Origin of the sequence: Streptomyces sp. SudanB182_2057 (assembly GCF_964272715.1) — a bacterium.
Lineage (GTDB): Bacteria > Actinomycetota > Actinomycetes > Streptomycetales > Streptomycetaceae > Streptomyces > Streptomyces rubradiris.
In genome coordinates this window covers 8,429,130-8,486,800 of the sequence record NZ_OZ186798.1, presented here as the reverse complement: position 1 = coordinate 8,486,800, position 57,671 = coordinate 8,429,130, and the positions used below count along the sequence as shown (strand labels likewise).

The window sequence follows — 57,671 nt, the reverse complement described above, 5'->3', positions numbered from 1 at the left end:
GGAGGTCGTCCTGCCGGACGGCGTCGAGCCAGGCCAGGAGACGGTCGCCCTGGCGGTCGGTGAGCATGGTCGCGAAGGACCGGACATGCCGGGTGAGGGCGTCGAGTTCGGGGCACTGGGTGCGGATGATCTTGAGCTGGAGTTGTTCCGGCTCGGTGAGGGTTTCCGGGCGGCTGAGGATCCATTTGGAGACCGTTCGGGGTGAGGACGGCCGGGCGGTCACCGGTCGTGGCGAGGTGCGCTTTTTGTGCAGGTAGGCACGGACGCGCTGATAGCTGCCCTTGTAGCCGAGCGGCACGATCTCCTCCCACAGCTTCCATGCGTTGGTGACGCCCTCGTTCCATCGGTCGTCCAGGTAGGGCTTGTAGTCGTCGAGTATCGAGGGCCGGTTCTGCCACTGGCCGGTGAACAGGTCCTCCGGGTTCGCGGCGTCGGCGAACCGTTTGACGGTGTGCCAGGCCATGCCGAGCTGCCGCTGGACCGAACGCAGGCTGTGTCCCGCCTCCAGGAGCGCGTGGACGGAAGCGTGCCGGGCTCGGGTGCGGTCGGCGAAGCGGTGTCCGGTCGGCCAGGGTGAACCGGACGGTTGTTCTTCCGGGGCGGGTTCTGGCTGGGGTTCGGGGGCGGCCAGGGCAAGGGCTCGCAGGCAGCGGCGATGCTGGGCGACGGCCCGTTCGGCGGCCTCGCTCAGGTTGTGCCAGAGGTGCCACCGGTCCGCGACCTGGACGGCCCGCGGGGCGCCGGCGGAGGCGCCCTCGGCGAAGAACGGCGCACGGTCCCGGCAGACGACCTCGATGCCTGGCCGTTCGGCGAGCCAGGCCGCCAGGCTGGACGCCTCCCGGTCCGGCAGCAGATCGACAGGGCGGCGGGTCTCGATGTCGACGAGGACGGTGCCGTAGTGGCGGCCCTTGCGGGTGGCGTACTCGTCGACGCCGACCACCCGCGGCGCGGGGATATCAGGTTCGGGGAGAGCGTCTACCAGCCGGAGCACTGTGCTGCGGCTGACGGATACCCCGAGAACGCGGGCGATGCGGGCCCCGGCCCGGCCCGCGAGGGCCAGGCCGACAGCGGCCAGGGAGGAGCGCAACCGCTCGGTCCGCTGACCGTGCCGACGTGTCAGGTCGGGTATCTGCTCGACGAAGGTACGGCGTGCGCAGCCCGAGTTCCCGCAGGTGAACCGCGGACCCTCAGCTGGAGAACAACGCTTCGGCCACCGCTCGGCACATCAGCGGGAAACCGCAGGTAGGAACCATGAACCCGGTTCGACCAGACCCCGCAGACCGGACACACGGCGCCGTCCGCGACGCATTGCGCAACAACGCGCACTATCTCGATGTTCACGTCCACCGACAGCACCACGATGTCCGCGATCGACGGGAACAACAGCTCCTTCAGCCGGAGCACGACCTCTTCCACGGCCCCGAACTGTCAGCCCAACCACCCTGCCTACGAATCATTTTCGGGCGACTTCGTGTATGGCTCGAAGGAGCCTGACCGTCACTCAGAGTGGCCGCGTCACAGAAGTTGAGCCAGAGCCGAAGTAGCAGCGTTTGATCAGCAGTTTGGGCAGCAGTTGGCGATCTTGAGTGCTGGAGATGTTCACGAGAAATGACGTCGCCGTGGTGGGATGCCACCGGAGTGCGGCAGAAGCGGTCCGTCTCTTGATCACCGGTCGTTAGACTCCCGGTGTTCGGAATGCTGTCGATGGACTGGAAGGCCGCGCCATGGACGACGACCGTTGGGACGACTGGCCGAAACGGTGGGTCGGCACGGACTGCGACGTGAGGGCGGTGGTCAGCGCGATCCCGCGGGAGGTCAAGGACGGGTTCAGGTACGACGAGGTCCCCTGGCAGCGGTTCCGGCACTTCTACGGCCCGGGCGAGGAGATCCCCGGCCTGCTCGCCACGCTCGCATCCGGGGACGCCGAAGCTGCCGACGGGGCCTTGCGGCAGCTCTGGACGAGTCTTCACCACCAGGGCGGCACGATCGCAGTGGGGGCACTGGCGGTGCCGTTCCTGCTCCGGATCGCGGCGACCGCGCGCCCCGGACTCCGTGCCCAAACCCTTCGCCTGGCCGCCGAGATCGGCCGGTGTCAGCACATGGGGGACGGATCGCGGGAGGGCCTGCTCCAGGTCGCCGAGGAGCCGTTGATGATCGAGGGCAGCACGATGTGCCCGGTGGACTGGACGATCCAGGCCGCCCGTCAGGCCGTCACGGACGACCTGTACCTTCTGCTCCCGCTTCTCTCCGACCCCGACCCCGAGGCCCGCTCCGTGACCGCCTACGTTCTGGCGGCGGCGACCGGCGAGCTTTCACACGTCTCCTCTGCTCTGCAGTGCAGGCTGGCGAAGGAAGACGAGGCGGTAGTCCGGGTGAGCTTGATCCTGGCGATCGCCCAACTTGCCCGCGAACACCAGGATGAACACGCTCCCAAGTGGGCATGGGGCCTGTGGTCGGATCCCGGACAACCGCCCGAGGTCCGCATCGGCGCCGGCCTGGCCTGGCTGTGCCTGGTCACCGACCCCGCCCCCGACGAGCTTCGCGCCCTCCTCACCGACCCCGGCACCCGTCAATACGACGACCTGCTCCAGCCGGTGCCATGGCTCACCTGGATCGATCCCACCGGCGTCGGGTTGCGCAGCTGCATCGACGAAATGCTCACGGCGAACATCCGCGAAACAGTGCTCGACGATCCTTGGGGTGGAGGACCGTCAAGCTGAACCATGTAGCGGTCAGCCGGCTTTGGCGGGCGCTTCGGTCCGCACCCGGGTCGAGGCGAGTCGGTAGGAGTCGGTGCCGGTCTCGATGATGGTGCCGTTTAAGGTCAGGCGGTCGACGATGGCCGCGCAGAGGCGGGGGTCGGTGAAGGTCTTGGTCCAGCCGCCGAAGGACTCGTTGGAGGCGATGGCGACGCTGTTCTTCCTCGCGTTCGGTGAGGACCTGGAAGAGGAGTTCGGCGCCGTGGCGGTCGAGTTCCATGTAGCCGAGCTCGTCGATGCAGAGCAGGTCGACGCGGCCGTAGCGGGCGATGGTCTTGTTCAGCTGCTTCTCGTCGGCGGCTTCCACCAGCTCGTTCACCAGCTTGGTGGCGAGCGTGTAGCGGACGCGGTAGCCCTGCATGGCGGCCTCGGTGCCCAGGGCGATGAGCATGTGGGACTTGCCGGTGCCGGAGTCGCCGATCAGGCAGAGCGGCTGGCTCTTCTTGATCCACTCGCAGCTGGCGAGGGTGTTGACCACAGCCGGGTCGATGTTGGGATTGGCGTCGAAGTCGAAGGTCCGCAGCGACTTGTCCCGGGGGAACCCGGCGGCCTTGATCCGCCGCTCCGAGCGGCGTCGGGCCCGGTCGTCGCATTCAGTCATCAGCAGCTCGGCGAGGAAGCCCCGGTAGGTCATCTGGTCCTTCGCGGCCCGGTCGGCGATCTCGGCGAACTCGTTGCGGATCGACGGCAGCCGCAGCAGCCGGCAGGCGGTCTCGATGGCCGTGGTCGCGGCCTGCTCGCTCAGGTTCCGCTGGCGGGGCAGGGTGGTCATGGAGCTTCTCCCTCTCGCAGGTCACCGCCGCCGGCACGGCGGTGTCGGAGCAACTGGTCGTAGCGGGTCACCGAGGGCAGCGGCCTGGTGTCCGGCGGAAGATGATTCAGCTTCCACTCGTGTCGGCGTACGACCTAAGCTCCCCAGCTGCGTACGGATGAACGTCCCCATCTGTGTCCTCGGACCAGAGCACGGTTGAGGATCTCGGTTGAGATCAGCAGAACGAGCGGAGACACTCGCACGATGAGTCACAGCGCATCGCTCGGATCAGTCGAACGTGCTTGGGACGGGCCGTGGTACCGGGTGCGCACGGAGTCCTTCGAGGCGTCCTTCCTGCCCAACCCGGACGAGGACCTGGACCTGGTGTGCAATGTTGATCTCGAAGTCCGGCTTCTGGATGGATCCCGGTGGAGCGCGGCTGTCTTCACCGTTGCTGAAGTCGCACGTCTGATGGAGACCTGGGCAGGGAGCGACGAGGCCCTGGGGGGTCGCTACTTCTGGTGCTCGGATGGGCTGATCGTCCGTGAGCCTGGCGTCAGCAACATGACTGATGTCATCGCCGGCCTGTTGGACTCTGGTGAGTTCACTCAGATCCTCCAGCGACTCGACAGCGACTGAACCTGACCCGGGCTCTCCGCGAAATGATCTTCTAGGCCACGTCGGTCTCGCGCTCGATGGCCTGGAGCCGGTTCTTCAGCCGGTAGCTGGGCCCGTTGATGGAGATCACTTCGCAGTGGTGCAGGAGGCGGTCGAGGATAGCGGTGGCGAGGACCTCATCGCCGAACACCTGTCCCCATTCGCTGAAGGTCATCCGGGGACCCTTCCGTCCGACGGGAGGGGATCATCAGATCTTTATTGGAGCGCCCGCCAGGCGGGCCGCCGGGCTAACGCCCACACGGCGCCGGACGCCGACGGCCGGCAGAAGGTCGCCCCGGTCGGTGGTCGGCACACCGTGACCGCCCTGGAGCAACCTCCCGTCCGCGAGGACAAGACCGTTCACCTCGCCCTCGCCGTCGAGTCGGCGGAGCTCCGTGTGGCCGTCGGCCCGCAGAGCGACGCCCGCCTCCACGAGCTCTTCCACGGCCCGTGCGCGACGGTCGTCCGCACGGCACTGGAGCGGGAACAGGCCCAGCCGGGACACCGCTCGATCACCTACAACCCGATGGGCGGCCTCGGGCCTGACACCATCCTGCTCGTTAAGGACCACACCCTGTGCGAGGACGGCGAGGACCACGGGGAGCTGATGCTCTCCTTCTCGCCGTCGCTCAACTTGCACCTCCTGGCCGCCTCCGCCCCGCCCGTCGCGGAAACCATCCGCTCGGTTCTCCGGACGGCTTGAGCACCTCCCCCCTGTCGGCAAACAATGGCACCCTCAAGTAATCAGCGCACCACCCACGCGCAGCTCGGTCCGGGCCGGCCGGTCACCGCCACCCCTCCGTCCGCACCCACGACCAGCGGGGCGGGCGCCGGTGGGGGGGCTGCGACTCCCCCACCGGCGATTCGTGCTCTCCCCGGGACCGTTCGGCGACCCGGCCCGGGTCCCGTACGGGCACCGGCGCTTCTCGGTGGACGGGCTACGGCAGCACCACCGACAGCGTGACGCGGTGAATGCCGTGTCGTTGAACCACACCGACACGGCTGTCCGCCGGCGGACTCTCCGGGGGGATCCGACAGGGCGCAGAGCGGGAGCGGAGGCCAGAGGCAGGGCGTGGTGGCGACGGAGCATGGGAAGTGAAGCGTGGCGAATGCGCACAGGTCCTCGATGCGGCACGGCACGGCCCAGTGGAGTGACAAGCTGCGCCGCCTCCCCGAACCGGAGCAGCATCTGGCCCTGCTCGATCTGGTGTGGACACGGCTGTCGGCCGTAACGGGTGTCACCGACCGGTCGGCCGAGATGACGTCCCCCTGGCGGAGGCTGGGCGTGTACCGGCAGGTGGCGGACCGGTTGCGCGCTGACCTCCGCGAGGTCACGGGGGTGGGGCTGCCTGCGACCGTGTTCTTCGACCACCCGACCCCCCATACGCTGGTGGGCCACCTGCGGTCCGCGCTCCTCGGGCTGTGCGGAGGGGACGATGACCACACGCTGGCGGGAACGGCCGCCGACGCCGCTGTTGGGGTCCAAGAGCCACTCGCCGTGATCGGTCTCGCATGCCGCCTGCCCGGGGGTGCCGACTCTCCCGAGCAGCTGTGGCGGCTGGTCGCAGAGGGGAGGGACGCCATCACAGGGCTGCCCGAGGACCGCGGGTGGGATCTGGACGCGCTGTACGACGCGGACCCCCGGTCGCCGGGCACCACCTACACCCGCCACGGCGGGTTCCTCAGTGGTGTCGACCTGTTCGACCCCGGCTTCTTCGGCATCGGTCCTTGGGAGGCGGTGGCGCTCGACCCGCAGCAGCGGCTGATGCTCGAGACCTCCTGGGAGGCCCTGGAGCGCGCGGGCATCGACCCGTACACGCTGCGCGGCAGCCGGACGGGGGTCTTCACCGGAGTCTCCCTCCAGGACTACGGACCGGCGTGGCACGAGGCCCCGCCGAAGGCGCAGGGCCAGATGCTGACCGGCAACGCGCTGGGCGTGGTCTCCGGGAGGGTCGCCTACACCTTCGGCCTCGAGGGACCGGCCCTCACCGTCGAGACGCAGTGCTCCGCGTCGCTGGTGGCGCTGCACCTGGCCGGGCAGGCGCTCCGGGCGGACGACTGCGACCTGGCACTCGCCGGCGGTGTGACAGTGATGTCGACGCCGGGCATGCTGTCGGAGTTCAGCCGGAAGCGAGGGCTGGCGCCGGACGGGCGGTGCAAGGCGTTCTCGGCCTCCGCCGACGGGACCGGTTGGGCCGAGGGGGCGGCCGTGGTGGTGTTGGAGCGGATCGACGACGCGCGACGGCGGGGACACCGGATCCTGGCGGTGCTGCGCGGCACCGCCGTGAACCAGGACGGCGCGAGCAACGGGCTGACCGCGCCCAGCGGACCCGCGCAAGAACGACTGATCCGCCGGACACTGGCCAGCGCAGGGCTGCGGGCGGCCGACGTCGACGCGGTCGAGGCCCACGGCACCGGAACGACACTGGGCGACCCGATCGAGGCGCGGGCGATCATCACCGCCTACGGCAAGGGCCGACCGCCCGGCCGGCCGCTCCACCTCGGCTCGCTGAAGTCCAACATCGGACACGCCCAGGCCGCGGCCGGTGCCGCCGGAGTGGTCAAGATGATCATGAGCCTGCGGCACGGGATGCTGCCGCGCACCCTCCACGTGACCGAGCCGTCACCGCACGTCGACTGGTCGGCCGGGCAGGTGCGGCTGCTCCAGGAACCGGTGCCGTGGCCACCCCACGCGGACCGCCCGCGCCGTGCAGCGGTGTCGGCGTTCGGCGTGAGCGGCACCAACGCCCACGCCATCATCGAGGAGGCGCCCGAGGGCGCACCAGGCAGGGGAGGACGACCGGCGTCCGGTGCGGGGGGCGGATCCACCCCCATCGCGGCCGTGGCCACGGACACCACACTCCCCGTCGTACTGTCGGGCCGCACCGAGGCGGCCGTACGCGAGCAGGCGGAACGGCTCGCCGCGCACCTCGCTGCCCATCCCCGACTGACGCTACCGGACACCGGGTTCACCCTTGCGGGCCGCACCCGGTTCGAGCACCGTGCGGTCGCCGCCGTGCGCGACCGGGCGGAACTGCTGGGCGCCGTGCAGGCACTGGCCCAGGGACGGCCGGCGCCCGGACTGGTCACCGGCCGCGCACGGTCGGGGGTGGAACCCCTGCCGACGGCCGCGCTCTTCACCGGCCAGGGAAGCCAGCGCAACGGGATGGGACAGCAGCTGTACGCCGCCCACCCCGTCTTCGCACGCGCCCTGGACGAGGTGTGCCTGCACATGGCACCCCACCTGGCACGGCCGCTGCGGCAGGTGATGTTCGCCGCCCACCACGAGGCCGACGCGGAACTGCTGCACCGGACCGAGTACGCCCAGCCCGCGCTGTTCGCGTTCGAGACCGCCCTCTACCGGCTCGTGGAGGCATGGGGGGTGCGGCCCGTCGCGCTGGTCGGGCACTCCGTCGGCGAGCTGACGGCCGCTCACGTCGCCGGGGTGTGGTCGCTAGCCGACGCGTGCGCACTCGTCGCCGCGCGCGGCAGGTCCATGCAGGCCTGTCCGCCCGGCGGTGCGATGACTGCGCTCGAAGCAGCCGAGGAGGAGGTGCTCCGCTCCCTGGAAGGGATCGGGGACCAAGTCACCGTCGCGGCGGTCAACGGCCCCGCAGCCACCGTCATCGCGGGCCACACGCCTGCGGTCCGCCGCGTCGCCGCCGCATGGGAGGCACGGGGCCGCAGGACCACGCGGTTGCGCGTCAGCCACGCCTTCCACTCGCCGCACATGGACCACGCCCTGGACGAGCTGCGCGCCGTGGCCGAAGACCTCGAGTACCACCCGCCCACCGTGCCGGTGGTCTCCCACCTCTTCGGGGAGCCGGCCCCCGCAGAGCAACTCACGTCGCCCGAGTACTGGGTCGCCCACGTCCGCCGGCCCGTCCGGTTCCTGGACAGTGTCCGCTGCCTGCACGAGGACGGCGTCACCGGCTACCTGGAGCTCGGCCCCGACGCCGTGCTCACCGCGATGGTCCCGGCCTGCCTGCCCGAGGGCGCGGCCCAGGTGGTCGCGGCGCCCGCCACCCGGAAGGGGCGCGCCGAGGACCTGACACTGCTGGCGGCTCTCGCCGAGCTGCACGTCCAGGGTCTGGGCGTCGACTGGCGGGCGCCGTTCGAGGGACGCGGGGCCACCCATGTCGAATTGCCTACATACGCCTTTCAGCGCCAGCGGTACTGGCTCGACCGGCACAACCGACCGGTGCCGGCACGGTCCCGCCGGACCGGGGGACAGGACAGGCCGGCTGGGTGGTGCTACCGCGAGGCGTGGCAGCGCCTGGACACCCCGCCAGCGACCGGCCGGCACACCGCGACCGGGGTGTGGCCGCTGCTGCTGCCCGCCACGAGCGTGGACGAGGAGACGGAGTCCCGGCTGTCCCTGGCCATCGAACACGTCGGCGGCAGAGTCCTGCCGATCAGGTGGGGCCCCGGCGACGCGGACCGGACGAGAATCAGGGAACTCCTGCGCCGGCGGCTGCCCCACGGGGAAGAACCCGCGGGTTTCCTCTCCCTGCTGGGCCTCGACACCACTGCACGCGCCCTCCCCCTCAGCGAAGGTCTCGCCCTCACCATCTGCCTCGCACAGGCGCTGGCCGATCTGGAGGCCACCGCACCCCTGTGGTGTGCCACCCGTGGTGCGGTGGCGATCGACGCCAGCGAAAGTCCTGCCGAGCCCGCACAAGCCATGCTCTGGGGTCTGGGCCGCACCCTGGCCCTGGAACGACCGCACGGCTGGGGCGGCCTCCTCGACCTCCCCGCCACGCTCGACGACCAGGCGTCGATGTGGCTCGGCACCGCACTGGCCCTGCCACGAGGGGAGGACCAGCTGGCGGTCCGCCCGTCCGGGCTGTACGCGCGCCGCCTGGAGAGGGCGGAGCCACGCCAGGGACAACCAGCGCGGTGGCGTCCACAGGGCACCGTGCTCATCACCGGTGGTACGGGTGCACTGGGCGCCCGGACCGCCCACTGGCTCGCCCGTAACGGTGCCCATCGGCTGGTGCTGACCAGTCGCCGCGGCATGGACACGCCCGGTGCGCGGCAGCTGGCGGGTGAGCTACGGGCGACGGGGTGCGACGTGCTCGTCATGGCCTGCGACATCGCGAACCGGGAACGGGTCGCCGCCCTCCTGACCGCACTCCCCGGCGACGAGCCGCTGACGGCCGTGGTCCACGCGGCCGGGGTCGCCGGTCCCGCCGCGCCGCTGACCGAGACGGCCCTGGCGGACTTCACCGATGTGCTGGCCGGGAAGGTCGCGGGCGCTGCCCACCTCGACACGCTCCTGGCGGACGCGCCGCTGGACGCCTTCGTGCTGTTCTCCTCCGTCGCCGCGAGCTGGGGCTCCACCGGGCAGGCGGCCTACGCTGCGGGCAACGCCTTCCTCGACGCCCTCGCGCAGCACCGGGCCGCCCGCGGACTCAACGCGACCGCGGTGGCGTGGGGCCCGTGGGCGCGGACAGGAATGGCGACCGAGCCTTCGATGCGGGACGTCATGCGCAGGGGAGGACTGCTGCCCATGGCTCCCGAGCGGGCGACGGAAGAGCTGTGGCGGGCCGTCGCGGCCGGCGACAACGGGCTGACCGTCGCCGACGTCGACTGGGACCGCTTCCTGCCGTCATTCACGGCCCGCCGGGAGACCCGGCTCTTCGACGCGCTGCGGGACATGCCACCCACCCGTGGCGAGGCGGCACCCGGCGCGCCCCGCGCCCGGCAGGAAGAGTCCCCCGGCCCCGCCGTGCGCCTGGCCGATCTCCCGGACGCCGACCGCGGCCGGGCAGCACTGGACCTGGTCCGTGCGCAGGCAGCGGAGGTGCTCGGCCACCCGTTGGTGCAGGACGTCGACCCCGCACGGCGCTTCCTGGAGCTCGGGTTCGACTCCCTGGCGTCCGTGGAGCTGAGCCGGCGCCTGTCCTCGGCGACGGGCCTCACCCTGCCCACGACGGTGGTGTTCGACCATCCGACCGCGACCGATCTCGCACGCCACCTCGCCGAAGTGTCGGCGGTACCTGTCACGGGGGCGGCGGCGCCCACTGCGGCCGTCCTCACCCCGACGGCCCCGCGCGACCCGGAGCCCACCGGCCCGGCGGGTGTACGCGAGCTGTACCGCCGGGCGGCCAACTCCGGTAAGTGCAGTGAAGGAATCGCTTTTCTGCGGGCTGCCGCGAAACTGCGGCCGGTGTGCCACGACACCACCGGATTCGGCGCCTGCCAGCGGATGGTCCGGCTCGCTTCCGGCCCCTCGTCCCCCGTCCTGGTGTGCCTGCCGCCGATGGTCGCCCCGTCCGGGCCGCACAACTTCGCGCGGCTCGCCCTGCACCTGCACGGCCTGCACGACGTGTTCGGCCTCTCGCTGCCGGGGTTCGGGGACGGCGAACCCTTGCCGGCCACCAGGGAACTGGTCGTCGACCTCCACGCCGACACGGTGATGCGGGAGCTCGGCGAGAGCCCGTTCGCCCTCGCCGGATACTCCTCCGGAGGCTGGCTGGCGCACGCGATCACCGCCCGGTTGGAGGGCCGGGGCACACCACCGCAGGCACTGCTGCTGCTCGACACGTGGCTCCCGACCGACAACGTCCCGCAAGAGTACGTCGCACGGCAGATCCAGGGGCTCACCATCAACGACCAGGCGTTCGCGCTGATGACCGAGGACCAGTTGACGGCCCAGGGAGCGTACCTGGACCTGTTCGAGGACTGGCTGCCCGAGACACTCGGGACGCCAGTGCTTCTCGCCGCGGCCGCCGAAGACACCCTGCCCACCCCACCGTGCGGGCAGGGCGAGGAAGCCCCCGTCACCGCAGCGGAACCCGTCCGCACCTGGGACTTCGGCCACGACATCGTGCGGGTGCCGGGGGACCACCAGACGATGATGACCGCATACGCAGCCGATACCGTTCGCGTGCTGCACACCTGGCTGCGGAGAGAACGGGCGACGCGCTGAGATCCCCGGGCCTTCCGACGGGGCTATGATCTGCGCTCCCAGGAGGCAGGCACGGTATTGTGCCCGCCTCGAAGGTCGTCGATCGTGGTGCACCGGCCGTTCGTGAGTGGCGGACGTCGGGCCACCGTGCACCGCTACGGCCGCGCGGAGCTGCTGGGCACCGTCCACGACGACGAGGAACTGGTGGTGCTGGTCGAGCGGGCCGGCGTCGCGGTCCCGGCCTCGGTGCTGGACGATCCGCGGTGGATCGAGTGGCGCGGCGGCCCGCGCACCAGTTCGCCCGCAGCCGGTGAAGTCCCCTCCAGCCCGCGCTGGTACGGGGTGTGTAAGTCAGGCCCCGGTCCCCGCAGGGCGGGGCGCAGTACAGCCGGGGCCGCCTCTAGCACCCGGCAGGGTGTGGGGGCGGCCGCAGTTCAGGAGCGGTACAGCTCCTACTCGGCGTTGACGGCGGAAGCCGGGTTCGGCGGGCGAGGACGACCGCCGCAGCCGCAGTGTCGGCACCTAGCGCTATCGCGGCCATTATCGGGCGTCGTGGTAGCGCAACCACAGGGCCAGGTGCCGGTCCTGGTCGTTGGCGAGGGGGTCGGCGATGTGGGCGGCGCGCCCGTCACCGGGTCGAGACACCACGTGCCTGCACCGAACGGGAGCGACTCCGGGATTGTGGCCTCGGTGGACAGCACTCGTAGGCTCCTCGCGTGTACGTACGCCCGCTCGGGCGGCAGCGGTCACATGAAAGCAACGCCACCCGGTCGGGCACAGGGACGCGAAACTTTTCGATCGCGGACGACCGGGGGCGCCCGCGGCAGGTGACATCGATCGGGCACTGCGTCCGCCACGGATGTGAGACTGCAGGAATGATGATCGACGATTCGGTACTCGACGATCCGGTAGGGCAGTCGCTCGGCGGCCCGCACACGCACCTCGCCCGACGGTTGGGTGGAGCCGCCACCTATTGCGCCGACGTGGCGACCTTCTCCGCCGTGCCCGTCCAGCCGGGGGCGCAGGACTGGGCCGACCTCGCCGCGATGCTCGGTCCGGGTGCCTTCGCCGACATGTTCAGCTGTCCGGCCGGCCCGCCGCCGGGTTGGGAGCCCGTCTTCAGCCTGGCGGGCCGTCAGTTGATCTGGTCCGGCGGCCCCCTTCCCGACCGGCGCGGCGCCGAGCCCGACAGCGACATGGTCGTACTGGGCATGGACGACGTACCCGAGATGCTCGCTCTTGTCGCCCGGACCGAGCCGGGGCCCTTCTGGTCCCGCACCCACGAACTCGGCACCTACCTGGGTGTCAGGGTCGACGGCGCCCTCGTGGCGAACGCCTGCGGCCCCCGGGATGGACGGAGATCAGCGCCGTCTGCACCGCCCCCGAGGCACGGGGCCAAGGCCACGCCACCCGCTTGGTACGCGCGCTCGCCGCACGCATCCTGGCGCGCGGCGACCGTCCTTTCCTGCATGTCGCCGAGACGAACACCGGCGTCATCGCGCTGTACGAGCGCCTCGGCTTCACGACACGCAAGAAGGTGACCTTCCGAGGCTTCCGAACCCCGTGACCGCCCCCCTCGGCGGTTCCGCGGGCATGCCCATGCCGACAACGGGGCAGCACGGCTCACGGCAGAGCCTTCTCCGGTCCCGGTCGGCGTTACGCGGAGGTCCAGTGATGCGGCTGGGTGCGGTGGCGATGACGAAGTCCACGGTGCCGGCCGGGGGTCACCGGCCGTCCGAGGTCAGGGCTGATGGCCTGGGCCGGTGCAGATCCATACCGCACCGAACCTCGACAACCCGGAGCCCACCCTCCGGTACGCGGACATCGCGTTCACGTCCGCCTGCGACAAGACGGACGAGGACCTCGCCGAGGGCATGGACGACGCGGCCGACCGCGAGCTCACCGTCTTCACTTGTGTCGGCGCCCAGCGTACGGCGACCAAAGGCAGGTCCTGAGCCATCGCCGACCACAGCACCCGCGCGGCCGACGTCAGGATCCCTTCGGAACGGCGGCCGGGTCGGCGAGGATGTGTTCGCGTCCGGCGGCGAGCGCACCATGGAGGGCCGCGTCGGCACCGAGGGCCCCGGGCGTGACGGCAGGGGAAAAGGCTGGGAAGGCGCCCCGGCGCGGGGCGAGGCGGGCGTCGATGCCGGGCCTCAACCAGGGCAGCCAGTCGGCGAGTCGGCCTCCGAGGACGACGTGATCAGGGTCGGTCACTCCGGTGAGCGACTGAAGTGCAGCGCCCAGGGCGTGCCCGGCGCGGTTCAGTGCGGCCAGAGCGACCGGCTCCCCTGCGCGCAGGCGGTGGTCGAGTTCGGTGAGGGCGGCGCTGGCGTGGTGAGGCGAAGTCGAACCGCCGAGGCCGGCCTCCTCCAGGACCGCGCGGGTGCTGACGTACGTGGTCAGGCAGCCGGTCGCGCCGCACCGGCAGACCGGTCCGTCGAGGGAGACGGGGATGTGGCCGAGCTCCCCCGCCAGGCCGTGACTGCCGTGAAAGACGCGGCCGTTGACGATCAGCGCACCGGCCACTCCCGCGTCGGACTTCACGTATGCGACGGTGCCGCCCCGCACGGCGAGGGCGTGGTACTCGGCCAGGGCCGCGGCCTTGGCGTCGTTGACCACGTCGACGGGGCACGGCAGTCCAGGCAGCCGGTCGGCCACAAGCCGGGCGAGGTGCGAGGCACTGCGCGCAGGGCTCGGCGCGTACTGATCCCTTTCGGTGACCGGTCCGGACAGAGCGATCACCAGACGGCCATGATGGACTCCTGGCTCCGGGTGACCGACGGCGTCGACGGCGGAGGCGATGTCATCGGCCAGGAACTCCAACGGCCCGAACGGTCCTCCGGAATTCGGTAGTTCGCGTGGCCTGCCGGGTACGCCGGCCAGGTCGGACGTCATCACCGTGCTGTACCCCCAGGCCACATGAACGGCTGTGGTCCGCACTCGCCCCGGCACAAGGCTCACCAGTCGGCGCGGACGACCGCGGCCTCCGGAGGAGGCGGCGCCCACTTCCGCCACCAGGCCGCGATCGATCAGGTCAGCGACGAGCGCCGTCACCGAGGCGTGCACCAGGCCGGTGCCCGCCGCGACCTCGGTGCGTGCGCACGGGCCGTGCGCGGCGACGTAGCGCAGGACCAAGGAGAGGTTGGCCCGGCGCACGGCCGCGGAGTCGGTGGGAGCGGGGGCGTTCACGGCTTCATTGTGCCTGGTCGCCGCGGCACTCCCGGTCTCACGGCCTTCTAATTTTTCAACCATTGAAAATAAAGAACTCGAAGTCGCACACTCAAGGTGAAGGCAGCCCCGACAGGCGGCGGACACCCCGCCACGCGAGGAGATGATCGTGAAGCACAGGGCAGTGAACCGCAGGAGCGTAGTCATAGGACTCGGTGCGACCGCAGGGGTCGCAGCCATCGGCGGCATCGCTCTGACCGCGCAGGCGGCAAACACGGGCGGCACCGGCAGCAAGGGGGTCTCGGTCAACGACTCCCTGGCCTTTGACCAGGACGACTTCACCCAGAAGACAGAGTCGATCGCCGACGCGTCCGGCACCGAACACTCGGTGACGTACCGCTTCTACAAGGCCCGCGACTACGTGACGAACCCGAGCGACTCCGACCACCAGAGCCTGGTCGTCAGCGTCCCGGTGAAGATCGACGGCAAGGCGGCCGACGCCTCGAACGCCCCCATCGTGCTCGCCAACGCGGTGGGGGCCTACATGCCCTCCACAGTGGCCGACGCCACCGGCGTGGGACAGGCCAAGCTGGAGATGAGCGGCGGCATGGGCGGCCCCATACCCAGCGGCATGCCGTCGGGCGGCACGGACGGCGGCATGGCCGGCGGCACGGGCGCCATCAACGGCATGGTGAACCTCGCGAAGCTCGCCCTGGTCGCCGGCTACGTCGTGGTGGAGCCCGGCACCCGCGGACGCAGCCTGACCGACTCCTCCGGGAGCTACTACGGCACAGCCCCCGCAGTGATCGTCGACCTGAAGGCCGCCGTGCGTTACATCCGCGCCAACAAGGGCCGCATCCCGGGCAACGTCGAGCGGATCGTGTCCACCGGCACCAGCGCGGGCGGCGCCTCCTCGGCCCTGCTCGGTGCCTCCGGTGACAGCAAGATCTACGAGCCGTACCTCAGGAAGGCCGGTGCGGCCGAAGCCTCCGACGCGATCTTCGCGACCGGCGCCTGGTGCCCGATCACCGACCTGGAGCATGCCGACGGCGCCTACGAGTGGAACTGGGGCACCCTGCCCGCGCAGACCACCGGAAAGACTGTCGACCAGAGCGTGTCGAAGGAGCTCCAGTCACAGTTCGCCGAGTATCAGGCAAGCCTGAACCTACGCGGCCATAAGGGCTCGCGCTTCGGCAAGATCACCGCCCGCAACTACGCCGGCTACCTCTTGGAGCACTACCTGCAGCCGTCGGCGACGAAGTACCTCGCGGCCCTGTCGGCTTCCGAGCGCGAGACATACCTGGCCAAGAACACGTTCATCACGTGGAAGAACAACCAGGCCGCCTTCACGTGGGAGGGCTACCTCGCGCACGTGGCCCAACGCAAGAAGACGCAGCCGGCGTTCGACGCGTTCGACCTGTCCGCCGGCGAGAACAACGAGTTCGGCGAGGGCACCACCAAGGCCCGTCACTTCACCGCGTACAGCGCGAAGAACGACACCACCGGGCTCAGCAGCAAGCGGGTCGACAGCGACATCCCCGAGAAGCTGAAGCTGATGAACCCCATGTTCCACCTCCTCGAAGAGCGCAACCCGCACCGTTCCAGGCACTGGTGGATCCGGCTCGGCACGTCCGACACCGACACCGCACTGACGGTCGCCGCGAACCTCGCCCTGGCCGTGGACAACCTCGGTGACGACATCGATCACGCCTACTACTGGGACAAGGGCCACGCCACCAACGAGGACTCGGGCGACTTCATCAAGTGGGTCGCCAAGGTGACGGGCTACAAGAGTTAGCCACCGACACCGCCGCACCGCACGCGCGTTCCGCCGTTCCTTGCCGGAGCTGACCGCCGTGGACGGCCTGAACACGCTGCGGCATCTGCGCCACGACCGACGTGCGATCGCCGCAGGGCAGCAAGCCGGCGGTGACGGCGGCAACGGCCATTCCACCCTCCCCCGCCCGCGGCTCCGACCCTCGACGAGGGCCATCGGGCGCCGCCTGTCGCATCCGCGTGACGCGCCCCGCCCTCAAGAGTGAGAACAGAATCGTTGACAATTCTGTTGCCCTAGATTTAGCGTCGACAGGCACTCACTCAGGGAGGGCAGATGCCGAAGGAAGCCCGTCCAGGCTCCGGAGAGCAGGCCAAGCAGTATGCGCTGGAGCGACTCAGGAAGGCGATCCTGCAGGGCGAGATGGCGCCGGCCCAGCGGCTGGTGGAGAACGAGCTCGCCGAGAGCTATGGCGTCACGCGTGCCAGCATGCGTGCCGCACTGCTGGACCTGACCTCCGAGGGGCTGGTCGAGCGGATCCGCAACCGCGGTTCGCGGGTGCGGGTGGTGACGGTCGAGGAGGCCGTGGAGATCACGGAGTGCCGGATGGTGCTCGAAGGGCTGTGCGCGGCCAAGGCGGCGACCGAGGCCACCGACGCGCAGCTCGACGAGCTGACCGGCCTGGGCAAGGCCATGTCCAAGGCGGTCGCCGACGGCGATCCGGTCACATACTCCGAGCTCAACCATGACCTCCACGGCCTGATCCGGGACGCCTCCGGCCAGCGCACGGCCGTCGGCCTCCTGGAGCGGCTCAACGCCCAGCTGGTGCGCCACCGCTTCCAGCTGGCGCTGCGGCCGGGACGTCCGCAGCAGTCCCTGAGTGAGCACCTGGCCGTGATCGAAGCGATCAGGGCCAGGGATCCGCAAGCGGCCGAGACGGCCGTGCGTGCCCACCTCAGCAGCGTGATCGACGCCCTGCGCGCCGACTGAGACGCGCTCATGGGGCGGGTGCGGCACTGTCACCAAGGAGATTCAGCATGACCCACGGCAACGGCGCACCCGCCGCCACTCCGTCCCGCTCGACTCTCGTCGTCACCGCGCACGCCGGTGACTTCGTCTGGCGGGCCGGCGGCGCCATCGCCCTGGCCGCCTCACGGGGCGAGAAGGTCACCATCGCGTGCCTGACCTTCGGCGAGCGCGGCGAGTCGGCGAAGGCGTGGCGGGAGGGGAAGAAGCTCGACGAGATCAAGGCGATCCGTCGTGAGGAGGCCGAGCGCGCCGCCGCGACGCTCGGGGCCGAGGTCCGCTTCTTCGACGCCGGCGACTACCCGCTCGTCGCCGCCGCCGAGCTGACCGACCGGCTCGTCGCCGTCTACCGCGAGACCCAGCCGGACGTCGTCCTCACTCACCCCACCGAGGACCCGTACAACGGCGACCACCCGGCCGCCAACCGCATGGCTCTGGAGGCCCGGGTCCTCGCTCAGGCCATTGGCTACCCCGGCGAGGGCGGCATCATCGGCGCCCCGCCCGTCTTCTACTTCGAACCGCACCAGCCCGAGATGAGCGGCTTCAAGCCCGAGGTTCTCCTCGACATCACCGAGGTCTGGGAGACCAAGCGCAAGGCCATGGAGTGCCTTGGCGCACAGCAGCACCTGTGGGACTACTACACGGATCTCGCCGTACGCCGAGGCGTCCAGCTCAAGCGGAACGCCGGACCCAACCTCGGTCTCCCCCACAAGACCATGGCCGAGGCGTACATGCGGCCCTACCCGCAGATCGCGAAGGAGCTCGCCTGATGCCCGGCGTGATCGTCACCAACCCTCCCAAGGCAGAGGCAAAGACCGTCGAGGCGCTCGCCGGCTACGGGACAGCCACCGTCGGCGAGGCCATGGGCCGCACCGGCTTCCTCGGCACGCATCTGCGCCCGGTCCAGCAAGGCGTCCGCGTCGCCGGCACCGCGGTCACGGTGCTGTGCTGGCCCGGTGACAACCTCATGATCCATGCGGCGGTCGAGCAGTGCGGCGAGGGCGACCTCCTCGTCGTCACCACGACCTCCCCGTGCGAGGACGGCCTGTTCGGCGAGCTGTTCGCCACCGCCCTCGCCCGGCGCGGGGTGCGCGGCGTGGTGATGAACACCGGTATCCGCGACACCGCCGAACTGCGCGCGATGGGCTTCCCCGCCTGGTCCGCCGCCGTCAGCCCGCAGGGCACGGTCAAGGCCACCGGCGGCAGCGTCAACGTACCGATCGTGATCGGCGGCCAGGTGATCCGCCCCGGTGACGTGATCGTCGCCGACGACGACGGCGTGGTGGTCGTCCCGCGCGAGCGCGCCCACGATACCGCCGAGGCGTCCGAGGCCCGCGAGCGGAAGGAGGCCGCCGCCCGCGCCGCCTTCCTGGAGGGCGAAGTGGGCCTGGACCGCTACGGGCTGCGGGACAAGCTCAAGAAACTCGGCGTGGAGTACCGCACCTACGAGGAGGTCGAGTCGTGACCGGCCTCGCGGAGGTCCGCTGCATGCTGATGCGCGGCGGCACCTCCAAGGGCGCCTACTTTCTGGCAGACGACCTGCCCACCGAAGAGACCGTCCGCGACGAGCTGTTGCTGCGGGTCATGGGCAGCCCGGACCCGCGCCAGATCGACGGTCTCGGCGGCGCCCACCCCCTCACGAGCAAGGTTGCCGTGGTGTCCCCGTCGGCCGAACCCGAGGCCGATGTCGACTACCTCTTCCTCCAGGTCGCCGTGGACAAAGCAGTGGTCTCGGACCGCCAGAACTGCGGCAACCTGCTCGCAGGGGTCGGCCCGTTCGCTGTCGAGCGCGGGCTCGTACGAGCAGGCAGCAGCGAGACATCCGTGCGCATCCGCATGGTGAACTCCGGTGACTTCGCCACGGCGACGTTCCCGACCCCTGACGGCCGCGTCGACTACAGCGGCGCCACGGAAATCTCCGGTGTTCCCCGAAGCGCAGCTGCCGTGGTAATCGAGTTCCCCCCACGAAAGGGGCAGTTGCTGCCCTCGGGGAACGTGCGCGACACGGTCGCCGGCATCGAGGTCACGTGCGTCGACAACGGCATGCCAACCGTTCTGATGCCGGCTGAGGCCCTCGAGGTCACCGGTCAGGAGGACCCCAAGGACTTGGAGACCAACGGGGAACTGACCGCCCGGCTCCACGAAATCCGGCTGGCAGCCGGGAAGCTGATGGGACTCGGCGATGTCACCGACACCACCGTCCCCAAGCTCACCCTGCTCTCTCCGCCCCGCCACGGCGGCGCCGTCACCACCCGCACCTTCATCCCGGCCCGCGTCCACCCCTCCATCGGCGTCCTGGGCGCCGCGAGCGTGGCGGCCGGGCTGCGGATCGAGGGAAGCGTCGCGCACGGCATCGCGGCCCTCCCCGATGAGGGCGACCGGCTCCGCATCGAGCATCCCAGCGGATTCACGGACATCGAGAGCAGCATCGATCGCGCCCCCGAGGGCGGTCTCAGAGCCCGTCGCACCGCCGTCGTCCGCAGCGCCCGCAAGATTTTCGACGGCACCGTCTTCCCCGTACCACCCACAGGAGGTCGCTCATGACCCCGCCTCTCGGCGACATCGCCCACATCGGCCACGCCCAGCTGTTCACCCCGGACTTGGACGCCTCCGTCGCCTTCTTCACCGAATTCCTGGGCCTGACCGTCAACGGGCAGGACGGCGACACCGTCTACCTGCGCACCTTCGACGACTACGAGCACCACAGCCTCGTCCTCACCGCCGGTGACCAGCCCGGCCTCGGCCGTCTCGCCCTGCGCACCTCCAGCGAGGAGGCGCTCCGACGCCGGGTGGAGGAGATCGAGGCGGCGGGCGGCACGGGCAAGTGGACCGAGGACGAGCCCGGTCTCGGCCGGCTCTACGTCACCACCGACCCGGACGGCCACGAACACGCCCTGTATTGGGAGAGCGAGCACTATCAGGCACCCCAAGCGCTCAAGCCGTCTCTCAAGAACCAGCCACAGGCGAAACCCAACCGCGGCGTCGGCGTCCGCCGCCTGGACCACATCAACTTCCTCGCCGCCGACGTCCTCGCCAACGCCGAGTGGCAGGAACAGCTCCTCGGCGCACGCCCCACCGAGCAGATCCGGCTCGACTCCGGCAAGATCGCGGCACGCTGGCTGACGTACACCGACAAGTCGTACGACGTCGTCTACACCTCCGACTGGACCGGCAGTGAGGGCCGTCTGCATCACATCGCCTTCGCTACGGACACCCGCGAGGACATCCTGCGCGCCGCCGACCTCGCCATCGACACCGGCGTCTTCATCGAGACGGGACCACACAAGCACGCCATTCAGCAGACGTTCTTTCTCTACGTCTACGAACCCGGCGGCAACCGCGTCGAACTCTGCAACCCGCTCACTCGCCTCGTCCTGGCTCCCGACTGGCCGCTCATCACCTGGACCGAGGAGGAGCGCAAGAAGGGCCAGGCATGGGGCCTGAAGACCATCGAGTCCTTCCACACGCACGGCACGCCGCCCGTGCAGCCCTGATGTGATCTGTCCTTCCAGGCCCCGGGGAACGGCCACCACCCGTACCCCGGGGCCGAATCGCTGCCTGGATTGTTAACAAAAGTGTTGACGTAATGGCTATGGCTTCTTAACGTCTACGCCACAGCGAGCTTGAGGCTCCCCCCCCTCCGCGGAGTCCGAAGCTCGGGGGCATGCTCCGTCCGTCCTCCCCCACCGGCCGCGCGAGCCGCACCGACCCCATTGCCCTTGCAGCCAGGGACCAAGGCCCCGTCCTGACGTCCCGCACGAGAGGAAACAACGATGTCCTCCTCCACGACCTCCCCGCTCGCCCCGGCGACCGGGACAGCGACCCGCCGTAGCCGCACCGCCGTCATCGCCCTGTGCTGGGGACTCGTCCTCCTCGACGGCATCGACACGTTCATCTACGGCTCCGTTCTCCCGAAGATGCTCGGCGGCCACAGCCTCGGCCTCACCCCCGACCTCGCCGGCACGATCGGCAGTTACGCCAACTTCGGCATGCTGCTCGGCACGATCCTGTCCGGCATGGCCTCGAACTGGATCGGCCGCCGCGTCACCGTCTTCGTCAGCGTCGTGATCTTCACCCTCGCCACGCTGGGCACCGGCTGGTCCCAGTCCTCGGGCCAGTTCGGCTTCTTCCGCTTCGTGTGCGGCTTCGGCCTCGGCGCGCTGCTGCCGATCGCGATCTCGTACGGCATGGAGTTCACCTCCCGCGGCCGCCGCGCCCTCGCCACCGGCGTCATCATGACTGCCCACCAGGCCGGCGGCGCCCTGGCCCCGCTGATCGCCCTCTGGCTGGTCGACGACCACGGCTGGCGAACGGCCTTCATCGCCTCCGCGGTGCCCGCCCTCATCCTGCTCCCGGTCGCCTTCAAGCTGCTGCCCGAGTCGCCCACCAACCTGCTTACCCGCGGCCGCCACGCCGACGCCGAGCTGCTCGCCGCCGCCTACGGCACCGAACTGGCCGAGCCGAAGGCGCACCGCGGGGACAAGCTGGACGCGCTGAAGAACCTCTTCCGGCACAGCCAGTGGTCCACCACCCTCTGCTTCTGGCTGACCTCCTTCGCGGGTCTGCTGCTGGTCTACGGAGTCGGCCAGTGGCTGCCGAAGATCATGGTCGAGCTCGGTTACGGCACCGGCGACTCGCTGCTCTTCTCGACGTTCCTGAACGTCGGCGGCATCTGCGGCATGCTCATCGCCGGCCGCACCGCCGACCGCATCGGCCCGCGCAAGGTCGTCATCGCCTGGTTCCTTCTGACCGCCGTCTTCGTCTACCTCATGGGCATCAAGATGCCGGTCGGCGTCCTGTACGCGGTGGTCTTCTTCGCCGGACTGCTGCTCTTCTCCGGCCAGACCATGGTCTACGCCACAGTCGGCACCCACCACAACGACGAGGACCGCCCCACCGCCCTCGGCTGGGTCTCCGGCATGGGCCGCTTCGGCGCCATATTCGGCCCGTGGATCGGCGGCGCCCTCATCGAGGCGGGCAACGCCGACATCGGCTTCACCATGTACGCCTGCGCCGCGCTCTTCGGAGCCCTGATGATGGCCCTGGCCGCCCTCACCATCAAGACACGCACGGCCGCGAAGGTCTGATCGCCGGCGAAGTGCTCGGCCGGGGTTTCCCAGCCCAGGACTTCGCGGGTGTGACTCATCCCGACGGCGGTCGTGCCGCTCACGGACGCCCATATTACAGGGGGAGACGCTGGATACCGTCCTGACCAGGTTGAGCACTTCTCGGGCGACATATCGTTTGAGGCATCGGATGTCGCGTCGGTTATTGCCCTCCTGAGTGCGGCGTTCGAAGTACGCCTGCGTGCGCGGGTCGTATCGCAGCCGGGTGAACACCATGCGGTGCAGGGCGGCGTTCGCCTGACGGTCGCCGCCGTAGTCGAGCCGGCGCGTGCTCCGCCGGCTCGACGAATACTCGACGGGGCTGACTCCGCAAAGGGCAGCAAAGGAAGCTTCGGTGTTCAGCCGCTCGGGGTTGTCTCCCATGGTGATCAGGAGAGTGACGGCGCTGTCCGGGCCGATGCCTACCGGTACGAGCAGCTGTGGGGCGTGGCGTTCGACGAGCCGGGTCAGGGGTTGGTTCAGCTCATTGATCTGTCCGGTGAGCTGTTCGATGCGCTCGGCGAGCATGCGCAACGTCATGTGGGTGGCCTGGGCCACCACTCCGTCCTCGTCTCCCCCACCGTCGAGTTGGCCGAGGGTCGCGCAGGTGCGGAACAGCTCGGCATTACCCTCGACAACCGTTCCCGCAGGAAGGGACCCTGGACGACTATGCCGACAGACGATGCCGATCCTTCAGGTCGCCGCCTGCCGCGCGCTGAAGACTGGAGTGAGCCATCCCATACGCACGCCTTGGTCGGAATACTCTGCGATCAGGGCGTGCAGCACCTCCGCCAGGGGGCGGCCCCCTCCTGCTTCTCGACGGTGACCGTCCAGCCCTCGGTGTTGTTGCTCATCCATTCGACGTCGGCTGGATGAGCGTCACGGACCCTGATCTTCATGCTTCATAGCCTACGACTGCGTCTCCAGTGGCCATCACGGCGGTGTGAGCCTGATCAAGTGGCCGATTTCTCGGGCAAAGTAGCGATCGAGACGCATGAGACTGTCACGCGCGGGTTCCCGATGCGGTGTTTGTAGGAGTTACGGGAGTGCGGATCGACGCCCACATGGACGTCACACGCGACAGCGAAGTAGCCGTGGCCTGGCCACAGGCCGAGATGGCCAGTTCAGCTGCCGATAGCCACCCAGTCGATCCGGCCGTCACCGCTCCCGCACTCACGCGTCCTGGTCACGCTGGGAGGCACACTGGCTCCTTCGCGGCACCGACCGCATCGTGCGCGCCAGCGCGTTCGGCCTCACGTCGAAGCGCACCGGAGCGCTCCGGTGCGCTTCCTGCACGTGTTCGTCCCCGACGTACACACCAGGCGCTTCCGCCCCGGCCTGCGCGTCAAACGCGTCCGGCAGACACTCGGCGTCTACGCAATCACCTGGTCCATGGGCCCCGGCTCCGCAGGCGCGCCACACGGGAATACGGACCCGCCGCCGCCCCGGTGAACAGCACGTCGTCTGGCGCCTCATCAGCGGCCACGACATCCTCGACCAGCCGTGAACATGACCCCGTCACCGTCAACCGCGCCGCCGGGGTCAGGCGCTGCGCGACCGGCGGCCCGCCGTCTTCTTCGCCCCGGCCTGCTTGGCCGGCCGGCCCCAGGCCCGCTGACCGCGCCAACCGCCTCGCCGTCCCCCTCGTGACCGGTCGCCGATTTCGGCGTTCATGAGGGTATACAGGGTGATTCAACCGAGAAGTCACGGAGCGGCGCATGCGGACGGCGACCACCAGGACGGGCACCCGGACCCGCACCATCCTGTCCCTGCTGGAGCCCGGGGAAGCCGTCGTGCTGCCTTTCCTCGTCCTCCTGGCCCTGCTCGCCGTCGCACGTCCCTCGGCCGTCGGGCACCCCGACTCCCGGTTAGCGCTGGCCGCTTCGGCGGTGCTGGCGGCCCTGTGGTGCGCGGCCGCGGCATGGTGCCCGGTGTGGCACGGCAGACGCGCGCGCCTCACCGGACACGCCCGCGGCCTGCTCGCCCTGGCGCTGTGCCTGCTGCTGTACCCGAGCCTGCGCTGGGCCGTCCCGATGGTGCACCCGGCCCGATACGACGCGGCGCTCGCCCGCGCCGACCGGTGGCTGCTCGGCGGCCGCGACCCGCTGACGATGGTGGAGCCGCTGATGCACCCCACGCTGACGGCGGCGCTGTGCTGGGTCTACTTCTGCCTGTGGGTGCCGCCGGTCTCACTCGCGGTGGTCCTGGCCGTACGCGGCCGCCATCGCGAACTGTCCGACCTGATCCTGGCGTTGACGCTCGGCCACTGCGCGGGTTTCGCCGGCTACTTCCTGCTGCCGGCGATCGGCCCCTGGTACGAACTGGCCGACCGGTTCACCGTCTCGATCGAGGGCAACTGGTGGATCGCCCACTACCGGGCGCACAACAACAACGTCGACGCCTTCCCCAGTCTGCACATCGCCACCACGACCCTGGCCGGCTTGCTGGCCTGGCGGGACTGCCGGCCGCTGCTGTGGCTGCTGTCGCCTCTACTCGTCGCGATCGGCCTGTCCACCCTGTACCTGCGGTGGCACTACGTGGTCGACGTGCTGGCCGGCCTGGCCCTGGCCGCGGCCGTACGGCTCCTCGCACCGCGCCTCAACGCGGCCTGGCCACGGACCCAGACCGTACTGCCGCGACCGGCGGAGGCACCTCCGCGCCACAGCGTGCCCCTGTGACGCGGAGGCCGGCGGGCCGGCCTTTCAGCCAGCGGGCTGCGAGCCGGCGTCGCCGAGCAGGCTCCCGGGCTCCCCGGTCCGGCCCGAGCGGGTTCTCGGGGCCGTGCCGAAGACGTGGTCCCAGTAGGGACAGGAGACGCCGAAGCCGCGCTCGTGGTCGTCGAAGTGGTGCAGCAGGTGCCTGCGCCGCAGCGTCCTGCCGACCCTGCCGGAAGGGCGGTGGTGGTGGACGCGGTAGTGCACCGTCTCGTAGACGGCGTACGCCGTGAAGAAGCCCGCGGTGACGGCGTGGCCGACGCCCCGGCCGGGCAGGAGCTCGAACAGGGCCATCGACACCGCGGCGACCGGCAGGCTCACCACCGGCGGCATCACCACCCGGCGGACGTCGTTGGGGTGCTCGTGGTGGATGCCGTGCAGGGTCCAGTGCAACCGGCGGCCCCAGCCGCAGGACGGCTCCCAGTGGAACACCAGCCGGTGCACCCAGTACTCGGTCAGCGTCCAGACCAGGTAACCGGTGACGAAGGCCGGCAGGGCCGTGAGCCAGCCGGAGACGTGCACCGAGGCGACCACGAGGACGGCCGCGGCGGGACCGTAGAGCACGGCCGGCAGCGCCGGGTGCACGCGGGTGAAGCGGTCGAGGAACGGCGAGTCGAAGAGGGGCGGTGAGGCGCTGAGGCGCTCGGCGCGTGCGGGACTCACGGCTGTCATACGTGTCCCTGGGGTGAGAGGCGGAGCGGAAGGGGCCGGACGCGGGTCCGGCTGCGGGCGGACGCGGCGGCGGCCGGTCACACGGGGCCCTCGTACAGCGCGTACCGTTTGGACACCCGGGCCCCGAAGGCGGCCAGCGTCCGGTTGGCGGCCTGGTTGTCCGCCAGGGTCCAGGACACCTCGGCGGTGCGGTAGCCGAGGCGCCGCGCCCTGCGCGACACCTCCACGTGGAGCAGCGTGTCCAGGCCCCGGCCGCGGTACTGGCGCAGCACGCCGGCGGCGACCACCCGTACCCGGGTGATGTGCCGGGCCGCGCGCAGGTACCGCACCAGCCCGAGAGGCACGCCGCAGGTGTGCAGCCGCCCGCGGGCCGCCCGCAGCGCCGGGGCGACGTCCGGCAGCACCAGCGTGAAGGCGGCCGGCTCCCCGTCCACCTCGGCGATCAGCACCAGCTCCGGCCGTGCCGCGCGGCGCAGTTGCTTCGCCAGGGCGTCGAACTCCTTCTCCGACGGCGGCGAGTAGCCCCAGTTGTGCTGCCAGGCCTCCTGGTAGAGGCGGCGCAGGACGACCGTCTCGGCGGCGAAGTCCCGCAGGTCGACCGGCCGTACGCGCAGGCCCCGGACGGTGCGTGCCACATGGCGGGCGAGCCGCTCGGCCCGCGGACGGTCGTGCAGATCGAGGGGGATCTCCCAGGCCAGCAGGTCCATGGCCGGCTCCAGCCCGCCCGCCGCCAGCAGTTCGGCGTAGTAGGGCGGGTTGTACGGCATGAGGACGGCCGGGGGCTCCTCGAAGCCCTCGGTGAGCACACCGCACTGGTCGTTCGTCGTGAAGTCGACCGGGCCGACCATGCGCTCGTGGCCCCGCTCGCGCAGCCAGGCGGTCGCGGAGGCGAGGAGCGCCCGCGCCGCGTCCGGGTCGTCGGCGCAGTCGAACAGACCGAAGAAGCCGTGCCGGGTGCCGTGGTGGGCGTTGTGGGCGGGGTTGTCGATCGCGGCGATCCGGCCGACCACGTCCCGTCCCCGCCGGGCGAGGAAGAGTCGCACCGAGCCGGTCTCGAAGAAGGGGTTGGTCCTCCGGTCCACCTGCCGTCGCTGCTCCGTCCGCAACGGCGGGACCCACAGCGGCAGATCGCCGTGGAGGCGGTGGGGCAGATTCAGGAAGGCGCCGTGGTCGGCTCGGGAGTCGACGCCGTGCACCCGCACGGCGGTGAGCGGTTGACGGGTGCGGGGTGGTGGACCCGTCTGCTTCGCGTAGGCCATTGAGCCAGGTCTCCTGGGTCGCTGTGGTCGGGCGGCGAGGGCAACACCGGATATTACACACAGTGCCATGGTGGCTACTTAGTGTATCTTCCGGTGGGGCCCGGCCCGTACGCGGCTGACGCTGCGGCGGGGTGCAGGAGACGATTTCGAGAGGGAACACATTGAGGCAGAGCGGTAGTGTCGCCGCGCCCCACGACACCTTGGTCGATGCGGTACGTGCCCATGCCGAAGCGGGCGTGGCCAAGACCGTGGGGGCGGCGGAAGACGTCCGGCTCACGTATCCGGAGCTGTGGGCCAGGGCGACGGCCTGCGCCGCGCGACTGCGCGGTGTGGGTGTCGAGCCGGGCGCCCGTGTTGTCGTGGAGACGGGCACCTCTACCGCCGTGCTCTGCGCGGCGCTGGGGGTTCTGGCGGCCGGTGCCGTGCTGGTGCCTGTGGCCGCCACCCCGAGTGTGCGGCCCGACTCGGCGGACAACCGGCGGGTGACCGGCATTGTCCGCGCCAGCGGGGCCGGCTGCTACCTCACGTGCGGGGACGCCGTCGCCCGAGCGGACCTGCTGGCAACCGCCGGTTTGGATCTGACCGTTCTGCGCGTCGAGGACGTGGCCACCGAGGACGTGGCCGGGGCGGGGGAGCCGCACCCGCTGCCGCCGGTGCTGCCGCAGCAGGCGGCCCTGCTGCAGTTCAGCTCCGGGAGCCTGGCCGCCCCCAAGGGCATCCTGCTCAGCCACCGCAACCTCGTGGTGAACGTGTGGGCGTTCCTCCGGCGCATCGGGCTCGTCGCGGGCCGGGGCGTGACCTGGCTGCCGCTCTCCCACGACATGGGGCTCATCGGCAGCTTCCTGGGCTGCCTGTACGGCGGTTCGGCCTTCCACGCCCTGGCGCCCGGCGCGTTCGTGCGCGACCCCCTGCGCTGGGTGGAGGCGATGTCCTCCTTCGGCGCGACCCACTCCAGCGGGCCCCCGTTCGCCCTCGACCTGACGATGCGGCGGGCCGAGCGCGTCCCGGCCCGGCTCGCGGGGCTCGACCTGTCCGCCCTGCAGGCGCTCGTCGTCGGCTCCGAACGCATCTCGCCGCAGCTGTGCGACCGGTTCGAGGCCGTGTTCGCGCCGTACGGCCTGCGCCGCCACACGCTCCTTCCCGGATACGGCCTGGCCGAGAACTGCCTGGCGGTGACCCTGCGCCGGCCGCTGACCCGGTCCGCCGTCATCGCGGCCGACCCGGAGCGGCTCGAAGCCGGCCGGCTCACCGAGGTGCCGGCCGCCACGTCCGGGCAGGCGCCGGCGAGGTCGCTCATCGGCCATGGCGTGCCGTTGGAGGGCACCGAGGTCCGGATCGTCACGGCCGACGGCGTCCCCGCGCCACCCGGCGCGGTCGGGGAGATTCGCATCGGTGGCGAGTCCGCCTGCGAGTGGATCGTCGGCTCCGAAGGACGCCAGGTCCCCGCCCGCGGGCCGGACGGGCTGGTGCCCACCGGGGACCTCGGTGCCTTCGTCGACGGCGAGTTGTACGTCGTGGGCCGGATCAAGGAGGTCATCAAGCACGCGGGCCGCACGATCGCACCCGCCGACGTCGAGCAGACGGCCCTCGCCGCCGAACCCGTGCTCCTGGGCGCCGCCGCGGCCGTGGCCGTCGCCCGGCGTGAGACCGCCGACGACCTGGTGCTCTTCCTCGAGGTCCTGCGCGCCACCGGCCAGGACGAGCAGGCACGGCTCGCGGACACCGTCCGGCTCGCCGTCCTGCGGGACTTCGGCCTGCCGGTGCAGGAGATCTACGTGGGACGGCGCGGCGCCCTGCCCAGGACCACCAGCGGCAAGGTGCGGCGGCTGCACCTGGCCGAGGAACTGCGCACGGACCGGCTCGGCCGGTGCTGGAACCGGACCGCCCAGCTCGCGACCGTATCCCGATGACCCGCACACACCGAACGAGGAGAGCGACGTGACGGAAACCCTCTCAGGCGTGGGGAACGACGTGCGCGAGACGGTCAAGGCGCTGCTCGCCGCCCGGCTGCTGCTGACGCCGCAAAGCCTGGACGAGGAGGCGACGCTGGAACGCGTCGGTCTGGACTCGCTGTTGCTGTCGGAGACGCTGGCCGCCGTCGAGGAGGAGTTCGACGTCGCCCTGGACATCGTGCCCCTCGCCGAGCACCTGTACCCGACCCTCCCCGTGGGCCCTCTGCTGGACGCGTTCGCCGAGTCGGTGACGGCGGCCGCGGCGTGAACGCGGTGCCCGCTCCCCTGCCCGCGACACAGCCCACCCCCCGAGGACGGCTCTGATGGACTTTTCCCCGGCAGTGAACAGCGCGCTCGACACCGTCGACACCTGGCGCCGGCAAGGCTGCTACCCCCTCTTCCCCGTCGTCGCCGAGGCCTGCGACACCACGGCCCGCATCCGCTCGGCCGACGGTGACGAGCAGCCGGTCACCGTCTTCGCCTCGGCCGACTACCTCGCGCTGTCCCGTCTGAACCAGGTCAGGCACGCGGCGATCGAGGCGGTCGAGCGCTTCGGCACCGGCGCCTACGGCACCCAGGCGGTGGGCGGTTTCACCACGCTGCACCAGCAGCTCGAAACGACCGTCGCAGACTACTTCGGCAAGCCGGCGGCGCTGCTCTTCCCGACCGGCATGCAGGCCAACGTGGGAGCGCTGGCCACGCTGGCCCGGCCCGGGGACACCGTGCTGACCGACCACCTCAACCACGGCTCCATCACCCTGGGCATCCAGCTGTCCGGAGCCCGCATGGCGCCGTTCCGCCACAACGACGCCCAGCATCTGCACGAGTTGCTGCGCCGCGGCACCGGACCCGGCAGACGGATCGTCGTGGTCGACGGGCTCTTCAGCGCCGACGGGGACCTGGCCGCGCTGGCGGAGATCGCGGACGTGGCCGAGGCGTACGACGCCGTGCTGGTGGTCGACGAGGCCCACAGCGCCGGACCGCTCGGCCCCCGCGGACGGGGCGCCGCCGAACAGCTCGGTGTGCTGGAGCGCGTCGACGTGATCACCGGGACGTTCAGCAAGGCTTTCGCCTCCACGGGCGGCTTCGTCTGCGCCGGCGCGCGCGTGGTGGACGCGCTGCGGCACACGGCGGTCGCCTACCTGCTCTCACTCGGGCTGCCGCCCGCCGCCGTCGGGGCGTCCCTCGCCGCCTTCCAGGTGCTGGAGAAGGAGGGGCCCCGGCGGCGCGAGCATCTGGCGCGCACCGCCCGGTCGCTGCGCGAGCGCCTGCGCACAGCGGGTGTGGACATCGCCGGGTCGGCCGCCCACGTGGTGGTGGTCCCGGTCGGCTCGGTCGACCGCACCGCCCGGGTCACCCGGCGGCTGCGGGAGCAGGGGCTGCTCGTCGGTCCGCTGTTCCCGCCCGCGGTGCCCATCGGCGGTGCCCGGCTGCGCCTCGGCGTCACCGCCGCGCACACCGAGGAGGAACTGGAGCGCGCCGCGCTCCTGGTCTCCCGGGCCCTGGCCGAGGAACCCGGGTGACGTGCGGGCCGGCGGCGGACGCCGGGGCGGACCGCTGCGCTCCGCGTCCCCGCCCGCCCCGGCCCCGCCCACGGCAGCGGCGGAAATCCCGCCCCATGCACAAGGCAGGACCCACCGCGGCCCTGAGGGAGTGGTATGGAAGTGACGACGAAGCCGGCCAGGGCCGCCTCGCCCGGTGACGATCGCAAGGCCAGGCGCTGGGCGTGGGTGGTGGTGCTGGTCGCCTGTCTCCTCGGCGGCCTGTCCGCCGTGGCGTCGCAAGGGGTGACGGGGCGGCTGTCCCAGGGCGGCTGGACCCTGGAATCGGCCGAGTCCAGCCGCGCCGAGACCACGCTGGCCACCCGGTTCGGTGTCGTCGGGCCCCAGCTGATCGTCCGCGCGGACGCCCCCGGGCCGCTCGACGCACGGCGGACGGCCGCGGCCGGGCGCGAGGTGTGCCGTCGGCTGGAGGTCGATCCGCGGGTGGACCAGGTGACCTGCGCCTGGCCGGCCCGGGACCCGGAACTGCGCAGCACCGACGGCCGGTCCGCCGTGGTGCTGGTGCACCTGCGGGGCGACGAGCAGACCGTACGCACGGCGGCACGGGACGTGCAGGCCCGCTTCCCGGAGCGGGTGGGCCCGCTGCGGGTGTCCATGTCGGGCAAGGCCCTGGTCCTGTCGGAGACCGAGAGGCTGAGCGAACGGAGCCTGCACCAGGCGGAGCTCATGGCCGTACCGCTCGTCCTGCTGATCCTGCTGTGGGTCCTGGGCAGTCTGCCGGCGGCGCTGCTGCCGGTGGCCGTGGGGGCGCTGGCGGCCGGTTTCAGCATGGTCTTCCTGGGGCTGCTCGCCGAGCACGTCACCGTGTCCGCGTTCGCCCTCAACATCACCACGATCCTGGGCTTCGGACTCGCGGTCGACTACTGCCTGCTGCTGATGCGCCGCCACCGGGAGGAGACAGCCTCGGGACGCCGCCCCCGCGCGGCGCTTACGGTGATGCTGCGCACCTCCGGGCGCGCCGTCGTCTACTCCGCGGCGACCCTCACCGCCTGCCTATGCTCCATGCTGCTGTTCCCGCAGCCGCTGCTGAAGTCCGTGGCCTACGGCGGCATCGCCGTCGTCTGCGCCTCGGCGGCGGCGTCCCTCACCGTGCTGCCCGCCCTCCTGCTGCTGCTGGGTCGGCACATCGACCGCTTCGACGTCTTCGCACGGCTGCGCCGCCCGGTGCCCGACGTGACCCGCGGCGGGTGGTTCCGGCTGGCCCAGCGCACCATGCGGCACCCGATCGCGGCGACCACCGGCCTGCTCGCCGTGCTCCTGCTGCTGGCGGCGCCAGTCACGGACGTACGGCTGGGCATGTACGACGAGCGCATCCTGCCGCCGTCGACGCGACTCGCCCGGATCACCACGAAACTGCGCGCCGACTTCGACTCCACGGTAATGGACCGGGCGCAGGTCGTCCTGACCCGCTTCGGCACCGGACCACGGGCGAACAGCGCCCTCGACGCGTACGCCGAGCGGCTCTCCCGGGTGCCGGACGTGCGCCGGGTGGACGCCGCGACCGGCACCTACCGCGAGGGACGGCGCACCGCCGCGCCTGGCCGGGCCGCCGCCGCGTACACCGGCAGCGGCGGGACCTGGCTGGCGGTCGTGCCGGAGCGCGAACTCAATCCGTCGTCCCCCGAGGGCAGCGACCAGGCGCGTGCCCTGCGGGCGGTGCCCACGCCGGCGCCCGCGCTGGTCGGCGGGCCGGGCGCGGCCCTCGCCGACCTCGAGGACGCCCTGACCGCCCGGCTCCCCTTCGCCCTCGGCATCATCTGCGCGGCGACGCTGCTCCTGCTGACCCTGTTCAGCAGGAGTGTCCTGATTCCCCTGAAGGCGCTGCTGCTGAACGTCCTCACGCTGGGCGCCGCGTCCGGTGTCGTGGTGCTGGTGTTCCAGGACGGTCACTTCCTGAGCCTGCTGGGCGACGCCTCGGCCACCGGGGTCACCGACGTCGTCGTCCCCAGCCTGATGTTCTGCCTGGCGTTCGGTCTGTCCATGGACTACGAGGTGTTCCTGCTCTCCCGCATCGTCGAGGAGCACCGCCGCGGTCACCCGACGTCGATGGCCGTGGCACTGGGACTGCAGCACACGGGCCGCCTGTTCACCTCGGCCGCGCTGGTCTTCGTGACCGTCGCGGTGTCCCTGGCGCTGTCCTCGCTGCTGCTGCTCAAGGTGTTCGGCGTCGGTCTCGCGCTCGCCGTCCTGCTGGACTGCACCGTGGTCCGCGCGCTGCTGGTGCCCGCCCTCATGAAGCTATTCGGCGACGCCAACTGGTGGTTCCCGGCGCCGCCGGGGTGGGTGCGTGCCCGGCCGCGTCCCCGGGCCCTACCGGAGCCCACCGAGGAGTTGCAGCCCACGAGCCCGACCGGGAGGTGAGCCCGACCGGCGGTGGAGTCTCCCGATCGTGCCGTCCCCGATCGCCTCGGCGCCCTCGCGGAGCTCGGATTCCGCGGCCTGGACAACGACGTACTCGCCCCCGTGATCGGCGCCGGCTTCCACGCCAGCCGCACCCAGAAGCTCACCCCCGGTGAGAAGACCGCCAACCGCGTCTTCGCCGTCGGACGCGCACCTGTCGAAACGGCATCGCCCATCTCAAGAACTGGCGGATCCTCACCAAGCTCCGCACCGACCCCGCCCGCGCCACCCACCTCCTGCACGCCCTGCTCATCCTGACGAACCTCTAGGTCAATCGCTGATGGCCGGCACCGTCGGGACGCCAGGGGTGTTCGGCGTCAGGATGGAGTGGCTGCCTGCAGGACGGCGTGCCAGGGAGTGGCGTCGAAGATCAGGCGGATGGTGTCAATGCGGCCCTGGGCGAGGTGGAAGAATTCGGCGGTGCGCTGGGTTCCGATGGCCGGGATCGAGGTGTGGACGTCGTAGACCAGGGTGGCTTCTGTCTCGCCGTACAGTTCGCTGATCAGATCGACGCCGGTCACGCTGCCCAGGAACGCGTCCAGGCCACTGAGATGGTCGTGCGCGCTGTCGGAGGACATCATGCAACCGGAGCACGGTACTCGTCAGAGCCGGTCGGTCCCCCGTCCGCACCGCACCCAGAGGCATCGCCGGCCCGGCCCGGGCATCGGAAGCTCGGGGTGCGCCGTGTCCACTCCACCGCGGCGCCTGGCGGGAGCTCCGCTGTCGAGGACGGCAGTTCCCGGCGGAGCGGTCCGGCGTCCACGGTGCCGCCGGCCGCCTGCATGTCTCCGGCCGAGATCGACGGGACCGACCGGCCCTGCGTGCATCGCCGCGGCACGACTGCCGACGACCTTCGGCCGCGGCAGGAGCCGCTTGACCGGCGGCGGCCGGAAAGCGCCCACGCCTCCCCGGCCGCCCGGAGGCCGGCTTCGGATACCCGGCTCACGGGCGGCTCGCCCGGCGCGATGGCCCGTTACGGCCGCGGCGCCGCCACCGGCCGGACGGCGATCGCGGCCCCGGTGACGCGTACCCGCGGATCGCCGGCCCGCAGGCCGACCTCCAGCAGTGACGGGCGGCCCATGTCGTGGCCCTGGTGCAAGGTGAGCCGCGCGTCGGCCGGGACGAGGCTGAGGTCGCGGGCGTAGGCGCCGAACGCCGCGGCCGCGGCGCCCGTCGCGGCGTCCTCCACCACACCGCCGATCGGGAAGGGATCGCGGACGTGGAAGACGGTCGCCGTCTCACGCCACACCAACTGCACGGTCGTCAGGTCGAGCCGCCGCATCAGCCGCAACAGCCGGTCGAAGTCGTAGTCCAGGTCGGCCAGCCGCTCACGGGTCGAGGCCGCGAGGACCAGGTGACGCACGCCGGCGAAGGCGATTCTCGGAGGCAGGGCGTCATCGAGCTCGCCGGGCTGCCAGCCGAGCGCCGCCAAGGCCTCGGCCACGTCTGCCGGATCGGCGGCGAGCACGCGGGGCTCGACACTGGTGAGGGTGGCTTTGAGTACGCCGCTCTCTTCACGGACGGTGACGGGCACGTGGCCCGCGGCGGTGTGGAAGCCGAAGTCGCCTTCACCGAGGCGCTCGGCGAGCGCCACCGCCGTGGCCACGGTGGCATGGCCGCAGAAGCCCACCTCCGCCTTGGGGCTGAAGAACCGCAGTGTGAACGAGCGATCGTCGTCCGGGTCCGGCCCGGCGGTGACGAAGGCGGACTCCGAGTATCCGAGTTCGGCGGCGATCGCCACCATTTCGGCTTCGCCCAGAAGGGAGGCGTCCAGGACGACCCCGGCTCTGTTGCCGCCGGCCGGGTCCGTGGTGAAGGCCGTGTAGTGCAGCACTTCGGCCGTCAGATGCGGAGCCGGTTCACTCGCGTTGGTCCTCGTCGGGTTCGCCATGGCCGGTCGTCCTCTCCGGTGAGGTCTCCTTGCGGACCTGCCCGGGCGGCAGGCCGTGTTCCCCTCCTACAGACATGATGGGAGCCGATTGCTTCGTCGCGCATCGAAGTGTCGACGTCGTACGCTGCGCGCATGATGGACGAGCCGCCCAAGCAGCAGACCGACATCGCCCGCGCCGCGGCGCTGATCGCCGACCCTTCTCGGGCCCGGATGCTCAAGTGCCTGGGCGATGGCCGCGCCCTGCCCGCCGGCCTGCTCGCCGGCGAGGCCGGTGTCAGCGCCGCCACCGCGAGCGCGCACCTGGCCAAGCTGGTCGAGGGCGAACTCGTCACGGTCAGCCGGCAGGGCCGGCACCGCTACTACCGACTGGCCGGCCCGGACGTCTCCGCCGCCCTCGAAGCCCTGGCCCTGATCGCCCCGCCACTGCCCGTCACCTCGCTCAGGCAGAGCAACCGCGCCAGCGCCCTGCGCCGCGCCCGCACCTGCTACGACCACCTGGCCGGCCAACTCGGCACCGGCCTCATGGGCGCACTACTCGGCCAAGGCGTGCTGACCGGCCACGACGGCGTGCACCGCCCGGAGGAGGCCCTGCGCGACCGCCCCGCGGCCCACGGACACGACATCCGCTACCAGCTCACCGACAGCGGCCGGACACGCTTGCGTGAACTCGGTGTCGACACCGACCGTTTGCCGCCGCGCCGCCCAGCGGTGCGCTACTGCGTCGACTGGAGCGAGCACCGCCACCACCTCGCCGGCGGGCTGGGTGCGGCGCTGACGTCCCGGCTGTACGAGCTGGGGTGGGTGCGCTGGGGCAAGGCGCCGCGCGTGGTGCTGGTGACCGACGTGGGGGCCGCGGGCCTGCGGCGTACGTTCGGACTGGCTCTCCCGCGATAGCGGATTGGCCCAAGACCGCGTCCGCCGACTGCCAGGCCGGCCTGAACGTCGTCGCCCACGAGCCCGGTCGCCGCCCGCGCACGGCCCGCGGCGATCGCGTTCCGGCAGATCCACGCCGGCCTACCGAGCAGCGGGGATGCTCCGATCGCTTGGGCTCGCCGTCGTGTGACGGCAGGCGGGACACTCGCGAGGGGCACCGCCGAGCGATTACTTGGCCAGCCACAGAATCGGGGCTGACTGTTATGTGGCCGGCCACGGAAGTGGTCGGCGCGAGAACACCACCCGAAGAGACAACAGCCATGAAGGCCATCGTTTTCGACACGTTCGGCGGCACCGAGGTCCTGCACGAAGCGGAGATCGACCTACTCCAGCCCGGCCCCGGCCAGGTCCGCGTGCGCGTCCACGCCGTCGGCGTCAACCCGGTGGACGGCAAGATCCGCTCCGGCGGCATGGAGGCCTTATTCCCCACCACTCTGCCCGCCGTGCCCGGCGGGGAGATCGCTGGCGTGGTCGACGCGATCGGTGAAGGCGTCGACCACCTGAAGGCGGGCGACGAGGTGCTGGGCTGGTCCGACACCGGCTCCTACGCGCAGTACGCCCTGGCGTGCGCGACCGTCCTCGCGCCCAAGCCGGCCGGCCTGGAGTGGAAGCACGCCGCCGCCCTGCCCGTGGCGAGTGACGGCGCCGAACGCGTCCTGGACCTGCTCGGCGTCACCGCCGGCGACACGCTGCTGATCCATGGCGCGTCCGGTGCGCTCGGCACCATCGCCGTCCAGCTCGCCGTCGCCCGCGGCGCCCGCGTCATCGGCACCGCCGGACCGGCCAACCAGGAATACGTCACCTCGCTCGGCGCGACCGCCCTGGTGCACGGGGACAACCTGGTCGAGCGGGTCCGCGAAGTTGGGGGACCTGACAGGTTCGAATCCGGTGGATCGCGGCAAGTACGGCTCGTGCGCATCGCCGTCGCGCCTGTCCAGGAACGGTAACGGGACGAAGGTACGTATACCAACGCAGTTTCCCCACGGTCGACGCGGAGATATTCGAGGGGTCCACCGAATGTCCTGCCAAGGAGGCCGAACATGTGGGTGCCGGTCCTGAAGACCAGCGAGCTGGGCCGCTCGCCGGTGCGCGTCATGTACTGGGGATCGCCGGTGGTGGTGTTCCGCACGGCCGCGGGCCGGCTGCGCGCGCTCTCCGATCAGTGTGCTCATCGCGGCGTCGCCCTGTCCCATGGCGTCGTCGAGGGGGAGAACATCCGCTGCGACTACCACCACTTCAAGTTCGACGGGACGGGCGCTTGCGCGGAGGTCCCCGCCGAATTCGCGGCCGACAGCGACTTCAAGGCCCGGTGCAGCGTGCGGCGCTACTTCGTCCGGGAAGCGGTGGGGCTCATCTGGGTGTCGGTGGAGGACACGGCGCAGGCCGCGTTCCCCGTACGTGAGCAGAGCCTGCCCGAAGGGCACGTGACGGCGTCCGGCTGCTTCGAGGTCCACGGCGACGTGCGGGTATGGATGGACCACTTTCTCGACATCCCGCACTGCATCTGGACCCACGCCGAGACGGCCTATTGGAGCAGGCGTTCCCGGCCTGCCGTACTGGAGTCGCACGCCGTGCACATCGACGCACACAGCGTCTACCCGGTGCGCCCCGCCATTGACATGGTCTTTCGCGCCGAGCGGCAGGCACCGGTGACCTACGACAAGAAGATGGGCGTCGTGGCCACCTTGTCCCAGGCGCGCTCCATGCTGCGCGGCCGGTCCTTGTCGCCCGAACCCTTCCACCTGAAGGTCCACGCAGACCTGGTGACCCCGCTGTGCCAGGAGAGCCGCATCGAACTCGGCCGCACCGGCCTGCGACTCACCGGCTGGACGTCACTCAATCCCGTGTCGGACGACACCACGCACTTCTACTGGGGCGCGGCGTGGGTGCCTCCCCGGCAAGGCTCCCTGCGCAAGCGGCTCACCAGCAGGCTCATCGCCGATTTCGCGCGGCAGCACCTGGGTGTGGAGGACGGACGCGTGCTGGAGGACGCGCTGTATGTGGAGGGGACCGAGTTCCACGACACAGCGCTGGACTCGACGGTCCGGTCCATGCGCGCCGTCTTCGCCCGCTACCAGCAGGAGAAGGCGCACCTCTACCCGGCCGACTCCCTTCTGCGCCGGCTCAACTACCAGGACCCCGCATGGGACCACGCCCACCGCACCACTGGTCGTCCCGCGCGGGAGGACTGCCACGACCGCACCGAAGGACGCACATGGCCGCACACCAAGTAACCGTCGTCCGCACCATCGACGCCCCGGCGCGCGCACTCTTCGACGCGCTCGCCGATCCGCGCAACCACCCTCGTCTCAACGGGGACGGCTCCGTGCGGGCCACCGTCGACGCCCCGCGACGGCTGCACGCCGGTGCGGAGTTCCGCATGCGGATGCGGCACGTCATTCCGTACTCGATCACCTTGCGGGTGATCGAGTTCACCGAGGGGCGCACCATCGCCTGGCAGCACTACGCGGGCCTGATCTGGCGCTGGCACCTGACCGAGCTGGGGGCGGGAGACCGTACAGCCGTCACGGAAACCTTCGACTACTCCCGGACCCGCCTGCCGTCCGTCCTGTGGCACTTGTCGCCCGCCCCCCGGCACAACCGCGGGAACATGGAGCGCAGCCTCGAGCGGCTGGAGCGCCTCGTCCTCGGATGACCAGGCCGCCAAGCGCCTGACGGTGCCCGCAGCCGCCTTCCGGTGGGCCCGCCACACCGGCCTCGTCCCCGCCCCCGACTCCAGCGGTGGAGCCGACTGGGCGGTCACCGCCGACAGTTCCGTCCGTCTCGCCCAACGGACGGCGCGGCGGGGGTCCGCCTGGTGCACGTCTCCAGCGACGACGTCTTCTCCGGGGCCTCCCGCTCCCCCTACGACGAGACGGCCCTTCCCGATCCGGTGACCCCTTACGGGGCGGCGAAGGCCGCCGCCGAGACCGCGGTACGCCTGCTTCACCCGGGCGCGGTCGTCGCCCACACCTCGCTGATCATCGGCGACGGCGGGTCCGCCCACGAGCAATTACTGATCTTTTCGTAAGTTCGGTGGGTGTGGTGGCCGTGTGAGTGGGAGGCTGTTGGGGTGGCATATCAACCTTCCCCTTCGGTTGTCGGCTCCTCCCTTCCTCCCTTGTCGCGGCCTCAGTTGGCGGAGGCGCGTCGTGTTCGGGCAGTCGAGTTGTTCGAGGGCGGCGTCTCGAATGCGGAGATCGCGAGGGCGGTGGGGGTATGTGCCGAGAGTGTGCGGCGCTGGCGGCGGGTGTGGGAGCAAGACGGTGCTTCGGGCCTGCGGAGACGGGCGGCCACCGGACGCCCGCCCAAGCTGGACGACACCCAGGTCGAGATGGTCCGGGCCGCGTTGGAGCAAGGTGCCCAGGCTCATGGTTTCGAGGCTGATCTGTGGACCCTGGAACGAGTGGGCGCGGTCGTCACCCGGGCAACGGGGGTGGTGTTGTCGAGGGCGTCGGTGTGGCGGCTGCTGACCGGCCGGCTCGGATGGAGCCTGCAACGGCCCGAGCGGCGGGCGGTCGAGCGGGACGAGTCGGAGATCGCCCGGTGGATCGCGCACGAGTGGCCGCGCATCAAAAAGGGGCCGTGAACACACGTGCCTGGATCGTCTTCCTCGACGAATCAGGCGTCTCCCTGCTCCCCCAGATCCGCCGCACCTACTCGCCCCGAGGGCGGACTCCGCTCCTGCGGCACCGTCTGAACTGGAAGCGCGCGTCGATGGCCGGAGCCTTGGGCTACCACTCCGCCGATCCCGATCGCGGGGCCCGCCTGTGCTTCCACCTCAAGCCCGGCAGCTACGACACCGCCGGGCTCATCGAAGTCCTGGAGCAGGTGAAGGTGTTCTATTGCGGCGAGCGAGTGGTCCTGGTCTGGGACGGCCTGTCCGCCCACTGGAGCCGGGCGATGCGGGCCTGGGTCGCCGAACAGGACTGGCTCACCCTGGAACGATTACCCGCCTACGCTCCCGAGCTGAACCCGGTGGAACTGCTGTGGTCCTCGCTCAAGAAGCGTGAACTCGCCAACCTCGCCGGCGACCACCTCGCCGATGTCGCCGACGCCACCGAGCAAGGCATCCACCGCATCACCGCCGACCCCCGACTGCCATGGTCTTTCCTCGCCCATACCGGCCTGACCATCTGCCCACCGAACTTACGAAAAGATCAGTAGGCCGTGTATCGAAAGTGGATCTTGAGCTGTGAATCTTCTCGGTTCATGGGACGGGGAGATCTCACGGACGAGCACTGGGCGGTGCTGGAGCCGTTGTTACCGAGGGGGACGAAGGCGGGGCGGCCACCCGTCTGGCCCCGGCGGCAGTTGATCGACGGCATACGGTTCCGCGTCCAAACCGGTGTTCCGTTGTGAAGACCGGTCGACCGGCCGTCATGGAACCGGACCCGGCGCCGGCCGAGCTCGTCCGGCCGCGCAAGGTCACCGCGGGAATTCCGGCCGCTCCTTTTGCCGCCGGCTGACCGGGACGGAGCGCCGGAGGGTCCAAGAAATGGTTTGCCGACCCGGTGGCTGTGTGTCACCGTTCGGCCTGGACCGGCAGTTGATCATCGGCGGCCGGTCGATGTTGACATGTCGCGGCCTCTCGGGGTTCCACCGGAGAGGTGACGAAACGATGGGAACCGGTGCCGTGGGAAACAGTTACGAGGACGAGTGTCGCCGGTCGTTGGCCGAGGAGCAGGCGAAGAGCCTTGCCGGGACCAACAACTGGGAACATGTGGACAGGGAGCAGGTCCACCGGGACTGGGACGTCCTGTACCAGGAGATCACGGCTTTGCTGGACGGCGGCTCCCTGCCAGGGGACCAGCAGATCCAGGAGCTCGTCCGCAGGCACTTCGACATCGCCTGCCGGTTCTACACCCCCTCCAGGGAAGCTTACGTCGGCATGTCGCTCTTTTACGCCGAGAACGAGGCCATGAGGGCGTTCCACGATTCCTACCACCCCGGTTTGGTGGATTTCCTGGGCGCCGCGATCAAGGTGTTCGCCGAGCAGGGGAGCGGGTTCGGCCCCAGCGCAGGGGCCGAGGCTTGGGCGTAGTCGGGCGGCACGGGCCAGGGCATGCGGTCTGGGGCAGCCTCTTCGGTGGGGGCGTTACAGACGGGCTTGAGGAGACGCGCGCTCTTGTCCCAGTCCCGGCCCACGGCATGGCGGAAGGAGTTCCGCAGCAGGTGGACCACGCAGGTCTGGACGATCGTCCTCGCCCAGACCGCCGGCCGGCCTGGGCGGGGTCCTCCTCGCCGTGGTCGTCCGCGGAGCAGGCCGGAGGTGGTCCTGGCGACGAGGCATACTCCTCCCGTGCCGTCCACGATCACGTGTGCAGGCGTGGCATCCGGGAGGTGCTCCCGGGCCCGGCGGACCAGCAGGAAGACCGCTGCGGCGGAGCCGCCGGGACGGTCGGCCACCGGCCTTCGACCGGGAGGCATACAGGCAGCCGAACGCCCCGCGGCGGTGTGAGCACCGGCTGGTCGCGCCGCTTCGGGTCCACGTCGGACAGCGGAACATGGGCGTCCTTGGCTTTCGAGATCACCGTGCGTCGGCGGGCGAACGGTGTCATCCCGGCCCGCGGCGGTGTGGTCCCGGGCCGCGTGTTCTCCGGAGTCCGTCCCCTGCGTCCCGTGCCCCGGTCGCCATCGGGCGCACTCGCGGAAAGGGGTCTCGGACACCGCTACCGGCCCTGGGTACGTCCGAGCCGAGGTCGAGAGATGTCCGACCAAGCCCAGCGAACCTACGACCAGCCGCAGCGGTTCCCCGTCGTCGGCGGTGTCAAAGTCATCACGGTCGTGCACGCCTCGCCGAGTGGACGGAGTACTTCCGGTGAGGTGAACCGGCTGGTACTCCCCGAGTGCCGGTCAGTCGGACGCTGCGGTGAGCGCGTCCAGCTCAGCCTGGGACAGGGTGATGTCGCTGAAGGCAAGCAGCTGCCCGAGTTGTTCGAGGGTGCGGGCGCTGGCCAGTGGTGCGGTGACGGTGGGTCGGGCGGCCAGCCAGGCGAGTGCGACTGTTGCCGGCTGGACGTGGTGGGCAGCGGCGACGGCATGGAGGGTGGCGAGCACTCGACGGCCCCTGGGGGTGTCGAGGTACCGGGCGGCCTGGCCGCTCCGCGCGCTGTCCGTCTTTTCGCCGGGACGGTACTTGCCTGTCAGGAACCCTTTGGCGAGCGCGAAGTAGGGGACCACGGCGAGACCGTGCCGAACCGTGACCTGGGCCAGCCCGCCTTCGTAGAGATCCCGCACAACCAGGTTGTAGTGCGGCTGGACGGCTGCGTAGCGGGATATCCCCTCTTTCTCCGAGAACGCCAGGGCCTCCCGCAGCCGGGAGGGGGAGATGTTGGAGGCTCCGATCTCCCGGACTTTACCGGCTGTCACCAGGTCGTTGAGTGCGGTGAGGAACTCCGGGACAGGGACCGTCTCGTCGTCTACATGTGTGTAGTACAGGTCGACGTAATCCGTGCGCAGCCGTGCGAGGGATGCCTCCACGGCCTTGGTGATGGTGACGGCGGACAGCCCCTTGAGCCGGGGGTGTGCGCCCACCTTGGTGGCGATGACCATGTCGGAGCGGTTTCCTCGTGCGGCCATCCATCTGCCGATGATGCTTTCGGACTCCCCTCCGGTGTGTCCCTCCACCCACACCGAGTAGGCGTCGGCGGTGTCGATGAAGTTGCCCCCGGCCTCTGCGTAGGCGTCGAGGACGGCGAAGGACGACTTCTCGTCGGCGGTCCATCCGAACACGTTGCCGCCCAGGGCGAGCGGCGAGACGTGCAGCGATCCGATCGTCTTCCTGGTGTGGAGGGCCATCGGTGTTCTCCTGTCGGGTCGGTGCGGTCAACCTGAGTGCGTTCGCGGGGGCGTACTGCACACCGGAGGGGCGAACGGTCCGGGGCGGCGGTACGGGGGCGGCGGCAGAGTGCGCCGCAGGATCGAGATGACCAGGACGCGAGGGGCAGGGGCCGTGCCCCGGTCGCGGTCACGTGCACCGTACGTAGCGCCCGGGTGCGGGGTCCGCTGCCGGATACCGCGTGCTTCCGGGGGCGCGGGCTGGAACGTGCGGGCCCGAACGGGGGGCGAGCCACCGGGTCCACTCCGTCCACCAGGAGCCGTGCTGCTGGAAGGAGCCTGCCGACCAGTCCTAGGGATCGGCGGGCAGCGCGCCGTGGCTGGTGCGGTAGACCGCGGCGGGACGTGGTGGATTGATGAGGCTGCCGACATGTCCGGATGGAATGAGGTGGAAGCCGACATCGCCGCCGAGCAATCGAGCGCTGTTGTAAACCGTTTCCCATGGAACGATGTGATCGCGCAGGGCGGCCACGACGAAGGCGTCCTGTGTGACGGTCGAGAGGTCGATGGGCCTGCCTTTGACGCGGAGCCGGCCGCGGGCCAGAGTGTTGTCCACCGCCATGTGCAGCGATTGATCGAACAGGGCTCGGGGGACGTCTATGCCGTCCTCGCTCCATGCCCAGATGTCGAAGGGCTGCGGCCTTTCGCCCAGGAGCCACCCGGCGATCATCGGTTGCCAAATGGTGTCCCTGGGCCGGAGGAGGTCGAAGAGAAGACTGATCCTGCGTCCGTCGACAAGCCCTCCACGGTTGGACAGGAGGCGGGTGAGCAGCCTCATCTCCGCTGCTGACGGCTTTTCGCCGGCGTCCGGTTCCGGATAGTCCAGGGCGGACATCAAAAGGGTCACGGTCGCCACCCTCGACTGACCGCCTGCCGCATACCAGGCGGCGAGCGACGCTGCGAGTATCCCGCCGGCGCACACACCTGCCACATGCGCCTGAGACGACTGCGTGATCTCCCGGACGACGTCCATGGCTCGCAGCGGGCCTTGCTCAAGGTACTCGTCGAGCGTGAACGCGTTCTGGTCCGGGCCGGGATTGCGCAGGCTGATGGCGAACACCGTGAAACCGGCCTGGACCGCCCACTCGACCAGACTGCGCCCGGGAGACAGGTCAAATATGTAGTACTTGTTCACCCAGGCGGGGATCAGCAGGAGAGGCACCTGGTGGACCTGGGCGGTACGCGGCTCGTACTGAAGCACCTCCATCAGCTCGTTGCGGTACACCACGCGTCCGGGAGTGGCGGCCAAGGTCTCGCCCAGGCGGAACGAGTCCGATGGCATCTTGGCCGGACGCCCGCGACGGTGTACGACGTCGTCCAGGAAGTTTTCCGTTCCGCTGACCAGGCTCGCTCCCCGGGTGCGCACGACGCGGCGCAGGGCGGCGGGATTCCCGGCAAGCGTGTTCGTGGGAGCCAGTGCCTCGGTGAGGTTCTGGGCGAGGAACTCCGCCTGCCGGCGACGGTGCGCCGGCAGGCTGGGCGCCTCGGCGGCGGCCATGACGAGTCGGCGCCAGGTCAGGTAACCCTTCAGTATGAGGCGGTAGCGCGCGTCTGAGCTCCAGGCGGGATCCGTGAAACGCCGGTCACCGGTGTCCGGGCTGAGCCCGCCCGGCCTGGGGAGTTCTCGCCACATGGAGCGGACGGTGCGTGCCGCCTCGGCCCACCGTCCCTCGATGGCCTGCTCGTCGTCATAGGCGTAGGGCTCGCTGCCGCATGGGCTCACGGTGTCTCTCCTTGCCGGGGCGGTCGTCACTGCGGAGCCGGAAAAGGCGGTCCCGCTGCCCGTGCTCACGGGCGAAGGGGCGGGGACGGGCTGGTTCGGTGCCTGGAGAGGAATGTAGGACCGCGTGGCGCACGCCGGCAGGCGTGCACTGTGGTCGGTGGTGTCGGTACACCACCGAGGGAAGCACAAGGAGCTTCACGGACGTGCGCATCCGTTGAATGCCGGCTTCGCGCCACCAATGCGTTGACAGGTGCGCATCTCATGTGGACTGCCTGCCGATCTCTTGCCCGGGTCTGTCCCGCCGCTTCTCCACCGGGGAATTCGCCGGCTGGCGGTGAGCCGGCGGAACCGGTGGTTCACGAGCCTTCCGCCGGAACCCGGGAAGGCATGGATTCCCCGGCGGTTCGGCTTCCCACAAGGCAACTTCCGTGCCGTGGGACCGCAGCCACGCAAGACCGGCCGGGAATGACGACAGGCTATGTGGCCCGGGCATATCTTCCGGCGGTACGGAATCGCGGGGGCCGGGCGAACCGGCACCCCCCAAGGCGACGTGAACCCGATCTGGAGGCCGCCATGCACAGCACCATGTCCGATGTCCCGTTGACGATCGGCCGTGTCCTGCGATACGGCTCCACCGTCCAGGGCGCTTCCACCGTGGCGACGTGGAACGGGGAGGGGCTCGACCGCAGGAGTTACGCGGAGGTGGGCGAGCGTGCCGCCCGGCTGGCCCACGCCCTCCGGGACCGGCTGGGGGCGCGTACCGGCACCCGGCCGGACAGCGAGCAGAGCGTCATCGGCACGTTCATGTGGAACAACGCCCGTCACCTGGAACTGTTCCTCGCCGTGCCCGCGATGGGGGCGGTCCTGCATCCGCTCAACGTACGCATGCCGGCCCGGCAACTGGCCTACGTCATCCAGCACGCGGGAGACGAAATCGTCTTCCTGGACGCGGGGCTCGCCCGGGCGCTGGCCCCCGTGCTGCCGGAGCTGAACGGCCGGGTGCGGCACATCGTCGTCGCCGGCCCCGGCGGCCGGGAGGCGCTGACCGGGTTCACCGGCCAGGTGCACGACTACGAGGAGCTGATCGCCGACCGGCCCACCGACTACCCCTGGGAGGAGGACCTGGACGAACGGACGGCGGCGACCATGTGCTACACCTCCGGCACCACGGGGAACCCCAAGGGGGTGGTCTACAGCCACCGGGCGCTTTATCTGCACTGCCTTCAGGTGGCGGCGCCGGACCGCTACGACCTCACCCCGCGCGCGGTCCTGTTCCCCATCGCCCCGATGTTCCACGTGAACGGCTGGACCATTCCGCACGTCGCGTTCTTCTCCGGCGCCGGTCTGTTACTGGCCGACCGGTTCCCCCAGCCCGCGTCACTGGCGCGCATGATCGAGCAGGGACGGCCGACGTTCGCCGCCGCCGTGCCCACCGTCTGGGCCTCCCTCCTGGAGGAACTCGACGCACGCACCTACGACACCGCGAGCCTGCGCCGGGGGCTGGTGGGCGGAGCCGCGTGCCCGCCGGCCTTGATGACCGCCTACCGGGACAGGCACTCCGTCGAGCTCCTGCACGCCTGGGGGATGACGGAGACCACCTCGCTGGTCACCAGGGCGCTGCCGCCCGCGGGGGCGGAACCCGACGAGGCCTGGGCCTATCGCGTCAGCCAGGGTCAGTTTCCGGTGTCGGTACGGTTCCGGCTCGCCGACGCGGACGGCAATCCGGTGCCGAACGACGGTGCCGGCACCGGTGAGCTACAGGTGTGCGGTCCCTGCGTGACCTCTTCCTACTACGGCGGCGCCGCCGGGGCCCCGCCGGTCCGGCCGGCGGAGAGCTTCACCCCGGACGGCTGGCTGAGGACCGGCGACGTCGGCCGGATATCCCCGGACGGGTTCCTCACCCTCACCGACCGGGCCAAGGACGTCATCAAGTCCGGAGGCGAGTACATCTCCAGCGTGGTCCTGGAGCACGCCTTGCTGGAGCACCCCGCGGTCGCCGAGGCGGTCGTGGTCGCGGTGCCCGACGAACGCTGGGGAGAGCGCCCCCTGGCCGCGGTGTCGCCGCGCCGGGGCACCGACCTCGATCTGACGGAACTGCGTGACTTCCTGGCCCGGCACGTCGACGCCTGGATGGTTCCGGAACGCTGGACGATCATCGCGGCGCCCCCGAAGACCTCAGTGGGCAAGTACGACAAGCGCGGTATCCAGGACCAGTACACCCACGGCCGTCTCGACGTCGTCCACCTGGGCAAGTACTCCGGTGCCGCGTCCGCGACGTGAGTCCGGCTCCGGCGCCCTCCCCGCCGGCGGAACGCCCGCGTCCGGACCGCCTCGGTCCGCCGGTCCCCGTCAGGCGGCAGGAGACCGTCTTCCCCGGTCCACTGCCGCTTCGACGATGGCCGCGGCCCACTCCCGGTCACCGCCGAGACCGCGGTTCTCCAACACCGCCCGGCGCAGGCGCGGCCACAGGCCCGACCTCGTCCACGCGGCGAAACGCCGGTGGGCCGTCGCCGGGGAGACCCCGAACGACGACGGCAGGCGCTGCCAGGCGCAATCGCAGGTCAGTACGTACACCACGGCGGTGAAGGTGTTCCGGCCGTCCAGCGGGACCGTGCCGCCGCCCTGCCGGCGCGGAGAGAACTCGGGGATCAGCGGTGCGACCAGGTCCCACAACGGATCCGGTACCAGACGCCGTGACAGCTTCGCTCCCATGGCCGGCCATCATGACACGAGCCAAGCCCACCGCACCGGGGCCATACGTCGCACATGGTGACGGTCGCCGCGACGCGCACCTCAGCGGTGCCACCGAACGAGCACGCGCGCACCCTCGCACGTCCGATGCCCCCGCCGCCTGCCTGCCGGGCACCGCCGACGCGGCCCTACGGTGGCGAGCACGTGCGCGGCTCCGCCGGGCCTCTCGCCGCGTCCGCCCGGCCGCCGATCCGAATGGCAAACCCCGGCCCGCCGCGCGCGAGTGCCGAGCGGAGCGGGGCCCCGGTCGCCCCGGCTCAGCCGTCCAGCAGCCACCGAGTCTGCTCACCGGCCGGACTCCGCGCCTGAACGGTCCGCCCGCGACCACCGGCAGGCCGACCGGTCCCGCGCCCGGGCGCACTCGCCAACGCATGAAGGGAACCCACCATGATCCCCAAGCCCGCCGTCGCGGGAACCACCGTGATGGACCATCTCCTCGACCGTCTCCACGCCCTCGGCGTGCGGCACCTGTTCGGCATGGCCGGCGACTACAACCTGAAGGTGCTGGACCGTGTGGTCGCCCACCCGGACGTGAGGTGGATCGGTACGGCGAGCGAACTGGGCGCCGCCTACGCCGCCGACGCCTACGCCCGCACCCGCGGTTTCGGAGCGCTCCTGACCACTTTCGGCGTAGGCGAGCTGAGCGCGATCAACGGGGTGGCCGGCGCCTACGCCGAGCGTCTGCCGCTGCTCCACATCGCCGTCGGACCGACGCAGGCCACGGAACGGGACAAGGCCGTGGTACACCACTCCATGGGGGACGGGGACTTCGACCGGTTCGCCCGCGCCCACCGGGAGGTGGTCTGCGCCCACGCCGTGCTGCGCCCCGACAACGCCGTGTCCGAGATCGACCGGGTGCTCGGCGCTTGTCTGCGCGAGAGCCGGCCCGGATACCTGCGCGTGCCCCGCGACGTCGCCCTCGCTCCCGCCCCACCGTGGCGGCCGTCGGCCGCCGACGACCGACCAACTGTGGAAAAGGACGGCGTCGAAGCCTTCCGCACCGCGGCCCGGGCCCGGCTCGCCACCGCGGACACCGTCGCCGTCCTGGCGGACTTCCTCGTCGACCGGTTCCACGCCCGCGACGAACTGGCCCGCTTCCTGACCGCCGGTTCCCTTCCCCACGCGGTCCTGGCGACCGGCAAGACCGTCGTGGACGAAAGCGCCCCCGGCTTCCTGGGCGTGTACTCCGGCGCCATGAGCGAACGGCCGGTGCGCGCCGCCATCGACGGCGCGGACCTTCTCATCCGGGCGGGCGTGCTGCTCGCCGACTCCACGACCGGGAAGTTCACGCACGGCTTCGACGCCGAGGCAGGCATCGACCTGGGCCCCTGGACCGCGAAGGTGGACGGCCGGACCTTCCCCGGCGTCCCGCTGGCAACCGCCTTGACCGTACTGACGGAACTGGTCGGCGGTCGCCCTGCTGCCCCGGTCCCCGCCGCCGGAAGCCGGGGACTGGGGGCCGCGTTGACAGGCCTGAGCGGATCCGTGACAGCGGCCGGGCGATCGGCCGCCACCCTGCTGCGACGAGCGTCGCCGCTGGGGCTGCCACTGACCCAGTCCTATCTGTGGGAGGCGGTGGGTTCCGCCGTGGAACCCCACCACACGGTGATAGCGGACGACGGCACTCCCCTCCTGGGCATCGTCGGTCACCGCTTCCCTCGCGGGGCACGGTTCATCGGGCAACCGTTCTGGGGCTCCATCGGTTACGGCCTGCCCGCACTGCTAGGAACGCAACTCGCCGATCCCGCGCGGCGCGGGCTGCTGGTCATCGGCGACGGCGCCGCCCAGCCCACCGTCCAGGAACTCGGCACCATCGGCCGCCACCACCTCAAGCCCATCGTGGTCCTGGTCAACAACCATGGCTACACCATCGAACGGGCCACTCACGGCCTGCGGGCCGTGTACAACGACATCTCCCGCTGGCACTGGCCCAAGCTGCCCGCGGCTGTCGGCGTCCGCGACCCGCTCGTGCTGAGGGCCCGCTCGACAGCCGGACTGGACCGGGCTCTGGCCCGTGCCGCGGCCACCCCCGACCGCCTGGTGCTGATAGAAGCCTTCACCGCCAAGGACGACATCCCCCCGGCCATGGTGCGCATGCTCATCAACCGGCCCGACCGGGCAAGGTGGGTCCCGTGACAGCCCTGTCACCCGTCGTCGACTCACTATCTGCGGCTTTTGGGAGACCTCGGCCGTCCGGCCGGTGAGGAACCCGGCCGGACGGCCGGCCGGGTCCGTTCTTCCCGTGTCGGTACCTCTGTCAGCCAGCCTGTTCGGGAACGGGCAGCAGACGGGCTTCCGCCCGCAGGCCCAGTGCCTCGAGCCGGTCGCGGAAGTCGGCCAGCTCACTGGAACATCGGGCCGAGCGCGTCCGGCCGAGAGCGTCCACGGCCTCGAGAGCGGTGGCGCAGCTTTCTTCCACGTGACCGAGCCGCAGGTGCGCCGAAGCCGTCAACAGCAGCCTGAGCGCGCGCCGCCGGGGCCGCTGAGGTGAGATGCCGCGCAGCGACTCTTCCGCCCAGCGTAATGCGGCGGCCGGCTGGTTGAGATCGTGGTAGCAGCGGGCCAGTTGTTCCGCCAGGTAGCCTCGGTCGATGTGGACGGCCCAGTCCGGCTCCTCTCCGGACGCCTGCTCCTTCAGCGCCTTCCTGGCTTCTCCCGCGGCGTGCTCGCAGGCCGGCTGGTCTCCCAGGAGGGCGTAACCACGCGCTTCGGTCAGGTGGAAGAGCGCACGGGCCGGAGCGGTGACGTGTCCCCCCGTGCCCTCGCGTGCTACTCGCCCCAGTTGCACCGTCTCTCGTGGGTTGCCCATGGCAAGAGCCACTTGGCTCATGCCGCCCGCCAGCACGTAACCGCCGAAGCCGCGGTCGCCGGCGGCCTGTGCCAGACGCAGTGCCTGGATGTAGTAGCGCTGGGCGAGCCCCAGCAGACCGCTGTCGACGGCCATGTAACCGGCGAGCTCGCTCAAGCGGGCGACGGCGCTGAGCAGTTGACGCCCGGTCGGCTCGTCGTAGGCGCCCATCAAGAGTCCGGCGACGACAGTGTGGAGGTAGAGCACGGTGACCTGCCGGGTGTGGCCGCCGCCGAAACGGTGATCGAGGTCGGCGAACGCGGACGTCGTCGCGCGTATCGCCGCGATGTCCCCGGACCCGACCGCGTGGGGTCCCTGGTTCGTGGGAGCGGGGTCCAGGTCCGAGATCAGCCAGTCGCGGCTGGCCTGAACGAGCACAGAAGTCGCCAGTCCCGTTCCGGACAGCGACTCCACGTGGTTGGCGTCACTGCGCCACAGGGCGCACGCCTGGTGGAGAGCGTCGAGCAGATTCGGCTCGAAGCGGAGCCCCACGGCGGAGGCCGTCCCCGGGGCGGGCTTCATCCCGATCTCTTCGACGGTCACCAGGCGGCCCAGCTTGCGCTCCAACGCCTCGGCTATGACGGCGGGGACCCGGCCGCGCGGCTGCTGGCCGCGAAGCCAGCGAGCGACCGATGTCTTGTCGTAGCGCAGATCGAGGCCGTGCTCGGCACCGCAGAGGTTGACCCGGCGGGCGAGCCCGGTACTGGAGCACCCTGCTTCCTCCATCACCGCCCGCAGCCGTTCGTTCGCCTCCCGGCTGGTACGTGATCGCTCGACCATTGACCATGTCCCCTTTCCCCAGGAAAGATCTGCCTGGCCGCTCTGGCCATTCACCGCATATGTGCTGGCTCTGGCGCACGGATTGCATGCGAGAATGCGGATGATGCCCTGTCGGGCGTGTTGGACCCTGCACGCACGGAAAACGCAAAGTACTGGATGCCCGGCATCCCCATTTCTCTACGGACGATCCGTGCGCATTGAGCTATTCCCGCTCCTTTGAGGTGACGGAACTCCAAGCATCGAATCACCTGGAGGGTGGTCTCTTCTTCTGGTCCGCAGTGAATTCCGGGCTGCCGTACAAGTGCACGACAGGTGCCGGTTCGGGTCAACGCTGCCATGCGGGTGTGCTGGTGAAATGGCGTAGGCATGGAGTGCGTTTGCTAGTGCGACGAAACCGCGTACGCGCCTGTGCACAGAGCGCGCAGGGGGCGCAAGGAGGCAAAGGGAGTGCGCACCCGTCATAACGCTTGCTCGGGGTGTGAAAAGGCTTGAGAAGGCCGGTAACGAGCGGACCACCTGCCACCCGTGAGCAGTCGGAGGACATCCCAGCCGTCACGGCGTGCATCACAATCGAATTCACGTTCCACCGAGTTCCGGGCAGCCAACGTGATGGTCGGCGTGCTATGCGCGGATTGCCAAGTGCCTATGCCTGGTGCACGGCCGAACCCACGCGCACCGGCGCGGCGGCGGTTGCAGCGCTCGGCGCTTTCGAGGCAGGTGGTACTTGACGGGAACAACCCGCGGTGTTCGCTCCACCGCGTGCTCGCGGATTTCTCACGTGAGCATTCGTGCGCGACAGACCTCCCCGCACCACCAGTGCCGCGGCGTACGCCTGCCGGCACCACGCGGCCCGTGAATACCGTCCGTCTAGCCGACAGTCCGATCGGCGACGGCACAGGGGCGGCCTTTCCCCATAGTGGCCGGGACGGCCGGCCAGACCTCCCCTGAACCCTGATCAGCCGGCGGCGGCAGGACCCGCGTACTTCCCTGCCGTACCGGAAGCGAGAACCAGGAGACCGCATGAAAACATCCATCACTGCGCACGGGCGGGCAGTGGAAGAGCACTGGACCGACGTGGCGGGAACACGGACCCGCTATCTGGCGGCCGGCAGAGGCAGCCCCGTGCTGCTGCTGCACGGCGAGGGTGGTGTCTCCGAGGAATGGGACCGCGTCCTCGGCGGCCTGGCCGGCAGCCACCGGGTCATCGCCGTCGACATGCCGGGCTACGGCTACACCGAGCCGATCTCCGACGCCAGTCCCGCCGCCATGGCGGCGTTCGCGTGGAAGTTCGCCCACCGCGTCCACGCGGAGCGCCCCGCGGTCATGGGGCACTCACTGGGGGGTTCGATAGCCGTCCACATGGCCTTGCAGCGGCCGACGCACATACCCGCTCTGGTGCTGATCAGCTCCTCCGGGATGGGCCACGCCGTCAACCCCGCCATGGTGGTGCAGTCGGTGACACCGCTGGGAGATCTGACCCGGTGGCTGGTCCCCGTACTTCCCTGCGGTCCCAGGCTGCTTGTGGCGTCGATGGCGGTGATCGGCTCCGTCCGGCCCTGGCGCATGTCACCGAGGTGGACCTCCAGCCAGGTCAAGGCGCTTTCCTCCCCAGAGGCGCTGAGGACCACACTGCGCTCGCAACGCGCCTCCGTCGGACTGCTGGGGCAGAAGGAACTCCTCGTCCGCAGGCTGCCGGAACTGCCGATGCCCATTCTGGTGGCCTGGGGCACCCACGACCGCATGCTGCCGTTCTGGCAGGCGATCGGCGCACGTCGCCGGCTCAGCCGGGGACAGCTGAAACTGATTCCCTGCACGGGGCACATGGTGCCGCAGGAGTCCGCAGGCCCGCTCCTCGGGGCTGTCCGCCCCTTCCTCGCCCGTAACAGCAGGGGTGCGGAACGAAGCGGTGACAGCGATGAGTGAGAACGCCGACGTCGTCGTCGTGGGAGCGGGGCTGGCCGGGCTGGTGGCCACCTACGAGCTGACCCGGGCCGGGCGTCGCGTGCTCATCGTCGAGCAGGAGAACGAAGCCAATCTCGGCGGCCAGGCGTTCTGGGCGGAAGGCGGCCTTTTCCTGGTCAACACTCCCGAGCAGAGGCTGCTGGGCATCAAGGACTCCTACGAGCTGGCGTTGTCCGACTGGATGGCCTCGGCCGGCTTCGACCGCGACCGCCAGGACAGGTGGGCCCGCGAATGGGCCGAGGCGTACGTCGGCTTCGCCGCGGGGGAAAAGCGCCGCTATCTCCGCCGGCTGGGGCTTCGCCTGGTGCCCATGGTCGGCTGGCCGGAACGGGGCGTGGGCATCGCCACCGGCCACGGCAACTCCGTTCCGCGCTTCCACTTCACCTGGGGGAGCGGGCCCGACATCGTACGGATCTTCCGTGAACCGGTGCTCGCCGCAGCCGCGCGGGGACTGGTCACCTTCCGCTACCGTCACAGGGTCGACGAGCTCGTCGTCGAGGGCGGGACCGCGGTCGGTGTACGGGGTGCGGTGCTGGTTCCCTCGCACGAGCCGCGAGGCGTGCCCTCCTCACGTGAGCGGGCGGGGGAGTTCGAGGTGCGGGCGCAGACGGTGCTTGTCACGTCCGGTGGCATCGGCGGCAACCTCGACATGGTGCGCGCCCACTGGCCGACCGACCGTCTGGGCCCGGTGCCGGCGTCGTTGCTCAGGGGTGTGCCGGCGCACGTCGACGGGCGGATGCTGCGGATCACCGAGCGGGCCGGTGGCTCAGTGGTCAACCTCGACCGCCTGTGGCCCTACAACGAGGGCCTGGAGAACTGGGCCCCCGTCTGGCCCCGCCACGCGGTGCGGCTCATCCCCTCCCCCTCACCGCTGTGGCTGGACGCGAAGGGGCGGCGGTTGCCCCCGCCGCTCTTCCCCGGCCACGCGAACCTGCAGGCGATGCCGCAGATCACGTCGACCGGTCACTCCCACTCGTGGTTCATCCTGAACCAATTGATCGTGGACAAGGAGTTCGCCCTCTCGGGTTCCGAGCAGAATCCCGACCTGACCGGCAAGAACCCCGCGCTGATGCTCTTGCAGCTCAAGAAGAGCGCCTACCCGACCATCCGAGCCTTCCTCGATCACAGCGAGGACATCGTGACCCGCGGGACGCTGCCCGCGCTGGTGGAGGCCATGAACGCCCTCACCCCTCAGGCACCACTGGACCTCGCCCTGGTGGAACGCGAGGTCGTGGCCCGGGACCGGCAGACGTCCAACGACTACTACAAGGACATGCAGCTGATGTCCGTGCGCAACGCGCGCGAGTACTGCCTGGACAGGGTCCTGCGAGTCGCTCCGCCCCACCGCCTGCTCGACCCCGCCCACGGCCCGCTGTACGCGGTACGCCTGCACCTGATGACCCGCAAAACCCTGGGCGGGGTGCAGACCACCCTGGACTCGCAGGTCCTGAGGTCGGACGGAACGGTGTTCGACGGTCTCTACTGCGCCGGCGAGGCGGCCGGCTTCGGCGGCGGGGGAGTACACGGACACAACGCGCTGGAAGGCGGCTTCCTCGGGGGCTGCGTCTTCTCCGGCCGCTCGGCCGGCCGCGCGCTCGCCCGGGACCTGGCATGAACCGAGCCCGGTCCGTACACAGCGGCGAAGCCGTACGCCCCTCGCGCGGAGCGCCGTCCCGCCACCGGCGGTTCTCCGCCGGCCAAGCCATCCCAACGACAAAGGAGTTCGCACTGTGAGTACGCTCGCGTTCACCGCACCGCTGGCCGCCTTCGGCCGTGAGACCTTCGACCACGAACAGGTCGTCGTCTGCCAGGACCCCCGCTCGGGCCTGAAGGCCGTCATCGCCCTCCACTCCACCGCCCTGGGGCCGGCTCTGGGCGGCACCCGCTTCCACTCCTACGCGAGCGACGAGGACGCCGTCACCGACGCGCTGAACCTCTCCCGCGGAATGTCCTACAAGAACGCCCTGTTGGGCCTCGACTACGGTGGCGGCAAAGCCGTCATCATCGGAGACCCCGAACGCATCAGGTCCGAGGACCTCCTGCTGGCCTACGGCCGGGCCGTCGCTTCGCTGGAAGGGCGGTTCATCACCGGATGCGACGCGGGTACCACCACCGACGACATGGACGTCGTGGCACGAACCTGTCCATGGATCCCGGGCCGCTCCTCACGGACCGGCGGCGCGGGAGACACCTCCATCCTGGCGGCGTACGGCGTCTTCCAGAGCATGCGCGCGGCGGCCCAGCACCGATGGGGCGACGCGTCCCTCAGCGGCAAAGTGGTAGGCGTCGCGGGAGTCGGGAAAGTGGGACGTCTTCTGGTCGGACACCTCGTCGAGGAGGGCGCCCGCGTGGTGGTCACCGACGTCAGTGACGCGGCGCTGCGTGCCGTGACCGACGAGTGTCCCGGCATCACCGTCGTCGAGAACACCGCGACACTGATCCGGACCCCTGGTATGGACATCTACGCCCCCTGTGCCCTGGGCGGCGCCCTGGACGGGGCGACCGTCCCGGTGCTCACCGCCGAGGTGGTGTGCGGCGCGGCCAACAACCAACTGGCCTATCCCGAGGCTGAGCACGACCTCGCCGACCGCGGAGTCCTCTACGTCCCGGACTACGTGGCGAACGCCGGCGGAGCCATACAGGTCGCCGGCACCCTCCACGGCACGGACTTCAGCCGGTGCCGGGCACAGACCGAGCGGATCTTCGACACCACACTCACGGTGCTGCGACGCGCGGACACCGAGGAGATCCTGCCGGGCACCGCCGCCGACCGGCTCGCCGAAGAACGCATCAACACCGCGGCACAGGCCCGCGCGCTGCGAGGGACCGCCGGTCCCGGTTCCCCCCTCATGTCCGAGCCCGCGGGGGACGCGTAGACGGCCCTGCCGTAGCTCGCTGCCTGCGAGCCGGGCCGGGCCGCTGCGGAAAGAGCAGGACGTGCTGTGAGCGGCGGCCTGGCAGGCCGGTACCGAGTGGCATTCCGCCCCCAGGGTGATACGACGGGCGGACTGCCGTCGGATACCGCTGCTTCAGGACGACGACCGAAGCTCACCGCTCGTCATCGGTGTGTGCGCAGGGTACGTACCACTCCTTGAGCACGAGCCATGTCCCCACGACCGGGCGTCGGTCGTGGGGACATGTGCTTGCCGGTGCCCAGCATCTGCTTCGCGTTACGGTGCCCCCTGGCGGAACGCACCAGTACCGCCCTGAAACGCTCGTTGGCCGTCCTGGGGTCCGGGTGGCCGCAGATCGGCGCCACCGCAATGGTTGAGAGCGTTGATGATCGGGACTTGCGCCAGCAGTCCTTGCACCCCTCCGCTCTCGGTTGACACATGACCGACGGGCCGGGTACGTGTGCCGTGGTTGACACACGTGTTGTGGTGGCTGGGGGATCCGATGACGATGATTCCGCCTGCTGTCGCGGGTGTGGTGGTAGCGAGGCCGGAACCGATCGCAGCCGCGCTCACGGCAAGCGCGGTAAGAGCCATGCGTGTAGTCACGCCCTGACAACGATGTTCGAAGCGTGAAGACACGGCTGTGGTGACTTGGCCCCGGATCCTGGACGGTGCTTGCGGCTTTGAAGCGCCTCACGTGGCGTTGAGATGAGCCGCATGATCTGAGCTTTCCGATTCTGGTCGGGCAGCCGATGCACGCCGTAGCGGCGCTGATGGCCGGCGAACGCGAAGAGGACAGGCCGCCACCGCGGCAAGAGGGACGTCCGCAGCGGCAAACTCCTTACTCCGGAAACCCGGGGTATCAGAGCCACAGCCCCTAACTCACGGTGGCGGTGCCGCGCAGACCTACACTGCGCAGTCCCCGCCCGTGGCAGGAGCTGACGCTCGTGGTGGGCACCGCCCGGCCGGTCATGCGCTGACCAGCCATCGGGCCCGAGGTGATCCGGCCGCTGAGGAACGAGTCGAGGGGCGTGTACCCGCCCACACCGGCCGCGGCGGGGGACACGGCCGAACGTCCCACGATCCGTCCGGTGCGTCCCGGCCCGGAGTACCAGGTGACGATGGCCGAGCCCCGAACGCCGGTCACTCGCGCGCAGGTGGCCCGGCCGCTGCCGCGTACGGTCAGCGTGCCCGAGCGGATGTTCTTCCGTCGGCCGTTCGGGGAGGTGCACTCGTTCAGGTTGACGGTGCCGCGCGCCGTCACGGTGTGTGGGCCGGCGGAGACCGCGGGGGTGAAAGTGACTGGCGCGGCGGTGCGCATCGAGCAGCGCAGGGTGGTCGCCGCGCCGTTCGAGAATGCGGTCTCCGGGGCCGCGGTGGCCGCCGGGCCGGTGAGGCTGACCGCCAGCATGGTGACCACCGCTGCCACCAGGGCGCGGCCCGGGTGGCGTTCGGTTCGGGTTCCACGAGTCATCGGTGCGCTCCTTGGAGGTGTTGTACGGGGCGGTGAAGACAGGCAAGTCGGTCTGTGTTCCGCCGTATCGGAAGTTAGCTATTTCAATGCGCTATCACCATCTAGCAGACGCTTTCGTCACTTGTTCGGCCCATGCTTCGTTGGGCGTCGGCAGAGCCGTGCGAATCCGCTGACTCTGTCCGCCTCCCCTCAGGAGAGACCGCATGCCACACCGAACCCAGGCCTCAGCCGACGTCCCGTCCGCTCGTGCCCGCACGCCGTGGTTCGAGGTCCTCGTCCGGCGGGCCTTCGCCCGGCCCTGGCCTGTGATGTGCGTGGCGGCTTTCACCGGGCTGCTGTGCGTGCTGGCCGCCGTGGGGGGCACCACCTCCTTCTCCAGTGGCGGCTACATCGCCTCCGGAACCGAGGCCACCCGCGCCGAGGCGGAGTTGGCGCGCCGCTTTGACGCTCCTGTGCCCGACGTCGTCCTGCTGGTGCGCTTCCCGGGGCGGGCCACCGATCCGAGGGCGGTCGCGCTCGGGCGGGCTCTGACACGTGACGCGGCAAGCCGTCCCGGCGTGCGCGAGGTGCTGTCGTACTGGACGACGGGACAAGGACGGCTGCTGTCCGGCGACCGCCGCTCCGCGTTGATCACCCTGGACCTGCGCGGAGACGAGAACGAGGCCGCACGCACCGCCGCCACGCTCGTCCCGCACCTCACCCGGAACCGGCAGGGGGTCCAGGTCAGCGCTACCGGAGCGGCGTGGGTAATGGCCCAGGCCACCCAGCTCAGTCGGACGGAGTTGATCCGTGCCGAGCTGGTCGGCGCTCCCCTGACGGGCTTGGTGCTCCTGCTCGCGTTCGGGTCGGTGGCCGCCGCA

The 57,671-nt window shown here is 70.6% G+C and carries 41 protein-coding genes and 8 pseudogenes (2 of these 49 cut by a window edge); 33 read left to right on the top strand and 16 right to left on the bottom strand.

All coding sequences use genetic code 11. From position 1 onward, the window contains the following. Both ACSURM_RS37490 and ACSURM_RS37485 read right to left on the bottom strand, forming a co-directional pair. Positions 1-1,129 carry the 5' portion of a transposase gene (locus ACSURM_RS37490; RefSeq protein WP_436961266.1) on the bottom strand. 182 nt of this gene lie to the left of the window's left edge, so only the first 1,129 of its 1,311 coding nucleotides appear in the window; its start codon is at positions 1,127-1,129; its stop codon lies beyond the left edge, outside the window. Continuing rightward, positions 1,117-1,416 carry a hypothetical protein gene (locus ACSURM_RS37485; RefSeq protein WP_436960663.1) on the bottom strand — a complete coding sequence of 100 codons (300 nt, stop codon included), beginning with the start codon at positions 1,414-1,416 and terminating at the stop codon, positions 1,117-1,119. Before ACSURM_RS37485 ends, ACSURM_RS37490 begins: the two co-directional genes overlap by 13 nt. 365 nt (positions 1,417-1,781) lie before the next feature. On the opposite strand from ACSURM_RS37485, the gene ACSURM_RS37480 reads away from it, so the two are divergent. Next, entirely contained in the window at positions 1,782-2,720 is a 939-nt protein-coding gene (locus ACSURM_RS37480) for a hypothetical protein (protein ID WP_436960661.1), read from the top strand. A gap of 12 nt (positions 2,721-2,732) precedes the next feature. Here ACSURM_RS37480 and istB read toward each other — a convergent pair. Then, a pseudogene (istB, locus tag ACSURM_RS37475) lies at positions 2,733-3,531 on the bottom strand (IS21-like element helper ATPase IstB). A 243-nt stretch (positions 3,532-3,774) separates the two neighbouring features. On the opposite strand from istB, the gene ACSURM_RS37470 reads away from it, so the two are divergent. Continuing rightward, positions 3,775-4,149, top strand: coding sequence for a hypothetical protein (locus tag ACSURM_RS37470; protein WP_436960659.1), 375 nt, complete (start codon positions 3,775-3,777; stop codon positions 4,147-4,149). A 31-nt stretch (positions 4,150-4,180) separates the two neighbouring features. Here the strand turns inward: ACSURM_RS37470 and ACSURM_RS37465 are convergent. After that, positions 4,181-4,339, bottom strand: a pseudogene (locus ACSURM_RS37465) (ATP-binding protein); the annotation flags it as partial. 144 nt (positions 4,340-4,483) lie between these two features. Here ACSURM_RS37465 and ACSURM_RS37460 point away from each other — a divergent pair. From ACSURM_RS37460 to ACSURM_RS37445, 4 genes and pseudogenes are all read left to right on the top strand, one after another. Beyond that, entirely contained in the window at positions 4,484-4,870 is a 387-nt protein-coding gene (locus ACSURM_RS37460) for a hypothetical protein (protein ID WP_436960657.1), read from the top strand. A 423-nt stretch (positions 4,871-5,293) separates the two neighbouring features. Beyond that, the gene (locus tag ACSURM_RS37455; protein ID WP_436961265.1) at positions 5,294-11,101 is read left to right on the top strand and encodes a type I polyketide synthase; all 5,808 of its coding nucleotides are present in this window, start codon (positions 5,294-5,296) and stop codon (positions 11,099-11,101) included. 854 nt (positions 11,102-11,955) lie between these two features. After that, positions 11,956-12,647: pseudogene (locus ACSURM_RS37450) on the top strand (GNAT family N-acetyltransferase). Between the two features lie 196 nt (positions 12,648-12,843). Further along, positions 12,844-13,035 (top strand): hypothetical protein, encoded by a 192-nt coding sequence (locus ACSURM_RS37445; protein ID WP_436960655.1) that lies wholly within the window; start codon positions 12,844-12,846, stop codon positions 13,033-13,035. A gap of 34 nt (positions 13,036-13,069) precedes the next feature. Here ACSURM_RS37445 and ACSURM_RS37440 read toward each other — a convergent pair whose 3' ends face one another. Continuing rightward, positions 13,070-14,272, bottom strand: coding sequence for an ROK family transcriptional regulator (locus ACSURM_RS37440; RefSeq protein ID WP_436960653.1), 1,203 nt, complete (start codon positions 14,270-14,272; stop codon positions 13,070-13,072). 142 nt (positions 14,273-14,414) lie between these two features. Between ACSURM_RS37440 and ACSURM_RS37435 the strand changes: the two genes are divergently transcribed. The 7 genes from ACSURM_RS37435 to ACSURM_RS37405 all read left to right on the top strand — a co-directional run bounded on the left by ACSURM_RS37435 (position 14,415) and on the right by ACSURM_RS37405 (position 22,138). Continuing rightward, the gene (locus ACSURM_RS37435; protein WP_436960651.1) at positions 14,415-16,049 is read left to right on the top strand and encodes a subtype B tannase; all 1,635 of its coding nucleotides are present in this window, start codon (positions 14,415-14,417) and stop codon (positions 16,047-16,049) included. Between the two features lie 312 nt (positions 16,050-16,361). Continuing rightward, a complete protein-coding gene (locus tag ACSURM_RS37430; RefSeq protein WP_436960649.1) occupies positions 16,362-17,015 on the top strand; it encodes a GntR family transcriptional regulator in 654 nt (217 codons plus the stop codon). Positions 17,016-17,062: 47 nt separating this feature from the next. Beyond that, complete coding sequence (locus tag ACSURM_RS37425; RefSeq protein WP_436960647.1) at positions 17,063-17,821, top strand: PIG-L deacetylase family protein; 759 nt, start codon at positions 17,063-17,065, stop codon at positions 17,819-17,821. Beyond that, complete coding sequence (locus tag ACSURM_RS37420; RefSeq protein WP_436960645.1) at positions 17,821-18,516, top strand: 4-carboxy-4-hydroxy-2-oxoadipate aldolase/oxaloacetate decarboxylase; 696 nt, start codon at positions 17,821-17,823, stop codon at positions 18,514-18,516. Before ACSURM_RS37425 ends, ACSURM_RS37420 begins: the two co-directional genes overlap by 1 nt. Beyond that, positions 18,513-19,595 (top strand): 4-oxalomesaconate tautomerase, encoded by a 1,083-nt coding sequence (locus tag ACSURM_RS37415; protein WP_436960644.1) that lies wholly within the window; start codon positions 18,513-18,515, stop codon positions 19,593-19,595. The genes ACSURM_RS37420 and ACSURM_RS37415 overlap by 4 nt, the downstream gene beginning before the upstream one ends. Then, the gene (locus ACSURM_RS37410; RefSeq protein ID WP_436960642.1) at positions 19,592-20,545 is read left to right on the top strand and encodes a catechol 2,3-dioxygenase; all 954 of its coding nucleotides are present in this window, start codon (positions 19,592-19,594) and stop codon (positions 20,543-20,545) included. The genes ACSURM_RS37415 and ACSURM_RS37410 overlap by 4 nt, the downstream gene beginning before the upstream one ends. Positions 20,546-20,824: 279 nt before the next feature. After that, positions 20,825-22,138 carry an MFS transporter gene (locus ACSURM_RS37405; RefSeq protein WP_436960640.1) on the top strand — a complete coding sequence of 438 codons (1,314 nt, stop codon included), beginning with the start codon at positions 20,825-20,827 and terminating at the stop codon, positions 22,136-22,138. A gap of 267 nt (positions 22,139-22,405) precedes the next feature. Here ACSURM_RS37405 and ACSURM_RS37400 read toward each other — a convergent pair. After that, positions 22,406-22,540, bottom strand: a pseudogene (locus tag ACSURM_RS37400) (transposase); the annotation flags it as partial. Between the two features lie 1,334 nt (positions 22,541-23,874). Between ACSURM_RS37400 and ACSURM_RS37395 the strand changes: the two are divergent. Continuing rightward, complete coding sequence (locus ACSURM_RS37395) at positions 23,875-24,834, top strand: phosphatase PAP2 family protein (protein WP_436960638.1); 960 nt, start codon at positions 23,875-23,877, stop codon at positions 24,832-24,834. A gap of 24 nt (positions 24,835-24,858) precedes the next feature. Here ACSURM_RS37395 and ACSURM_RS37390 read toward each other — a convergent pair whose 3' ends face one another. Next, on the bottom strand, positions 24,859-25,542 hold the full coding sequence (locus ACSURM_RS37390) for a sterol desaturase family protein (protein WP_436960636.1): 684 nt from the start codon (positions 25,540-25,542) through the stop codon (positions 24,859-24,861). A 77-nt stretch (positions 25,543-25,619) separates the two neighbouring features. Next, positions 25,620-26,801: an N-acetyltransferase family protein gene (locus tag ACSURM_RS37385; protein ID WP_436960634.1), complete on the bottom strand. Its 1,182-nt coding sequence runs from the start codon at positions 26,799-26,801 to the stop codon at positions 25,620-25,622. A gap of 236 nt (positions 26,802-27,037) precedes the next feature. On the opposite strand from ACSURM_RS37385, the gene ACSURM_RS37380 reads away from it, so the two are divergent. From ACSURM_RS37380 to ACSURM_RS37365, 4 genes are all read left to right on the top strand, one after another. Beyond that, entirely contained in the window at positions 27,038-28,711 is a 1,674-nt protein-coding gene (locus ACSURM_RS37380) for an AMP-binding protein (RefSeq protein WP_436960632.1), read from the top strand. Between the two features lie 28 nt (positions 28,712-28,739). Then, positions 28,740-29,021: an acyl carrier protein gene (locus ACSURM_RS37375; RefSeq protein WP_436960631.1), complete on the top strand. Its 282-nt coding sequence runs from the start codon at positions 28,740-28,742 to the stop codon at positions 29,019-29,021. Positions 29,022-29,076: 55 nt separating this feature from the next. Next, positions 29,077-30,276: an aminotransferase class I/II-fold pyridoxal phosphate-dependent enzyme gene (locus ACSURM_RS37370; protein WP_436960629.1), complete on the top strand. Its 1,200-nt coding sequence runs from the start codon at positions 29,077-29,079 to the stop codon at positions 30,274-30,276. 135 nt (positions 30,277-30,411) lie between these two features. Continuing rightward, positions 30,412-32,676: an MMPL family transporter gene (locus ACSURM_RS37365; RefSeq protein ID WP_436960627.1), complete on the top strand. Its 2,265-nt coding sequence runs from the start codon at positions 30,412-30,414 to the stop codon at positions 32,674-32,676. 356 nt (positions 32,677-33,032) lie between these two features. Here ACSURM_RS37365 and ACSURM_RS37360 read toward each other — a convergent pair whose 3' ends face one another. Together ACSURM_RS37360 and ACSURM_RS37355 are read right to left on the bottom strand one after the other, a co-directional pair. Further along, on the bottom strand, positions 33,033-33,296 hold the full coding sequence (locus ACSURM_RS37360) for a hypothetical protein (RefSeq protein ID WP_436960625.1): 264 nt from the start codon (positions 33,294-33,296) through the stop codon (positions 33,033-33,035). A gap of 392 nt (positions 33,297-33,688) precedes the next feature. Then, positions 33,689-34,606, bottom strand: a complete 918-nt coding sequence (locus ACSURM_RS37355; protein WP_436960623.1) for a PhzF family phenazine biosynthesis protein — start codon at positions 34,604-34,606, stop codon at positions 33,689-33,691. 132 nt (positions 34,607-34,738) lie between these two features. Here ACSURM_RS37355 and ACSURM_RS37350 point away from each other — a divergent pair, with 132 nt between their 5' ends. The 9 genes and pseudogenes from ACSURM_RS37350 to ACSURM_RS37310 all read left to right on the top strand — a co-directional run bounded on the left by ACSURM_RS37350 (position 34,739) and on the right by ACSURM_RS37310 (position 40,583). Beyond that, positions 34,739-35,500, top strand: coding sequence for an ArsR/SmtB family transcription factor (locus ACSURM_RS37350; RefSeq protein ID WP_436960621.1), 762 nt, complete (start codon positions 34,739-34,741; stop codon positions 35,498-35,500). A 299-nt stretch (positions 35,501-35,799) separates the two neighbouring features. Beyond that, positions 35,800-36,414 (top strand): annotated as a pseudogene (locus tag ACSURM_RS37345) (NADP-dependent oxidoreductase); the annotation flags it as partial. Positions 36,415-36,579: 165 nt separating this feature from the next. Then, on the top strand, positions 36,580-37,773 hold the full coding sequence (locus ACSURM_RS37340) for a Rieske 2Fe-2S domain-containing protein (protein WP_436960619.1): 1,194 nt from the start codon (positions 36,580-36,582) through the stop codon (positions 37,771-37,773). After that, entirely contained in the window at positions 37,755-38,195 is a 441-nt protein-coding gene (locus ACSURM_RS37335; RefSeq protein ID WP_436960618.1) for an SRPBCC family protein, read from the top strand. The genes ACSURM_RS37340 and ACSURM_RS37335 overlap by 19 nt, the downstream gene beginning before the upstream one ends. Before the next feature lie 22 nt (positions 38,196-38,217). After that, a pseudogene (locus ACSURM_RS37330) lies at positions 38,218-38,558 on the top strand (sugar nucleotide-binding protein); the annotation flags it as partial. 21 nt (positions 38,559-38,579) lie between these two features. Continuing rightward, positions 38,580-39,128: a winged helix-turn-helix domain-containing protein gene (locus tag ACSURM_RS37325; RefSeq protein WP_436960616.1), complete on the top strand. Its 549-nt coding sequence runs from the start codon at positions 38,580-38,582 to the stop codon at positions 39,126-39,128. Further along, positions 39,125-39,706: an IS630 family transposase gene (locus ACSURM_RS37320; RefSeq protein ID WP_436955259.1), complete on the top strand. Its 582-nt coding sequence runs from the start codon at positions 39,125-39,127 to the stop codon at positions 39,704-39,706. Before ACSURM_RS37325 ends, ACSURM_RS37320 begins: the two co-directional genes overlap by 4 nt. Positions 39,707-39,751: 45 nt before the next feature. Beyond that, positions 39,752-39,895, top strand: a pseudogene (locus ACSURM_RS37315) (transposase); the annotation flags it as partial. Between the two features lie 265 nt (positions 39,896-40,160). Next, positions 40,161-40,583 carry a TipAS antibiotic-recognition domain-containing protein gene (locus tag ACSURM_RS37310; RefSeq protein ID WP_436961264.1) on the top strand — a complete coding sequence of 141 codons (423 nt, stop codon included), beginning with the start codon at positions 40,161-40,163 and terminating at the stop codon, positions 40,581-40,583. Between the two features lie 23 nt (positions 40,584-40,606). Here ACSURM_RS37310 and ACSURM_RS37305 read toward each other — a convergent pair. From ACSURM_RS37305 to ACSURM_RS37295, 3 genes and pseudogenes are all read right to left on the bottom strand, one after another. Then, positions 40,607-40,753: pseudogene (locus ACSURM_RS37305) on the bottom strand (transposase); the annotation flags it as partial. Between the two features lie 642 nt (positions 40,754-41,395). Further along, entirely contained in the window at positions 41,396-42,340 is a 945-nt protein-coding gene (locus ACSURM_RS37300) for an aldo/keto reductase (RefSeq protein WP_436960614.1), read from the bottom strand. A 331-nt stretch (positions 42,341-42,671) separates the two neighbouring features. Beyond that, positions 42,672-44,102 (bottom strand): PHA/PHB synthase family protein, encoded by a 1,431-nt coding sequence (locus ACSURM_RS37295; protein WP_436960612.1) that lies wholly within the window; start codon positions 44,100-44,102, stop codon positions 42,672-42,674. 573 nt (positions 44,103-44,675) lie between these two features. Here ACSURM_RS37295 and ACSURM_RS37290 point away from each other — a divergent pair. Next, positions 44,676-46,382 (top strand): long-chain-fatty-acid--CoA ligase, encoded by a 1,707-nt coding sequence (locus tag ACSURM_RS37290; protein WP_436960610.1) that lies wholly within the window; start codon positions 44,676-44,678, stop codon positions 46,380-46,382. Between the two features lie 69 nt (positions 46,383-46,451). Here the strand turns inward: ACSURM_RS37290 and ACSURM_RS37285 are convergent, their stop codons facing one another. Further along, positions 46,452-46,814, bottom strand: a complete 363-nt coding sequence (locus ACSURM_RS37285) for a transposase (RefSeq protein WP_436960608.1) — start codon at positions 46,812-46,814, stop codon at positions 46,452-46,454. A 426-nt stretch (positions 46,815-47,240) separates the two neighbouring features. On the opposite strand from ACSURM_RS37285, the gene ACSURM_RS37280 reads away from it, so the two are divergent. Further along, positions 47,241-48,989 carry an alpha-keto acid decarboxylase family protein gene (locus ACSURM_RS37280; RefSeq protein ID WP_436960606.1) on the top strand — a complete coding sequence of 583 codons (1,749 nt, stop codon included), beginning with the start codon at positions 47,241-47,243 and terminating at the stop codon, positions 48,987-48,989. A 121-nt stretch (positions 48,990-49,110) separates the two neighbouring features. On the opposite strand, the gene ACSURM_RS37275 is transcribed toward ACSURM_RS37280, so the two are convergent. Further along, positions 49,111-50,481 (bottom strand): transcriptional regulator, encoded by a 1,371-nt coding sequence (locus tag ACSURM_RS37275; RefSeq protein WP_436960604.1) that lies wholly within the window; start codon positions 50,479-50,481, stop codon positions 49,111-49,113. Between the two features lie 1,020 nt (positions 50,482-51,501). Here ACSURM_RS37275 and ACSURM_RS37270 point away from each other — a divergent pair. The 3 genes from ACSURM_RS37270 to ACSURM_RS37260 all read left to right on the top strand — a co-directional run bounded on the left by ACSURM_RS37270 (position 51,502) and on the right by ACSURM_RS37260 (position 55,319). Then, positions 51,502-52,404 carry an alpha/beta fold hydrolase gene (locus ACSURM_RS37270; protein WP_436960602.1) on the top strand — a complete coding sequence of 301 codons (903 nt, stop codon included), beginning with the start codon at positions 51,502-51,504 and terminating at the stop codon, positions 52,402-52,404. Beyond that, positions 52,397-54,058, top strand: coding sequence for an FAD-binding dehydrogenase (locus tag ACSURM_RS37265; protein ID WP_436960600.1), 1,662 nt, complete (start codon positions 52,397-52,399; stop codon positions 54,056-54,058). The genes ACSURM_RS37270 and ACSURM_RS37265 overlap by 8 nt, the downstream gene beginning before the upstream one ends. A gap of 115 nt (positions 54,059-54,173) precedes the next feature. Further along, complete coding sequence (locus ACSURM_RS37260) at positions 54,174-55,319, top strand: Leu/Phe/Val dehydrogenase (protein WP_436960598.1); 1,146 nt, start codon at positions 54,174-54,176, stop codon at positions 55,317-55,319. Between the two features lie 895 nt (positions 55,320-56,214). Here ACSURM_RS37260 and ACSURM_RS37255 read toward each other — a convergent pair. Then, entirely contained in the window at positions 56,215-56,811 is a 597-nt protein-coding gene (locus ACSURM_RS37255) for a hypothetical protein (RefSeq protein ID WP_436960596.1), read from the bottom strand. Positions 56,812-57,014: 203 nt separating this feature from the next. On the opposite strand from ACSURM_RS37255, the gene ACSURM_RS37250 reads away from it, so the two are divergent. Further along, positions 57,015-57,671 carry the 5' portion of an MMPL family transporter gene (locus tag ACSURM_RS37250; RefSeq protein WP_436960594.1) on the top strand. It continues 1,686 nt past the right edge of the window, so 657 of the gene's 2,343 nt are visible here — the first part of the coding sequence; the start codon lies at positions 57,015-57,017; its stop codon lies beyond the right edge, outside the window.

Excerpts from the sequence above, each read along its gene's own strand:
- ACSURM_RS37310 (WP_436961264.1), top strand. The coding sequence starts at position 40,161 with ATGGGAACCGGTGCCGTGGGAAACAGTTACGAGGACGAGTGTCGCCGG.
- ACSURM_RS37410 (WP_436960642.1), top strand. The coding sequence starts at position 19,592 with ATGACCCCGCCTCTCGGCGACATCGCCCACATCGGCCACGCCCAGCTG.
- ACSURM_RS37430 (WP_436960649.1), top strand. The coding sequence starts at position 16,362 with ATGCCGAAGGAAGCCCGTCCAGGCTCCGGAGAGCAGGCCAAGCAGTAT.
- ACSURM_RS37270 (WP_436960602.1), top strand. The coding sequence starts at position 51,502 with ATGAAAACATCCATCACTGCGCACGGGCGGGCAGTGGAAGAGCACTGG.
- ACSURM_RS37300 (WP_436960614.1), bottom strand. The coding sequence starts at position 42,340 with ATGGCCCTCCACACCAGGAAGACGATCGGATCGCTGCACGTCTCGCCG.
- ACSURM_RS37370 (WP_436960629.1), top strand. The coding sequence starts at position 29,077 with ATGGACTTTTCCCCGGCAGTGAACAGCGCGCTCGACACCGTCGACACC.
- ACSURM_RS37290 (WP_436960610.1), top strand. The coding sequence starts at position 44,676 with ATGCACAGCACCATGTCCGATGTCCCGTTGACGATCGGCCGTGTCCTG.
- ACSURM_RS37265 (WP_436960600.1), top strand. The coding sequence starts at position 52,397 with ATGAGTGAGAACGCCGACGTCGTCGTCGTGGGAGCGGGGCTGGCCGGG.
- ACSURM_RS37420 (WP_436960645.1), top strand. The coding sequence starts at position 17,821 with ATGCCCGGCGTGATCGTCACCAACCCTCCCAAGGCAGAGGCAAAGACC.
- ACSURM_RS37280 (WP_436960606.1), top strand. The coding sequence starts at position 47,241 with ATGATCCCCAAGCCCGCCGTCGCGGGAACCACCGTGATGGACCATCTC.
- ACSURM_RS37340 (WP_436960619.1), top strand. The coding sequence starts at position 36,580 with ATGTGGGTGCCGGTCCTGAAGACCAGCGAGCTGGGCCGCTCGCCGGTG.
- ACSURM_RS37435 (WP_436960651.1), top strand. The coding sequence starts at position 14,415 with ATGATCGTGAAGCACAGGGCAGTGAACCGCAGGAGCGTAGTCATAGGA.
- ACSURM_RS37390 (WP_436960636.1), bottom strand. The coding sequence starts at position 25,542 with ATGACAGCCGTGAGTCCCGCACGCGCCGAGCGCCTCAGCGCCTCACCG.
- ACSURM_RS37385 (WP_436960634.1), bottom strand. The coding sequence starts at position 26,801 with ATGGCCTACGCGAAGCAGACGGGTCCACCACCCCGCACCCGTCAACCG.
- ACSURM_RS37470 (WP_436960659.1), top strand. The coding sequence starts at position 3,775 with ATGAGTCACAGCGCATCGCTCGGATCAGTCGAACGTGCTTGGGACGGG.
- ACSURM_RS37455 (WP_436961265.1), top strand. The coding sequence starts at position 5,294 with ATGCGGCACGGCACGGCCCAGTGGAGTGACAAGCTGCGCCGCCTCCCC.
- ACSURM_RS37255 (WP_436960596.1), bottom strand. The coding sequence starts at position 56,811 with ATGACTCGTGGAACCCGAACCGAACGCCACCCGGGCCGCGCCCTGGTG.
- ACSURM_RS37360 (WP_436960625.1), bottom strand. The coding sequence starts at position 33,296 with ATGATGTCCTCCGACAGCGCGCACGACCATCTCAGTGGCCTGGACGCG.
- ACSURM_RS37425 (WP_436960647.1), top strand. The coding sequence starts at position 17,063 with ATGACCCACGGCAACGGCGCACCCGCCGCCACTCCGTCCCGCTCGACT.
- ACSURM_RS37335 (WP_436960618.1), top strand. The coding sequence starts at position 37,755 with ATGGCCGCACACCAAGTAACCGTCGTCCGCACCATCGACGCCCCGGCG.
- ACSURM_RS37365 (WP_436960627.1), top strand. The coding sequence starts at position 30,412 with ATGGAAGTGACGACGAAGCCGGCCAGGGCCGCCTCGCCCGGTGACGAT.
- ACSURM_RS37395 (WP_436960638.1), top strand. The coding sequence starts at position 23,875 with ATGCGGACGGCGACCACCAGGACGGGCACCCGGACCCGCACCATCCTG.
- ACSURM_RS37285 (WP_436960608.1), bottom strand. The coding sequence starts at position 46,814 with ATGGGAGCGAAGCTGTCACGGCGTCTGGTACCGGATCCGTTGTGGGAC.
- ACSURM_RS37405 (WP_436960640.1), top strand. The coding sequence starts at position 20,825 with ATGTCCTCCTCCACGACCTCCCCGCTCGCCCCGGCGACCGGGACAGCG.
- ACSURM_RS37355 (WP_436960623.1), bottom strand. The coding sequence starts at position 34,606 with ATGGCGAACCCGACGAGGACCAACGCGAGTGAACCGGCTCCGCATCTG.
- ACSURM_RS37350 (WP_436960621.1), top strand. The coding sequence starts at position 34,739 with ATGATGGACGAGCCGCCCAAGCAGCAGACCGACATCGCCCGCGCCGCG.
- ACSURM_RS37275 (WP_436960604.1), bottom strand. The coding sequence starts at position 50,481 with ATGGTCGAGCGATCACGTACCAGCCGGGAGGCGAACGAACGGCTGCGG.